The organism is Pseudomonas sp. LB-090624 (assembly GCF_003205205.1).
Lineage (GTDB): Bacteria > Pseudomonadota > Gammaproteobacteria > Pseudomonadales > Pseudomonadaceae > Aquipseudomonas.
Genome location: NZ_QJRL01000004.1, coordinates 225387 through 281681, shown reverse-complemented (window position 1 = coordinate 281681; position 56295 = coordinate 225387). Strand labels below are relative to the sequence as shown.

General features: G+C 60.3%; 53 protein-coding genes, 5 tRNA genes and 4 pseudogenes (1 of these 62 cut by a window edge). 39 read left to right on the top strand and 23 right to left on the bottom strand.

Features of this window, described 5'->3' with window-relative positions; genetic code table 11:
- Window positions 1-91: 91 nt before the first annotated feature.
- From DMX11_RS07025 to DMX11_RS07015, 3 genes are all read right to left on the bottom strand, one after another.
- A tRNA-Met gene (locus DMX11_RS07025) sits at window positions 92-168 on the bottom strand.
- Window positions 169-301: 133 nt separating this feature from the next.
- Window positions 302-378 (bottom strand) — tRNA-Met (locus tag DMX11_RS07020).
- Window positions 379-514: 136 nt separating this feature from the next.
- Window positions 515-591, bottom strand: a tRNA-Met gene (locus DMX11_RS07015).
- A 221-nt stretch (window positions 592-812) separates the two neighbouring features.
- On the opposite strand from DMX11_RS07015, the gene dinB reads away from it, so the two are divergent.
- Complete coding sequence (gene dinB, locus DMX11_RS07010) at window positions 813-1871, top strand: DNA polymerase IV (RefSeq protein ID WP_177410719.1); 1059 nt, start codon at window positions 813-815, stop codon at window positions 1869-1871.
- A 68-nt stretch (window positions 1872-1939) separates the two neighbouring features.
- Here the strand turns inward: dinB and DMX11_RS07005 are convergent, their stop codons facing one another.
- From DMX11_RS07005 to DMX11_RS06995, 3 genes are all read right to left on the bottom strand, one after another.
- Window positions 1940-2893 (bottom strand): hypothetical protein, encoded by a 954-nt coding sequence (locus DMX11_RS07005; protein WP_110743823.1) that lies wholly within the window; start codon window positions 2891-2893, stop codon window positions 1940-1942.
- 20 nt (window positions 2894-2913) lie between these two features.
- On the bottom strand, window positions 2914-4629 hold the full coding sequence (locus tag DMX11_RS07000) for a proline--tRNA ligase (RefSeq protein WP_110743822.1): 1716 nt from the start codon (window positions 4627-4629) through the stop codon (window positions 2914-2916).
- A gap of 160 nt (window positions 4630-4789) precedes the next feature.
- Window positions 4790-6055: an OprD family porin gene (locus tag DMX11_RS06995; RefSeq protein ID WP_110743821.1), complete on the bottom strand. Its 1266-nt coding sequence runs from the start codon at window positions 6053-6055 to the stop codon at window positions 4790-4792.
- A 690-nt stretch (window positions 6056-6745) separates the two neighbouring features.
- Here DMX11_RS06995 and DMX11_RS06990 point away from each other — a divergent pair.
- Both DMX11_RS06990 and DMX11_RS06985 read left to right on the top strand, forming a co-directional pair.
- Window positions 6746-7165 carry an HIT domain-containing protein gene (locus DMX11_RS06990; RefSeq protein ID WP_110743820.1) on the top strand — a complete coding sequence of 140 codons (420 nt, stop codon included), beginning with the start codon at window positions 6746-6748 and terminating at the stop codon, window positions 7163-7165.
- 1 nt (window position 7166) lies between these two features.
- Complete coding sequence (locus tag DMX11_RS06985) at window positions 7167-7373, top strand: SlyX family protein (RefSeq protein WP_110743819.1); 207 nt, start codon at window positions 7167-7169, stop codon at window positions 7371-7373.
- Window positions 7374-7456: 83 nt separating this feature from the next.
- Here the strand turns inward: DMX11_RS06985 and DMX11_RS26335 are convergent, their stop codons facing one another.
- Window positions 7457-8050 carry a cold-shock protein gene (locus DMX11_RS26335; RefSeq protein ID WP_110743818.1) on the bottom strand — a complete coding sequence of 198 codons (594 nt, stop codon included), beginning with the start codon at window positions 8048-8050 and terminating at the stop codon, window positions 7457-7459.
- Window positions 8051-8331: 281 nt separating this feature from the next.
- Between DMX11_RS26335 and DMX11_RS06975 the strand changes: the two genes are divergently transcribed.
- The 18 genes from DMX11_RS06975 to DMX11_RS06890 all read left to right on the top strand — a co-directional run bounded on the left by DMX11_RS06975 (window position 8332) and on the right by DMX11_RS06890 (window position 22088).
- A complete protein-coding gene (locus DMX11_RS06975) occupies window positions 8332-8805 on the top strand; it encodes a Dps family protein (RefSeq protein ID WP_110743817.1) in 474 nt (157 codons plus the stop codon).
- A 283-nt stretch (window positions 8806-9088) separates the two neighbouring features.
- The gene (locus DMX11_RS06970; RefSeq protein ID WP_110743816.1) at window positions 9089-9418 is read left to right on the top strand and encodes a ribbon-helix-helix domain-containing protein; all 330 of its coding nucleotides are present in this window, start codon (window positions 9089-9091) and stop codon (window positions 9416-9418) included.
- Window positions 9419-9510: 92 nt separating this feature from the next.
- Entirely contained in the window at window positions 9511-9732 is a 222-nt protein-coding gene (locus tag DMX11_RS06965; protein ID WP_003254776.1) for an FmdB family zinc ribbon protein, read from the top strand.
- Between the two features lie 93 nt (window positions 9733-9825).
- Window positions 9826-11601, top strand: coding sequence for an aspartate--tRNA ligase (gene aspS / locus DMX11_RS06960; RefSeq protein WP_110743815.1), 1776 nt, complete (start codon window positions 9826-9828; stop codon window positions 11599-11601).
- Window positions 11602-11716: 115 nt separating this feature from the next.
- The gene (locus DMX11_RS06955) at window positions 11717-12463 is read left to right on the top strand and encodes a YebC/PmpR family DNA-binding transcriptional regulator (protein WP_110743814.1); all 747 of its coding nucleotides are present in this window, start codon (window positions 11717-11719) and stop codon (window positions 12461-12463) included.
- A gap of 179 nt (window positions 12464-12642) precedes the next feature.
- Window positions 12643-13167: a crossover junction endodeoxyribonuclease RuvC gene (gene ruvC / locus DMX11_RS06950; RefSeq protein ID WP_110743813.1), complete on the top strand. Its 525-nt coding sequence runs from the start codon at window positions 12643-12645 to the stop codon at window positions 13165-13167.
- 109 nt (window positions 13168-13276) lie between these two features.
- Window positions 13277-13894, top strand: coding sequence for a Holliday junction branch migration protein RuvA (gene ruvA / locus DMX11_RS06945; RefSeq protein ID WP_110743812.1), 618 nt, complete (start codon window positions 13277-13279; stop codon window positions 13892-13894).
- The gene (gene ruvB / locus DMX11_RS06940) at window positions 13891-14937 is read left to right on the top strand and encodes a Holliday junction branch migration DNA helicase RuvB (protein WP_110743811.1); all 1047 of its coding nucleotides are present in this window, start codon (window positions 13891-13893) and stop codon (window positions 14935-14937) included. Before ruvA ends, ruvB begins: the two co-directional genes overlap by 4 nt.
- Before the next feature lie 125 nt (window positions 14938-15062).
- Window positions 15063-15515, top strand: coding sequence for a tol-pal system-associated acyl-CoA thioesterase (gene ybgC, locus DMX11_RS06935; RefSeq protein WP_110743810.1), 453 nt, complete (start codon window positions 15063-15065; stop codon window positions 15513-15515).
- Between the two features lie 2 nt (window positions 15516-15517).
- Window positions 15518-16213, top strand: coding sequence for a protein TolQ (tolQ, locus tag DMX11_RS06930; protein ID WP_010952367.1), 696 nt, complete (start codon window positions 15518-15520; stop codon window positions 16211-16213).
- 14 nt (window positions 16214-16227) lie between these two features.
- Window positions 16228-16680: a protein TolR gene (gene tolR / locus DMX11_RS06925; RefSeq protein WP_008090221.1), complete on the top strand. Its 453-nt coding sequence runs from the start codon at window positions 16228-16230 to the stop codon at window positions 16678-16680.
- Window positions 16680-17786 carry a cell envelope integrity protein TolA gene (gene tolA / locus DMX11_RS06920; RefSeq protein ID WP_110743809.1) on the top strand — a complete coding sequence of 369 codons (1107 nt, stop codon included), beginning with the start codon at window positions 16680-16682 and terminating at the stop codon, window positions 17784-17786. Before tolR ends, tolA begins: the two co-directional genes overlap by 1 nt.
- A 26-nt stretch (window positions 17787-17812) precedes the next feature.
- The gene (gene tolB, locus DMX11_RS06915; protein ID WP_218278946.1) at window positions 17813-19084 is read left to right on the top strand and encodes a Tol-Pal system beta propeller repeat protein TolB; all 1272 of its coding nucleotides are present in this window, start codon (window positions 17813-17815) and stop codon (window positions 19082-19084) included.
- 54 nt (window positions 19085-19138) lie between these two features.
- On the top strand, window positions 19139-19639 hold the full coding sequence (gene pal, locus DMX11_RS06910; protein WP_003254755.1) for a peptidoglycan-associated lipoprotein Pal: 501 nt from the start codon (window positions 19139-19141) through the stop codon (window positions 19637-19639).
- 6 nt (window positions 19640-19645) lie between these two features.
- Entirely contained in the window at window positions 19646-20452 is an 807-nt protein-coding gene (ybgF, locus tag DMX11_RS06905) for a tol-pal system protein YbgF (RefSeq protein ID WP_110743807.1), read from the top strand.
- Window positions 20453-20612: 160 nt separating this feature from the next.
- Entirely contained in the window at window positions 20613-21260 is a 648-nt protein-coding gene (queE, locus tag DMX11_RS06900; RefSeq protein WP_110743842.1) for a 7-carboxy-7-deazaguanine synthase QueE, read from the top strand.
- A gap of 17 nt (window positions 21261-21277) precedes the next feature.
- Entirely contained in the window at window positions 21278-21952 is a 675-nt protein-coding gene (gene queC, locus DMX11_RS06895; RefSeq protein WP_256590517.1) for a 7-cyano-7-deazaguanine synthase QueC, read from the top strand.
- A gap of 60 nt (window positions 21953-22012) precedes the next feature.
- Window positions 22013-22088: transfer RNA gene (locus DMX11_RS06890), tRNA-Lys, on the top strand.
- A 140-nt stretch (window positions 22089-22228) separates the two neighbouring features.
- Here DMX11_RS06890 and DMX11_RS06885 read toward each other — a convergent pair.
- From DMX11_RS06885 to DMX11_RS06875, 4 genes and pseudogenes are all read right to left on the bottom strand, one after another.
- Window positions 22229-23188, bottom strand: coding sequence for a cation diffusion facilitator family transporter (locus DMX11_RS06885; protein ID WP_110743805.1), 960 nt, complete (start codon window positions 23186-23188; stop codon window positions 22229-22231).
- Between the two features lie 57 nt (window positions 23189-23245).
- Window positions 23246-23800 (bottom strand): annotated as a pseudogene (gene mcpU / locus DMX11_RS26395) (methyl-accepting chemotaxis protein McpU); the annotation flags it as partial.
- 303 nt (window positions 23801-24103) lie between these two features.
- A pseudogene (locus tag DMX11_RS26390) lies at window positions 24104-25093 on the bottom strand (HAMP domain-containing protein); the annotation flags it as partial.
- Window positions 25094-25378: 285 nt separating this feature from the next.
- Window positions 25379-26731, bottom strand: coding sequence for an APC family permease (locus tag DMX11_RS06875; protein ID WP_110743803.1), 1353 nt, complete (start codon window positions 26729-26731; stop codon window positions 25379-25381).
- 449 nt (window positions 26732-27180) lie between these two features.
- Between DMX11_RS06875 and DMX11_RS06865 the strand changes: the two genes are divergently transcribed.
- The gene (locus DMX11_RS06865; protein WP_110743801.1) at window positions 27181-28689 is read left to right on the top strand and encodes a YdgA family protein; all 1509 of its coding nucleotides are present in this window, start codon (window positions 27181-27183) and stop codon (window positions 28687-28689) included.
- A 235-nt stretch (window positions 28690-28924) separates the two neighbouring features.
- Window positions 28925-29983, top strand: a complete 1059-nt coding sequence (gene nadA / locus DMX11_RS06860) for a quinolinate synthase NadA (protein WP_110743800.1) — start codon at window positions 28925-28927, stop codon at window positions 29981-29983.
- Between the two features lie 165 nt (window positions 29984-30148).
- Here nadA and DMX11_RS06855 read toward each other — a convergent pair whose 3' ends face one another.
- Complete coding sequence (locus DMX11_RS06855; protein ID WP_110743799.1) at window positions 30149-31585, bottom strand: M48 family metalloprotease; 1437 nt, start codon at window positions 31583-31585, stop codon at window positions 30149-30151.
- A gap of 122 nt (window positions 31586-31707) precedes the next feature.
- Here DMX11_RS06855 and DMX11_RS06850 point away from each other — a divergent pair, with 122 nt between their 5' ends.
- Together DMX11_RS06850 and DMX11_RS06845 are read left to right on the top strand one after the other, a co-directional pair.
- On the top strand, window positions 31708-31947 hold the full coding sequence (locus tag DMX11_RS06850) for a sulfurtransferase TusA family protein (protein WP_012273752.1): 240 nt from the start codon (window positions 31708-31710) through the stop codon (window positions 31945-31947).
- Between the two features lie 20 nt (window positions 31948-31967).
- A complete protein-coding gene (locus DMX11_RS06845) occupies window positions 31968-33038 on the top strand; it encodes an AI-2E family transporter (protein WP_110743798.1) in 1071 nt (356 codons plus the stop codon).
- 35 nt (window positions 33039-33073) lie between these two features.
- Here DMX11_RS06845 and DMX11_RS06840 read toward each other — a convergent pair whose 3' ends face one another.
- Entirely contained in the window at window positions 33074-33547 is a 474-nt protein-coding gene (locus tag DMX11_RS06840; protein WP_110743797.1) for a peroxiredoxin, read from the bottom strand.
- 11 nt (window positions 33548-33558) lie between these two features.
- Window positions 33559-34119, bottom strand: a complete 561-nt coding sequence (locus DMX11_RS06835; protein ID WP_013973793.1) for a glycine cleavage system protein R — start codon at window positions 34117-34119, stop codon at window positions 33559-33561.
- Between the two features lie 259 nt (window positions 34120-34378).
- Between DMX11_RS06835 and dapA the strand changes: the two genes are divergently transcribed.
- The 5 genes from dapA (at window position 34379) to DMX11_RS06810 (ending at window position 38084) form a co-directional block, all read left to right on the top strand.
- Complete coding sequence (dapA, locus tag DMX11_RS06830) at window positions 34379-35266, top strand: 4-hydroxy-tetrahydrodipicolinate synthase (RefSeq protein WP_110743796.1); 888 nt, start codon at window positions 34379-34381, stop codon at window positions 35264-35266.
- A 15-nt stretch (window positions 35267-35281) separates the two neighbouring features.
- Window positions 35282-36403 carry an outer membrane protein assembly factor BamC gene (gene bamC / locus DMX11_RS06825; protein ID WP_110743795.1) on the top strand — a complete coding sequence of 374 codons (1122 nt, stop codon included), beginning with the start codon at window positions 35282-35284 and terminating at the stop codon, window positions 36401-36403.
- Window positions 36404-37162, top strand: a complete 759-nt coding sequence (locus tag DMX11_RS06820; RefSeq protein WP_110743794.1) for an MBL fold metallo-hydrolase — start codon at window positions 36404-36406, stop codon at window positions 37160-37162.
- Between the two features lie 30 nt (window positions 37163-37192).
- Window positions 37193-37903 (top strand): phosphoribosylaminoimidazolesuccinocarboxamide synthase, encoded by a 711-nt coding sequence (purC, locus tag DMX11_RS06815; RefSeq protein ID WP_011535129.1) that lies wholly within the window; start codon window positions 37193-37195, stop codon window positions 37901-37903.
- A 91-nt stretch (window positions 37904-37994) separates the two neighbouring features.
- Window positions 37995-38084, top strand: a tRNA-Ser gene (locus DMX11_RS06810).
- Window positions 38085-38271: 187 nt separating this feature from the next.
- On the opposite strand, the gene DMX11_RS06805 is transcribed toward DMX11_RS06810, so the two are convergent.
- Window positions 38272-39771, bottom strand: coding sequence for an SEFIR domain-containing protein (locus tag DMX11_RS06805; protein ID WP_256590516.1), 1500 nt, complete (start codon window positions 39769-39771; stop codon window positions 38272-38274).
- Window positions 39758-39862, bottom strand: a pseudogene (locus DMX11_RS26385) (integrase); the annotation flags it as partial. The pseudogene DMX11_RS26385 and the gene DMX11_RS06805, both read right to left, overlap by 14 nt.
- A 174-nt stretch (window positions 39863-40036) precedes the next feature.
- Here DMX11_RS26385 and DMX11_RS26380 point away from each other — a divergent pair.
- The 4 genes and pseudogenes from DMX11_RS26380 (at window position 40037) to DMX11_RS06780 (ending at window position 43842) form a co-directional block, all read left to right on the top strand.
- On the top strand, window positions 40037-40210 hold the full coding sequence (locus DMX11_RS26380) for a hypothetical protein (protein ID WP_158286158.1): 174 nt from the start codon (window positions 40037-40039) through the stop codon (window positions 40208-40210).
- Window positions 40211-40503: 293 nt separating this feature from the next.
- On the top strand, window positions 40504-40956 hold the full coding sequence (locus tag DMX11_RS06790) for a hypothetical protein (RefSeq protein WP_146230342.1): 453 nt from the start codon (window positions 40504-40506) through the stop codon (window positions 40954-40956).
- Window positions 40957-40966: 10 nt separating this feature from the next.
- Window positions 40967-41140: pseudogene (locus DMX11_RS06785) on the top strand (phage tail protein); the annotation flags it as partial.
- A 536-nt stretch (window positions 41141-41676) separates the two neighbouring features.
- Window positions 41677-43842, top strand: coding sequence for a CHAT domain-containing protein (locus DMX11_RS06780; RefSeq protein WP_158286157.1), 2166 nt, complete (start codon window positions 41677-41679; stop codon window positions 43840-43842).
- A gap of 115 nt (window positions 43843-43957) precedes the next feature.
- Here the strand turns inward: DMX11_RS06780 and DMX11_RS06775 are convergent, their stop codons facing one another.
- The 4 genes from DMX11_RS06775 to DMX11_RS06760 all read right to left on the bottom strand — a co-directional run bounded on the left by DMX11_RS06775 (window position 43958) and on the right by DMX11_RS06760 (window position 45964).
- A complete protein-coding gene (locus tag DMX11_RS06775) occupies window positions 43958-44296 on the bottom strand; it encodes a hypothetical protein (RefSeq protein ID WP_110743788.1) in 339 nt (112 codons plus the stop codon).
- 351 nt (window positions 44297-44647) lie between these two features.
- Complete coding sequence (locus tag DMX11_RS06770; RefSeq protein ID WP_012051484.1) at window positions 44648-44998, bottom strand: addiction module antidote protein; 351 nt, start codon at window positions 44996-44998, stop codon at window positions 44648-44650.
- A 355-nt stretch (window positions 44999-45353) separates the two neighbouring features.
- Entirely contained in the window at window positions 45354-45626 is a 273-nt protein-coding gene (locus DMX11_RS06765) for a DUF3077 domain-containing protein (protein WP_012051485.1), read from the bottom strand.
- A 74-nt stretch (window positions 45627-45700) separates the two neighbouring features.
- Window positions 45701-45964: a hypothetical protein gene (locus DMX11_RS06760; protein ID WP_108190684.1), complete on the bottom strand. Its 264-nt coding sequence runs from the start codon at window positions 45962-45964 to the stop codon at window positions 45701-45703.
- 638 nt (window positions 45965-46602) lie between these two features.
- Here DMX11_RS06760 and DMX11_RS06750 point away from each other — a divergent pair.
- The 4 genes from DMX11_RS06750 to DMX11_RS06735 all read left to right on the top strand — a co-directional run bounded on the left by DMX11_RS06750 (window position 46603) and on the right by DMX11_RS06735 (window position 51074).
- Window positions 46603-47463, top strand: coding sequence for an SH3 domain-containing protein (locus DMX11_RS06750; protein WP_110743787.1), 861 nt, complete (start codon window positions 46603-46605; stop codon window positions 47461-47463).
- Between the two features lie 8 nt (window positions 47464-47471).
- On the top strand, window positions 47472-49376 hold the full coding sequence (locus DMX11_RS06745; RefSeq protein WP_110743786.1) for a hypothetical protein: 1905 nt from the start codon (window positions 47472-47474) through the stop codon (window positions 49374-49376).
- Window positions 49377-49386: 10 nt separating this feature from the next.
- Window positions 49387-50595 (top strand): hypothetical protein, encoded by a 1209-nt coding sequence (locus DMX11_RS06740; RefSeq protein ID WP_110743785.1) that lies wholly within the window; start codon window positions 49387-49389, stop codon window positions 50593-50595.
- A 287-nt stretch (window positions 50596-50882) separates the two neighbouring features.
- Window positions 50883-51074 carry a YhfL family protein gene (locus tag DMX11_RS06735; RefSeq protein WP_003254720.1) on the top strand — a complete coding sequence of 64 codons (192 nt, stop codon included), beginning with the start codon at window positions 50883-50885 and terminating at the stop codon, window positions 51072-51074.
- A gap of 88 nt (window positions 51075-51162) precedes the next feature.
- On the opposite strand, the gene DMX11_RS06730 is transcribed toward DMX11_RS06735, so the two are convergent.
- The 3 genes from DMX11_RS06730 to DMX11_RS06720 form a co-directional block, all read right to left on the bottom strand.
- The gene (locus tag DMX11_RS06730) at window positions 51163-53604 is read right to left on the bottom strand and encodes a TonB-dependent siderophore receptor (protein ID WP_110743784.1); all 2442 of its coding nucleotides are present in this window, start codon (window positions 53602-53604) and stop codon (window positions 51163-51165) included.
- Window positions 53605-53789: 185 nt separating this feature from the next.
- Window positions 53790-54755 (bottom strand): FecR domain-containing protein, encoded by a 966-nt coding sequence (locus tag DMX11_RS06725; protein ID WP_110743783.1) that lies wholly within the window; start codon window positions 54753-54755, stop codon window positions 53790-53792.
- Window positions 54756-54759: 4 nt separating this feature from the next.
- Window positions 54760-55290: a sigma-70 family RNA polymerase sigma factor gene (locus DMX11_RS06720; protein WP_110743841.1), complete on the bottom strand. Its 531-nt coding sequence runs from the start codon at window positions 55288-55290 to the stop codon at window positions 54760-54762.
- A 333-nt stretch (window positions 55291-55623) separates the two neighbouring features.
- Between DMX11_RS06720 and mqo the strand changes: the two genes are divergently transcribed.
- On the top strand, window positions 55624-56295 hold the 5' end (the start) of the coding sequence (mqo, locus tag DMX11_RS06715) for a malate dehydrogenase (quinone) (RefSeq protein ID WP_110743782.1). The gene runs 966 nt beyond the window's last position; 672 of the gene's 1638 nt are visible here — the first part of the coding sequence; it begins with the start codon at window positions 55624-55626; the stop codon falls past the right edge of the window.

The following is a 56295-nucleotide window of genomic DNA, read 5'->3' as shown; positions in this document are numbered from 1 at the left end:
GGCGGGCAAAATCGGGGGGGGAAAAGCAGGGAGGGTAGAAACAACAAACCCCGCGCTGCTGTTACACAGGCGGGGTTTGTTCTGACGAATATGGTTGCGGGAGCCGGATTTGAACCGACGACCTTCGGGTTATGAGCCCGACGAGCTACCAGGCTGCTCCATCCCGCGTCAGAGGTGCGCATTCTACAGCTTGGTGATTGGGTGTCAAGCGCCAAGTGTTTATTTACCCATGTTTTTTTGCTGCAGTTTTCCGCAGGCAAAGAAAAAGGCCACTGTGTTAACAGTGGCCTTATCTTGAATCTGGTTGCGGGAGCCGGATTTGAACCGACGACCTTCGGGTTATGAGCCCGACGAGCTACCAGGCTGCTCCATCCCGCGTCAGTGGGGCGAATTCTACAGTTTGTAGCTTGGGTGTCAAGCGCTAATGTTTGATTTTCAACGCTTTTTTACCAGCAGGTAGTTTCTGCAGACAAAGAAAAAGGCCACTGCGTTAACAGTGGCCTTTTCTCGAATCTGGTTGCGGGAGCCGGATTTGAACCGACGACCTTCGGGTTATGAGCCCGACGAGCTACCAGGCTGCTCCATCCCGCGCCTGTGAGATCGAATTCTACGGATTTGCTCCACGATGTCAAGCAAATAGTTAGGAAAATCCTTTTTTGTTCAATCCCTTAGCGTTCGATAACTGCGTGCAGCTCAGGCACGGCGGGGCTTTCAGGCCGATTATCGCCAGGCGGGGCCGCTGAGCTGTTTCAAAACAGGACGCATGCGATACTATCTGTATGAATTTACAGTGCTGACGGTCATCCATGTCCTTGCGCAAGATCATCCACGTCGACTGCGATTGCTTTTATGCCGCGATCGAGATGCGTGACGACCCGCGCTTGGCTGGGCGGCCCATGGCCGTGGGTGGCTCGCCCGAGAATCGTGGGGTGATCGCCACCTGTAACTATGAAGCGCGTGCCTACGGTGTGCGCTCGGCGATGTCGTCGCGGCATGCACTGAAACTGTGCCCCGACCTGCTGATCGTCAAGCCGCGTTTCGAAGCCTACCGTGAGGCCTCGCGGGAAATCCACACGATCTTCCGCGACTACACCGAGCTGATCGAGCCTTTGTCGCTGGATGAGGCCTATCTGGATGTGAGCGAAAGCCAGTGGTATGCCGGCAGTGCCACACGCATTGCCGAGGATATTCGCCGGCGTGTGGCGCGCACCCTCCATATCACCGTGTCGGCGGGAGTGGCGCCGAACAAGTTCTTGGCCAAGATCGCCAGCGACTGGCGCAAGCCCAACGGGTTGTTCGTGATTACGCCGGGTGAAGTGGAAGCGTTCGTCGCCGCCTTGCCAGTGGCCAGGTTGCACGGCGTGGGCAAGGTGACGGCGGAAAAACTGACCCGGCTGGGCATTGAAACCTGCCTGGAGTTGCGTGAGTGGTCGCGGCTGGCGCTGGTGCGCGAGTTTGGCAGTTTTGGTGAGCGCTTGTGGGGGCTGGCGCGGGGTATTGATGAGCGTGCAGTACACAACGACAGCCGGCGCCAGTCGGTCAGCGTGGAAAACACCTACGACACCGACCTGCCGGACCTGGCCAGTTGCCTGGCGCGGCTGCCCGAGTTGCTGGACAGCCTTAACGAGCGTATTGCCCGCATGGACAACAGTTACCGGCCAGACAAACCTTTCGTCAAGGTCAAGTTCCATGATTTCAGCCAGACCACCATGGAGCAGGCGGGAGCGGGGCGGGATCTGGAGAGTTATCGGCAGTTGCTGGCCCAGGCATTCGCCCGCGGCAGCAAGCCGGTGCGCTTGCTGGGGGTGGGGGTGAGGTTGCGCGACTTGCGCGGGGCGCATGAACAGCTGGAGCTGTTCCCGCCTATATAAAGAAGGCGACTTGCGCGGTCCCCGCTGCATCGACCGCGCAAGCCCGCAACGCTATGCGAAAAGCCGGGTTATTGCACCCCTGGATCAGCCACCAGCCGCCCTGTAGCCTTGGTCAACGACTGCAAGAACTCCTGCTGCAGTTCCGGGTCGTTGCGGGTCAGTTCGATCAGGCTCTGTTCCATTTCGCTGGCTTCTTCTTCAAGACCCAGCTCTGACAGGCGCTTGACCCGGTGTACCCACTGGCCGACATCGTCATCTTCAAGGTCATCGAAGATCAGTTCATGGGCTTCGAGCAGCTTGTTGCGCAGGGTGGCGCTGACCAGCAGGCTGGCGTCGCCACGTACCGCGTTGTCCTCGTCGAGCACCTGCAAGTGCAAGGTACCGATGTGGTTGAGGTTCTGTTCGGAGAACGGGCTGTCGAGCAGGTTCAGGCGCAGCACGCCATTGCGGTCGGTGGTCAGTTCGTGGGTCATCTTGCCAGCCTTGACCTCGACCAGGCGTTCGCTCCAGGGCACGCTGGTGGACTCCTCGCGCTTGCCTTTCTGCACCTCGCTGATACCGGCCAGGTTCTGCTGGGCACGGCCGTTGGACGCCACGTTCATGAACGGGTTGAGCCCGTCCACGCCGTAGCTCAACCAGTCGTGGGTAATGCTTTGCGGCAGGTTGCCCAAGGCGAATACGTTGACCACGTTGGCGCCGACACCCGCCACCACAGCCACTGCGCCCAGCGGGATCTCGTAAACCTCCCGCCAGGGCTGGTAAGGCGTGTAGCGGTCATAGCTGCGGGTGACTTCGAACTCGGTGACTTCGAAGCGCTTTTGCTCGTGCACGCGCACACGTCGTTGCGGAAGCTCCATCACCTTCGGCTCGCCGACATCGATCTGCAGGGTGTGCTCGAGCAGTTTACGCTCGACGCGCTCCTCATGGTCGCTGCGCTGGGACATCTGGTTGGCGCAGCCGCTGACGAGCAGGGCGCCGCACAGTGCGGCGCCCCCAAGGGTAAAGGTACTTCGCTTGTACATGATCACTCGTGCATTGGTTATCAGCGGCGAACGCGGGCCTGCAGGAAGGTCAGCACTTCATCGAGCGGCAACGCCTGGGCGTCCTGCTCGGTGCGGTGCTTGTACTCCAGGTTGCCTTCGGCCAGGCCGCGATCGCTGACGACGATGCGGTGCGGGATACCGATCAGCTCCATATCGGCAAACTTGATGCCTGGGCTGGTCTTCTTGTCGCGGTCGTCCAGCAGCACTTCGAAGCCGGCAGCAGTCAATTCGGCGTACAGCTTGTCGGTTGCCTCGCGGACCACCTCGGTTTCATAGCGCAGCGGTACCAGAGCGATCTGGAACGGAGCCAGGGCGTCGTTCCAGATGATGCCCTTGTCGTCATAGCTCTGCTCGATGGCGGCGGCGACCACGCGGGAAACACCGATGCCGTAGCAGCCCATGGACAGAACCACCGGCTTGCCGTTCTCGCCCAGTACCTGGCACTTCAGTGCCTCGCTGTACTTGGTGCCCAACTGGAAGATGTGGCCCACTTCGATGCCACGCTTGATCACCAGGGTGCCCTGGCCGTCCGGGCTTGGGTCGCCTTCGACCACGTTACGCAGGTCGGCAACCTGTGGTACCGGCAGGTCGCGCTCCCAGTTGACGCCGAAGTAGTGCTTGTCGTCGATGTTGGCGCCAATGCCGAAGTCGCTCATCAGGGCAACCGAGCGGTCGATGATGATTTCCAGTGGCAGGTTGAGCGGGCCGAGCGAGCCGGCACCGGCGCCAATGGCGTCGCGCAGTTCGGCTTCGGTAGCCATGACCAACGGTTCGGCAACCTGTTCCAGCTTGGTGGCCTTGATTTCGTTCAGTTCGTGGTCGCCACGGACGATCAGGGCGATCAGCTTGCCTGCTTCGGCGCCGCGCACGATCAGCGTCTTGACGGTCTTTTCGATCGGCAGGCCGTGGTGCTCCACCAACTGGGCGATGGTCTTGGCATTCGGGGTGTCGACCAGGCGCAGCTCCTCGGTAGGGGCAGGGCGCACGGTTTCACGCGGGATGGCTTCGGCCTTCTCGATGTTGGCGGCGTAGTCGGAGCTGTCGCTGAAGATCACGTCGTCTTCGCCGGACTCGGCCAGTACGTGGAACTCGTGCGAGTAGCTGCCACCGATCGAGCCGGTATCGGCCTGCACTGGGCGGAAGTCCAGGCCCAGGCGGGTGAACACGTTGCTGTACGCCTGGTGCATGCGGTCGTAGGTTTCCTGCAGGGAAGCCTGGTCGGCATGGAACGAGTAGGCGTCCTTCATGATGAACTCGCGGCCACGCATCAGGCCGAAGCGCGGGCGGATTTCGTCACGGAACTTGGTCTGGATCTGGTACATGTTGAGCGGCAGCTGTTTATAGCTGGACAGCTCGTTACGGGCCAGGTCGGTGATCACTTCTTCGTGGGTAGGGCCAACGCAGAAGTCGCGCTGATGGCGGTCCTTCAGGCGCAGCAGCTCGGGGCCGTATTGCTCCCAACGGCCGGACTCCTGCCACAGTTCGGCAGGCTGGATGCTCGGCATCAGCACTTCCAGGGCGCCGGCGGCGTTCATTTCCTCACGCACCACGGCCTCGACCTTGCGCATTACCCGCAAGCCCATCGGCAGCCAGGTGTACAGGCCGGAGGCCAGTTTGCGGATCATGCCAGCACGCAGCATGAGCTGATGGCTGATGACCACTGCGTCGGCAGGGGTTTCTTTCTGGGTGGCGAGCAAATATTGACTGGTGCGCATGGTTAGCCGTGTCGATTGCCTAAGACGTTGAAATAGCCCCGCATTGTACGGGGGGGAAACGAAGGCGTACAGGATGCCCCAGGCGGTGACACTTGTCAGCCAAGAAAAAGCCCGGCGTGATCGCCGGGCTTTTTCAGGTGCGGGGCACTGCAAGCCAGGCTTACAGGATGCTCAGCGGGTACTCCACGATCAGGCGCAGTTCGTCGATCGATGGGGAATCGTAGTAAACGCCATCGGAAGAACGGTAGGTGGCCTGACGCACGCGGAAGCTCAGGTCCTTCGCCGGGCCTTCCTGCAGCACGTATTTGATGTCGACGTCGCGTTCCCATTCTTTGCCGTTGCTGGTGCCAGCGACGTTGGCGTCGGTACCGCGTACATAACGGGTCATGAAGGTCAGGCCTGGAATGCCGTATTCGGCAAAGTTCAGGTCGTAGCGAGCCTGCCAGGATTTCTCGTCTTCGGCGTTGAAGTCGGAACGAGCCACGGAGTTGGCCAGGAAGATGGTGCCGCCACCGTCGATACCATAACCATAATCGCCGTCGCCGGTGACTTTCTGGTAGGCCAGGGTGAAGGTGTGAGCGCCGATGTTGTAGGCGCCCGACAGGCTGAACGCGCGGTTGTCCAGCTTGTCGCCATCGAAGGCGCGGTACTCGGCAGAGCCTTCGCTCTTGGTGTCGTAGATGTTGAAGTCGAACACCAGGCCTTGGTTGTCGGAGATTGGCATCGCCCAGTTGACGTTGGCGTAGTATTTGCGCCAGTAGTCTTCAACCTTCGAGTAGTACAGGCTGGTGCTGAGGTTGTCGGTGAAGGCGTAGGTGCCACCGACCACGTTGGCTTCTTTCAGGCCGAAGCTGTCGCGGTTGGTTTGTTCTTGGGCAGTGAGGCTGGTGAAATGGCCAGCGTGCAGGGTCAGCCCTTCGATCTCGTTGCTGGTGATCAGGGTGCCCTGGGCGATTTCTGGCAGCAGGCGGCTGTCATCGGTGGCGAAGACCGGCAGCGCGGTGAACTGGTCACCCACTTTCAGCACGGTGTCGGAGATGCGGAATTTGACCGCGCCGCCGCCTTTGGAGTAGTCATCCTGCGAACGGCCGTCGGAACCGGTCGGGAACAGGCCGGTATTGGCACGACCCTTGCCGCTGTCCAGTTTCAGGCCGAGCATGCCGATGGCATCGACACCTACACCCACGGTGCCTTGGGTGAAGCCGGACTCGAAGGTGCCGACGAAGCCCAGGCCGGTTTCTTCACGGCGGCTCTGACCGCCTTCGTTGTTGCGGAAGTCACGGCTGAAATACAGCATGCGGGTCTTGACGCTCAGCTTGCTGTCTTCGATGAAACCTTTGGACTCGTCCTGTGCCGAGGCCATTGCCAACTGCGAGGTCCCTGCCGAAACGGCCAGGGCGATCATGCTCCACTTCATCACGCGCATCGTGATTTGCTCCTTTGGTTTTTAGGAAGAGTACCGCTGCGTCCATGTGTTTTAGTTATATGGGGCAGCTCTTTCTTGTTATGTCGGCGAAAATGTATAGCACGCTGACTGTTGTTGGCGATATGGCTATAAGTACTCTTTGCGGAACTTTTTCACCATGTCGCTTTTAGGTATTTCCATGTCGCAAATCACGCCTCGGTTCAAGGGCTGTACAACCCCAACGCTGTACCTTTTACCGTAACGAACTTGTAACTACCGATCCGGGGCAGAAAATTCCCTGGTAACCAATGCCGCTGTTGTTATTTGTCGCGTGCATCTGACGTTGCAGATGTCGTGCCGACTTGGCGTGAAGGGAATGCAACAAGCGTGCTCAAAATTCGCAACAGTTCATGAAATTTTCACAAAACCTGCTACCGGGGGTCGGAAAGTGCCGTAAACACGGGGTGAGGGCTGGTTGAGGGCGTTTTGGTGTCGAGAATCATTAAAATTTAAAAAGCTGCCATGCAAGTCAAGGTGTTACCGCAATTTCTTCATCCGTAGTGTTTTGTGTGGTCGCAAGTGTGGAGAGCGTGGACAGTCGGCCTCATTTTGGTGCGAAAAGTAGCGCTGTGTTACCGGGAACGTGCAAGGTATCCTTGCAGCCCTGTTTTCCGCCTGAAGCGGGATGGTTTTGCCTGAAGGAGATAACCCGTGTTCATCCTCGATTCGCGATTGCAGCAGGATTCTCTGGTGCTGGGGGAGTTTGCGCTGTGCCAATTGCTGCTGAGCAAGGATGCCAATTACCCCTGGTTCATCCTCGTGCCCAAGCGCGCCGGCATCAGTGAACTGTTCGAGCTGGAGGCGGCCGAGCAGCAGCAGTTGTGGCAGGAAACCACCCTGCTGGCAGAAGCGCTGAAGGTCAGCTACGGCGCCGACAAGATGAATGTGGCCACCCTGGGCAATGTGGTCAGCCAGTTGCACATGCATGTGATCGTGCGTCGGCGTGACGATGCTGCCTGGCCGGCACCGGTTTGGGGCAAATGCCCGGCTGTGGCGTACACCGATGCCCAGTTGCAAGCCATTCGCCAGCGCCTGCGCGGGCTGCAGCTTGCCGGCTATCAGGAGGCCTGAGATGTCGCTGGAAATGCGTATGGTCGAACTGGAAACCCGCCAAGCGTTCCAGGATGACACGATCCAGGCGTTGAATGACGTGGTGGTCGAGCAGGGGCGGGTGATCGAGCGCCTGCAAATGCAGATGGCCGAGCTGATCAAGCGTTACGAAGAGATGGTTGGCCAGTACGGCAGCGAAGGGGAAGAAGCGCCGCCGCCGCATTACTGATGCGAGGCCCCGTCCACAGGAATTGCGCCGCGCTCAAAGCCTGCGCAATACCTGTGAGGGCTGGTTGGGCGCCGCTGGCGTCGTCAGCGGCGGGTAACTGCCACCACGTCTTCTGCCTGCAGGCCTTTGTCGCGGTGCATCACCGAGAACTCCACGCGCTGGCCTTCGACCAGGATGCGGTGGCCCTCGCCGCGAATGGCGCGGAAGTGCACGAAGATGTCATCGCCCGAATCACGGGAAATGAAGCCGAAGCCTTTCGACGTGTTGAACCACTTCACCGTACCGGTATCCCGGTTGCCGACATCTTGTGCTGCGTGCTGGGCGCTGCGTACCTTGCGCGGGCTGCGGGCAAAACCCACCGCCAGGTGCAGGGCTACGGCCAGCGTGGCGCAGACCAGCGCCGCCAGGTTGCCCATTTCCGGGCGCGCCAGCAGGGTCAGGGTCTGCAGTACCACGGCCACCACCAACAGGGCGCATGCCAGGTGTTGCAGTTGCTGGCGCGCGCCGCGGTAATACAGAGGCACGACCGGTGCCAGGACCAGGTTGAGCAGGCCTAGCAAGGCCAGGTAGACCGCGTCGGGTTGCTGCAGGAAGGGTGTTGCATCGGTTTTCAGACTGGGTATGAGCGATAGCAGCAAGGCTGCCACGCCCGTCACCAGATGGACGATCTTGAACATGGGGTTGGCTCACAGTTGATTAGGCCGATCACAGGAAGAGCTGGCAGCACGGTGCGCATGAGGTGTAGAGCGCGAACACGTGGCAAGCCAGCCTATGCACCCGGCAATGACAGTCCGCACGGGTGGCACGCTGCCTATTTAACAGTAAAGCCGCAGGCTACTCAAACCGCGGGCCGCCCGGCGGCCGATGTGTTGCGCCATGTCACATGCGGCATGCGCCAAGTGTTGCTACAGTGGTCGGCGCCCGCTTGAGTCTCAAGCCTTATGGAAAGGGGAACTTCATGGCAATCGATATCGGTATCAGTGAAGAAGATCGCAAGTCCATCGTCGATGGGCTGTCCCGCCTGTTGTCGGATACCTACGTGCTGTATCTGAAAACCCATAACTTTCACTGGAACGTCACCGGCCCGTCCTTCCGCACCCTGCACCTGATGTTCGAAGAGCAGTACACCGAACTGGCACTGGCGGTCGACTCGATCGCCGAGCGGATCCGTGCGCTCGGCTTCCCGGCACCGGGGTCGTACGCATTCTATGCGCGGCACTCGTCGATCAAGGAGGAGGAAGGAGTGCCGGCTGCGGAAGAGATGATCCGCCAGCTGGTGCAGGGGCAGGAAGCCGTGGTGCGTACCGCTCGCAGCATTTTCCCGGTGGTGGACAAGGTCAGTGACGAGCCGACTGCCGACCTGCTGACCCAGCGCATGCAGGTGCACGAGAAAACCGCCTGGATGCTGCGGGTGCTGCTCGACGGCAAGTAATTGTTCGGGGGAATGTAACCCTGTGGGGGCGGGTTTGCCCGCGAAGCAGGCGCTGCGATGGATGGCACGGGCTTTGCCCGTGTTCGCGGGGCAAGCCCGCTCCCACGGGATGCCCGGATTCTAGAAAGTGAGCAAGCCAGTTGCTCCAGCCTGGTCAACCTGCCCAAAGGTGTGACAATCCGGCAGGTTTTGCTTTTTGTGCAGGAACATTTTGCCGCTGCTTTAAGCTCGCCCGTCAGCGCTTCATAGGCCACCTGGTACCTGTGACGAGGAAGTGTGGCGCATGATGCAAGCGAGCAAGCGTGTGGCTGGCCAGGGCAGTTGGCCGGGAAAACAGTGCATTGATCCGTTCAAGGCGGATTTCGACATGTTGCAGACCCAGCCAGTGTCGCGCTCGGTGCGGCTCAACGGCTTTTCCACCTGCCTGCGCCTGGAGGCCGTCTACTGGGGCATTCTCGAGCGCATCGCCGCCGCCAACCACTGCTCGGTCAGTGCGGTGTTGTCCTACGTAGACCGCGAGGTCCACCTGCGCCAGGGTGGAGTGCGCAATTTCAGCGGGTTGATCCGGGTAATCTGCGTGGCATGGCTGCAAGACCCGCCAAGTGTGCGTTGATCGCCGGGCGGGCTGCGCAGTGCCTGTTAACCATATATAATCCCGCTTTTTGCTGCCCCGGCAGCCAGCGTTGTGGTTGACGAGAGACACCCATGCCCCTTTATGACTATCAATGTGCATCCTGCGAGCACCGCATGGAAGTGCTGCAGAAGATCAGCGCCGCGCCGCTTACCGATTGCCCGGCCTGTCAGGCGCCAGCGCTGAAAAAGCTGCTGTCGGTGCCAGGCTTTCGCCTGAGCGGAAATGGTTGGTACGAAACCGACTTCAAGACCGGGGCGAAAAAGAATCTGGCAGGCGGCGACAAGGCCGACTGAGTTGAATGCTGTGACCGGGTCTTGCAGTATTAGCCCTCTGGGCGGCCAAGGCCTCCACCGAATACACGAATCACGAGAAGCGAAACCACCATCATGATGCGCAGCCATTATTGCGGCCAACTGAACGAGAGCCTGGACGGCCAGGAAGTCACCCTTTGCGGCTGGGTCCATCGTCGCCGCGACCACGGCGGGGTGATCTTCCTCGACATCCGTGACCGCGAAGGCATGGCCCAGGTCGTGTTCGACCCGGATCGCGCCGAAACCTTCGCCGCCGCCGACCGCGTGCGCAGCGAATACGTCGTACAGATCACCGGCAAGGTCCGCAAGCGCCCTGAAGGTGCAGTGAATGCCAACATGGCCTCCGGTGCCATCGAGATCCTCGGCTACCAGCTGACCGTGCTCAACGAAGCGGAAACCCCGCCGTTCCCGCTGAACGAGTACTCCGACGTCGGCGAGGAAACCCGCCTGCGCTACCGCTTCATCGACCTGCGTCGCCCGGAAATGGCTGAAAAGCTGCGCCTGCGTTCGCGCATCACCAGCAGCATCCGTCGGTTCATGGATGACAACGGCTTCCTCGACGTCGAAACGCCGATCCTCACCCGTGCCACTCCGGAAGGCGCGCGCGACTACCTGGTGCCAAGCCGTACCCATGCCGGTAGCTTCTTCGCCCTGCCGCAGTCGCCCCAGCTGTTCAAGCAGCTGCTGATGGTCGCCGGCTTCGACCGCTACTACCAGATCGCCAAGTGCTTCCGTGACGAAGACCTGCGTGCCGACCGCCAGCCAGAATTCACCCAGATCGACATCGAGACCAGCTTCCTCGATGAAAGCGAGATCATGGGCCTGACCGAAAGCATGATCCGCAAGCTGTTCAAGGAAGTGCTCGACCTGGAATTCGGCGAATTCCCGCACATGACCTTCGAAGAAGCCATGCGCCGCTACGGTTCCGACAAGCCAGACCTGCGTAACCCGCTGGAACTGGTCGACGTTGCCGACCAGCTGAAGGATGTCGACTTCAAGGTGTTCGCCGGCCCGGCCAACGATCCGAAGTGCCGTGTGACCGCCCTGCGTCTGCCAGGCGGTGCCAGCATGCCGCGCAGTAAGATCGACGAGTACACCAAGTTCGTGGGCATCTACGGTGCCAAGGGCCTGGCCTACATCAAGGTCAACGAGCGCGCCAAGGGTGTCGAAGGCCTGCAGTCGCCTATCGTCAAGAACATCCCTGAGGCCAACCTCAACAACATCCTCGACCGCGTGGGTGCCGTGGACGGCGACATCGTGTTCTTCGGTGCCGACAAGTTCAAGGTGGTCAGTGAAGCCCTGGGCGCGCTGCGTATCCGCCTGGGTCACGACTTCGAGCTGCTGACCTGCGAGTGGGCGCCGATGTGGGTCGTCGACTTCCCGATGTTCGAAGAGAACGAAGACGGCAGCTTCACTGCGCTGCACCACCCGTTCACCGCGCCGAAGTGCACCCCGGAAGAGCTCGAGGCCAACCCGGCCACCGCGCTGTCGCGTGCCTACGACATGGTGCTGAACGGTACCGAACTGGGTGGCGGTTCGATCCGTATCCACCGTAAAGAGATGCAACAGGCAGTATTCCGCCTGCTGGGCATCGAGGCAGCGGAACAGGAAGAGAAATTCGGCTTCCTGCTCGACGCCCTGAAGTTCGGTGCACCGCCTCACGGTGGCCTGGCCTTCGGCCTGGACCGCCTGGTCATGCTGATGACCGGCGCCCAGTCGATCCGTGAAGTGATCGCCTTCCCGAAAACCCAGAGCGCTGCGTGCGTCATGACCCAAGCCCCTGGCCTGGTCGACGCCAAGGCCCTGCGCGAGCTGCACATCCGACTGCGCGAACAGACCAAGGTCGAGTAAGCAGTCCCCGGGCGCACCCACATGGATGCGCCCTTTGCGTTCCGGCGCAGGCATTTTCCCGCCCCGCCCCGTCATGGGGCGGGGCTGTTTGTGAGTCAAAGGATTCGGAGTCGTTATGGCTGGTCATTCCAAGTGGGCGAACATCAAGCACCGCAAAGAGCGCCAGGATGCCAAGAGAGGCAAGGTCTTCACCAAGTGGATCCGCGAATTGACGGTCGCTGCAAAGCAGGGCGGACCTGACCCGGCTTCCAACCCGCGGCTGCGCCTGGCGCTGGACAAGGCCCTGGGCGCCAACATGAGCCGCGACATTATCGATCGCGCCGTGGCCCGTGGTGCCGGCACCAACGAAAGCGACAACGTCGAAGAACTCAGCTACGAGGGTTACGGCCCGGGTGGCGTGGCGATCATGGTCGAAGCCATGACCGACAACCGCAACCGTACCGCCGCCGCCGTGCGCCATGCCTTCACCAAGTGTGGCGGCAACCTCGGCACCGATGGCTCGGTGGCCTACCTGTTCGAGCGCAAGGGGCAGATCAGCTTTGCCCCTGGCGTAGACGAAGACGCGTTGATGGAAGCGGCGATGGAAGCCGATGCCGATGACGTGGTAGCCAACGACGACGGTTCGTTCGAGGTGTTCACCTCGTTCAACAGCTTCTACGCGGTGCGGAATGCCCTGGAAGAAGCCGGCTTCAAGGCGGCTGACGCGGAAATCGTGATGCAGCCGACCACCAGCGCCGAACTCGATCAGGACGGTGCCGAGAAGGTGCTCAAGCTGATCGACATGCTCGAAGACCTGGATGACGTGCAGAACGTCTACTCCAACGCCCAGATTTCCGATGAGATCATGGAAAACCTCGGCTAAGGTGTCCTGGCAGTTCAATCAGGCATTAAAGCTTTTCGTTGCCTGCACCGGCCCTTTCCGCAGTGGTTCGGCGCCCCGCTCCTACAGGTATTGCACAGTACCTGTAGGAGCGGGGCGCCGAACCACTGCGGAAAGGGCCGGTGCAGTTTGCAAAGATGCATCAATTTACGACAGGCACTATGACTCTGATTCTAGGTATCGACCCCGGCTCGCGCATCACCGGCTATGGCGTGGTACGCCAGACCGCTCGTGGTTGCGAGTACGTGGCGTCGGGCTGTATCCGCACCGGCAGCGGTGAGTTGCACGAACGGCTGCAGATCGTTTTTCGCGGTGTCAGTGAAATCATCGCCCTGCACGGCCCAGTGACCATGGGCATCGAGCGCGTGTTCATGGCCCGCAATGCCGACTCGGCGCTCAAGCTCGGCCAGGCCCGTGGCGCGGCTATCGTCGCGGCTGCCGAGGCTGGCCTGGAAATCGCCGAATACAGCGCCACCCAGGTGAAGCAGGCCGTGGCCGGCACCGGGGGAGCCAACAAGGAGCAGGTGATGATGATGGTCATGCACTTGCTGAAACTGACGCAAAAGCCGCAGATCGACGCCTCTGACGCCCTGGCGATTGCACTGTGCCACGCCCACACCCGTTCCAGCCTGGTCCCCCATGGCCTCGCCACGGCGCGGCGACGCGGCGGGCGCTTGCGTCTTTGAGCGCTTCATGCGCAGATACAAAATTTGTCTGGGTGACGCATTCACCCGCTGAATTTGCTGATAGGGTTGAGCGGTCTTTGACCGGCTCCCCGAGAGGAAGGATCGGAACGTGATTGGACGTTTGCGCGGCACCCTGGCGGAAAAACAGCCGCCGCACCTGATTATCGACGTCAACGGCGTGGGTTACGAACTGGAAGTTCCCATGACCACGCTGTACCGTCTGCCCAAAGTGGGCGAAACCGTCACCGTGCACACCCACCTGGTCGTGCGCGAAGACGCCCACCTGCTCTACGGTTTTGCCGAAAAGCGCGAGCGCGAGCTGTTCCGTGAGCTTATCCGCCTGAACGGCGTGGGGCCTAAGCTGGCCCTGGCGCTGATGTCCGGCCTGGAAGTGGACGAGTTGGTGCGCTGCGTGCAGGCTCAGGACACTTCTGCCCTGGTGCGTGTGCCTGGTGTTGGCAAAAAGACCGCCGAACGCCTGCTGGTCGAGCTCAAGGACCGCTTCAAGGCCTGGGAAACTTCCCCGGCCATGTTCACCCTGGTCTCCGACGGGCCATTGCCGGTCGCCAGCGAGTCCAGCGCCGAGGCCGATGCGGTCAGTGCCCTGGTTTCGCTGGGTTACAAGCCCCAGGAAGCCAGCAAGGCCATCGCCGCGATCAAGGACAAGGCCGGCCTCAGCAGTGAAGAACTGATACGCCGCAGCCTGAAAGGGATGATTACCAAGTGATCGAAGCCGACCGCCTGATCGCCGCCAGTGGCCGCGACCGTGAAGAAGTCCAGGACCGGGCGATTCGCCCGCTCAGCCTGGACGATTACATCGGCCAGCCGGTGGTGCGCGAGCAGATGGCACTGTTCATCCAGGCCGCCCGTGGCCGCAGTGAGTCGCTCGATCACACGCTTATCTTCGGCCCGCCAGGCTTGGGCAAGACTACCTTGGCCAACATCATCGCCCATGAAATGGGGGTGTCGGTTAAAAGCACCTCGGGGCCTATTCTGGAGCGCCCGGGCGACCTGGCGGCCATGCTGACCAACCTCGAACCGCACGACGTGCTGTTCATCGACGAGATCCACCGCCTGTCACCGATCGTCGAAGAGGTCTTGTACCCGGCCATGGAAGACTTCCAGCTCGACATCATGATCGGCGAAGGGCCGGCGGCCCGTTCGATCAAGCTCGACCTGCCACCGTTCACCCTGGTCGGCGCCACTACCCGGGCCGGCATGCTCACCAACCCGCTGCGTGACCGCTTCGGTATCGTTCAGCGCCTGGAGTTCTACAGCGACAAGGACCTGGCTACCATCGTCAGCCGTTCGGCCAATATCCTTGGCCTGGCCATCGAAGATCAGGGTGCCTACGAGATCGCCCGCCGGGCCCGCGGCACGCCGCGTATCGCCAACCGCCTGCTGCGCCGCGTGCGTGACTATGCCGAGGTGCGCGGCAAGGGCCAGATCACCAAGGCCGTGGCCGACATGGCGCTGAACCTGCTGGACGTCGACGAGCGCGGTTTCGACCATTCCGACCGCCGCCTGCTGCTGACCATGATCGAGAAGTTCGATGGTGGCCCGGTGGGTGTGGACAACCTGGCCGCAGCCATCAGCGAAGAGCGCCATACCATCGAGGACGTGCTCGAGCCGTACCTGATTCAGCAGGGCTACATCATGCGTACCCCGCGCGGTCGCGTGGTCACCCGTCATGCCTACCTGCACTTCGGCCTGAATATTCCAGGGCGTCTGGGGGAGGGTGGTGATTTTTCCGAGCCGGGCGATGAATGACAGATCAAAACCGACTTTTCGTGGTCCTACCGCTGGCATGCCCTAGGTGCGCTGGCAATAAGACATTAATGAAGCAAAAACAGTTGCCGCAGCGGATTGGCAAGCTGAGGAGTAAGCACTAGAGTATGCGCGCGCAAAATGGCCTGGAACCGTTCGCACACCGTTGTCGCGTCTATTACGAAGATACCGATGCCGGTGGCGTGGTGTATTACGTCAATTACCTGAAATTCATGGAGCGCGCGCGCACCGAACGCCTGCGGCACCTGGGCTTTTCCCAGTCGCTACTGGCCGAAGACAACCTGCTGTTCGTGGTCCATTCCAGCGAAGCGCGCTATCACGCGCCGGCGCGGCTGGACGACGAACTGCGAGTCACCGCGCAAGTACTTGAACTCAATCGCGCCAGCCTGCGTTTCGTACAGCAGGTCTGGCGGGAAAAGGATGAAACGCTGCTCTGCGAAGGGCAGTTCCTGGTGGCCGCAGTGCGCGCCGACACTTTCAAACCCCGAGCCATACCTCCCCAGCTGCGCGACGCCTTTGCGGCGGACGGCTCGGGTAATCAATCGAATGCAGGAGAATAAGCGTGGAAGCTAACGTCGTCGACCATACCTCCATGTGGAGTCTGGTCAGCAATGCCAGCGTGGTGGTACAGCTGGTAATGCTGACCCTGGTGGCCGCATCGGTCACTTCATGGATCATGATCTTCCAGCGCAGCACCATGCTGCGCGCCGGTCGTCGTGCGCTGGATGCCTTCGAGGAGCGCTTCTGGTCGGGCATCGATCTGTCCAAGCTGTACCGTCAGGCAGGTAGCAACCCAGACCCGGATTCGGGCGTCGAGCAGGTGTTCCGTGCCGGCTTCAAGGAGTTCTCGCGCCTGCGCCAGCAGCCGGGCGTTGACCCTGACGCGGTCATGGAAGGCGTTGGCCGTGCCATGCGCGTTGCCATTTCGCGCGAGGAAGAAAAACTCGAGCAGAGCCTGCCGTTCCTGGCCACTGTCGGTTCCACCAGCCCGTACATCGGCCTGTTCGGTACCGTGTGGGGCATCATGAACTCCTTCCGCGGCCTGGCCAGCGCCCAGCAGGCCACCCTGGCCACGGTTGCCCCGGGTATCGCCGAAGCGCTGATCGCCACCGCCATCGGCCTGTTCGCAGCGATCCCGGCAGTTATTGCCTACAACCGTTTCGCCGCGCGCAGCGAAGTGCTGATCGGCCGTTACTACACCTTCGCCGATGAGTTCCAGGCGATCCTGCACCGCAAAGTGCACACCAGCGAAGAGTAATCAGGTAAAAGCCCATGGCCCGAGTTCGCCACAAACGCAAGCCCGTCGCCGAGATGAACGTGGTGCCCTACATCGACGTGATGTTGGTGCTGCTGGTCATCTTCATGGTGACGGCGCCCATGCTCAACCAGGGCGTGAAGGTCGACCTGCCCAAGGTTTCCAGCGAAGCCTTGCCGCAGGACAACAACGTCCAGATCCTCACCATCTCCATCAAGGCCGACAAGACCTATTACTGGAACCTCGGCAGCGAAGTCGATACCGACAAGCAGATGGACAAGGCCATGACCTTGCCCGACATGACCAGTGCCGTGACCAAGATCATTGCCGCCGGCCGTGACCAAGGCAAGCAGACCCAGGTGTTCATTCGTGGCGACAAGGCTGTCGACTATGGCGCGGTCATGGGGGCCATGGGCGGGTTGCAAAAGGCCGGTGTCGGTAACGTTGGCCTGATTACCGAGGCGCCCTGATGCAACAGCGAGAGCCATCCGCCTCGGAAAGCTACTTCTGGCCCAGTGTCTGGGCCATCGGCCTGCATGTGCTGGTGTTCGCCCTGCTGTTCGTCAGTTTTGCCATGACGCCTGAGCTGCCGCCATCCAAGCCGATCGTTCAGGCTACCCTGTATCAGCTCAAGTCCAAGAGCCAGGCGACCACCCAGACCAATCAGAAGATTGCCGGGGAAGCGAAGAAAACCGCCTCGCGCCAGACCGAAGTCGAGCAGCTTGAACAGAAGAAGGTCGAGCAAGAGGCCGTGAAGGCCGCGGAACAAAAGAAAGCCGACGCCGCTCAAAAGGCCGAAGAGGCGCGCGAGGCCGCTGAAGCCAAAAAAGCCGAGGCCGCTGAAGCCGCCAAGGCTGCTGAAGCGAAGAAAGCCGCTGAAGCCAAGAAGGCCGACGAGGCGAAGAAAGCCGCCGAGAAGCAGCAGGCCGACATCGCCAAGAAGAAGGCCGAGGACGAAGCGAAGAAAAAAGCCGAAGAAGAGGCCAAGAAAGAGGCCGCTGAAGAGGCGAAGAAGCAAGCCGCCGAGGACGCCAAGAAAAAGGCAGCCGAAGAGGCCAAGAAAAAAGCAGCCGAGGACGCCAAGAAGAAAGCGGCGGCCGAGGATGCGAAGAAGAAGGCAGCTGAAGAGGCCAAGAAAAAGGCCGCTGCAGACGCCCAGAAGAAAAAGGCACAGGAAGCGGTCCGCAAGGCGGCAGAAGACAAGAAAGCCCAGGCCCTGGCCGAGCTGTTGTCCGATACCACCGAGCGGCAGCAGGCGCTGGCCGACGAGCAGGGTGACCAGGTGGCCGGCGACTTCGACGACCTGATCCGCATGCGCGCGGCCGAGGGCTGGGCACGTCCGCCTTCCGCGCGCAAGGGCATGACGGTGGTCCTGCAGATCAACATGTTGCCGGACGGTACCATCACCAGTGTCAGCGTGGCCCGGTCCAGTGGTGACGGCCCGTATGACAGTTCGGCGGTGGCTGCGGTGAAGAACATTGGTCGTTTGACCGAGATGCAGGGTATGAAGCCGAGCGATTTCAACCAATATCGTTCGTTCAAGATGACATTTACACCTGAGGATCTAGCGTTGTGATTAAACGTCTGAGAGGACTGCTGGTCATGCTCTGCTGCGTGGCAGGCATGGCGGTGGCAGAAGAAAAGAACATCCTGGTTACCAGCGGCAGCGACCGGGCCACGCCCATCGCGGTAGTGCCGTTCGGTATGCAGGGCGGTAGCGTGTTGCCCGAAGACATCGCCGATATTATCGGCAACGACCTGCGCAACTCTGGCTACTATTCGCCGATTCCACGGCAGAACATGATCAGCCAGCCGTCGCAGGCCAGCGAAGTGATCTTCCGTGACTGGAAAGCCCTGGGCGCCCAGTACGTGATGGTTGGTAGCATCGTGCCGTCGGGCGGTCGCCTGCAGGTGCAGTACGCGCTGTTCAACGTCGCCACCGAGCAGCAAGTGCTGACCGGTAGCGTTGCTGGCAGCACCGACCAGCTGCGCGACATGGCGCACTACATTGCCGACCAGTCGTTCGAGAAGCTCACCGGCATCAAGGGTGCGTTCTCCACCCGCATGCTGTACGTGACGGCCGAGCGTTTCTCTACCAACAATACCCGCTACACCTTGCAGCGTTCCGACTACGACGGTGCGCGTGCGGTGACCCTGCTGCAATCGCGCGAGCCAATCCTGTCGCCGCGCTTTGCGCCGGATGGCAAGCGTATCGCCTACGTTTCGTTCGAGCAGAAGCGCCCACGTATCTTCGTGCAGAACATCGACACCGGTCGCCGCGAGCAGGTGACCAACTTCGAAGGCCTGAACGGCGCACCCGCCTGGTCGCCGGACGGTTCGCGCCTGGCATTCGTGCTGTCCAAGGACGGCAACCCGGACATCTACGTGATGAACGTGGCTTCGCGCCAGATCAGCCGTGTAACGGCAGGCCCGGGTATCAATACCGAACCGTTCTGGGGTAAAGACGGCAACACCCTTTATTTCACTTCCGACCGTGGCGGCAAGCCGCAGATCTACAAACAGTCGGTCAGTGGCGGTGGCGCCGAGCGTGTAACCTTCGTGGGTAACTACAACGCCAACCCGAAACTTTCGGCTGACGAAAAGACCCTGGTGATGATTCATCGCCAACAGGGCTTTACCAACTTTAAAGTGGCCGCACAGGACTTGCAGCGCGGAAGTGTAAAGATTCTGTCTGAAACAAGTCTTGATGAGTCTCCCACTGTTGCGCCTAACGGCACCATGCTAATCTACGCCACCCGCCAGCAGGGCCGGGGAGTCTTGATGCTCGTGTCGCTTAATGGCCGCGTGAGGCTCCCACTTCCTACCGCTCAAGGCGAAGTCAGAGAACCGTCCTGGTCCCCTTACCTGAACTGATTGCGGCGTAATACGTTTTGCTTAACACACTGGGGTTTCATTAGGAGTTTCACGATGGAAATGCTGAAGTTTGGTAAATTTGCTGCGCTGGCTCTGGCCATGGCTGTAGCTGTAGGTTGCTCCTCGAAGGGCGGTGACAACGCAGGCGAAGGCGCTGCTGTAGATCCTAACGCTGGCTACGGTGCCAACACTGGCGCTGTTGACGGCTCCCTGAGCGAAGAAGCCGCCCTGCGCGCAATCACCACCTTCTACTTCGAATACGACAGCTCGGACCTGAAGCCAGAAGCCATGCGCGCTCTGGACGTTCACGCCAAGGACCTGAAAGCCAACGGCAACCGCGTTGTCCTGGAAGGCAACACCGACGAGCGCGGCACCCGCGAGTACAACATGGCTCTGGGTGAGCGTCGTGCGAAAGCCGTTCAGCGCTACCTGGTTCTGCAGGGCGTTTCCCCTGCTCAGCTGGAACTGGTTTCCTACGGCGAAGAGCGTCCAGTTGCTACCGGCAACGACGAGCAGTCCTGGGCTCAGAACCGTCGCGTAGAACTGCGTAAGTAAGTTCTTATGCGTATGTGCCGCCGTGTAGTAACCGTCCTCGCACTCAGCCTGCCGCTCGCGGCCTGGGCTGAGGTCCCTGTAGTAGATGACAACGCAGGCAGTTATCCGCCTGCGGGTTATGGCACGAGCGGCGCCTATGCCGGGTCGGGGGCTTCGGCCCCTGCCTCTGCACAGGGCCAGCTGTTCATGCAGCTGCAACAGATGCAGGATCAGCTTTCCCGCCAGCAAGGCATCATCGAAGAGCTGCAGAACGATGTGTCGCGCATGAAGCAGGAAAACCTGGAGCGATACCAGGACCTGGACCGTCGCATCAACAGTGGCGCTGCGCCTGCCGCAACCCCTGACAATTCCTCCGGTGGTGGTGCTTCCAATGCCGCCCCCGATGCCGCAGCTGGTGCTGCTGCGCAACAACCGGCCGCCAGTAGCGAGCCCGGTGATCCGGCGAAAGAAAAGCTCTACTACGATGCCGCTTTCGACCTGATCAAGCAAAAAGACTTCGACAAGGCCAGCCAGGCGTTCAACGCCTTCCTGCGCAAGTACCCGAACAGCCAGTACGCCGGCAACGCCCAGTATTGGTTGGGCGAGGTGAACCTGGCCAAGGGCGACCTGCCAGGTGCCAGCCAGGCCTTCGCCCAGGTCAGCCAGAAGTATCCGAAGCACAGCAAGGTGCCGGATTCGCTGTACAAACTGGCTGATGTCGAACGCCGCATGGGCCACACCGACAAGGTCAAGGGCATCCTGCAGCAGGTCATCACCCAGTACCCCGGCACCTCTGCCGCGCAACTGGCTCAACGCGACCTGCAAAAGCTGTAAGCGTTACCGTTCAAAAGAAACCCGCGCCAGTCGCGGGTTTTTTCGTTAGAATCACTGCCCTTTTTTCGTAAACACGCTGCTGCGGATAACGCCATGTCGAGTCCGCGACAGTGCCTGACGGAGGCGGACAGCCTGTTTAGCTGTCACGCCCGTGGCGACCATGCAAGATACATTACGCATTACCGAAGTCTTTTACTCGTTGCAGGGTGAAACGCGAACGGCTGGGCTGCCCACGGTATTCGTGCGCCTTACCGGTTGCCCCCTGCGCTGCCAGTACTGCGACAGTGCCTATGCCTTCAGTGGCGGCACCCTACGCACCCTCGATTCGATCCTTGAGCAGGTGGCCGGCTTCAAGCCGCGCTACGTTTGTGTCACCGGTGGTGAGCCACTGGCCCAGCCAAACGCGTTGCCGTTGCTGCAGCGGCTGTGCGATGCCGGCTACGAGGTGTCGCTGGAGACCAGCGGCGCACTGGATATCGCCGGCACCGACACCCGTGTCAGCCGCGTGGTGGACCTGAAGACGCCGGGCTCAGAAGAGTCGCACCGTAACCTCTACTCGAACATCGAACAGCTGACCCGCAACGACCAGGTCAAGTTCGTCATCTGTTCCCGTGAGGACTATGACTGGGCGGTTTCCAAGCTGATCCAGTACAACCTGGCCGAGCGCGCCGGTGAGGTGCTGTTTTCGCCGAGCCACCACCAGGTGAGCGCCAGCGACCTGGCGGACTGGATTGTTGCCGACAACCTGCCCGTACGCTTCCAGCTGCAGTTGCACAAGCTGCTGTGGAACGACGAGCCCGGACGTTGATTGAGGAGCAAGTACACATGACTGATAAGCGCGCAGTAATCCTGTTGTCCGGCGGCCTGGACTCGGCCACCGTGGTTGCCATGGCCAAGGCCGAGGGCTACGACTGCTACACCATGAGCTTCGATTACGGCCAGCGCCACCGCGCCGAGCTGAACGCTGCCGCCCGCGTGGCACGGGACCTGGGTGTGGTCGAGCACAAGGTGATCGGCTTGAACCTCGATGGCATCGGCGGCTCGGCGTTGACCGACAGCAGCATCGACGTGCCGGAAACCCCGGGTGAAGGTATCCCGGTCACTTATGTGCCGGCGCGCAACACCGTGTTCCTGTCGCTGGCACTGGGCTGGGCCGAAGTGCTGGAAGCACGGGATATCTTCATTGGTGTCAATGCCGTGGACTACTCCGGCTACCCGGATTGCCGCCCCGAGTTTGTCGAAGCCTTCGAACGCATGGCCAACCTGGCGACCAAGGCCGGTGTAGAAGGGCAGGGTTTCCGCATCCAGGCGCCGCTGCAGAACATGAGCAAGGCGCAGATCGTGCAGGCTGGCATGGCCCGTGGTGTTGACTACAGCCTGACTGTCTCCTGCTACCAGGCGGACGACGACGGCCGTGCCTGTGGCAAGTGCGACAGTTGCCGGCTGCGCGCTGACGGCTTCAAGGCCGCCGGAGTGCAAGATCCGACTCGATATTTTTGAACAAAGTTTGATGGGGTATTGATTTCCCGTTAGAAATCAGTATTATACGCGCCATCCAACGGGTCGTTAGCTCAGTTGGTAGAGCAGTTGGCTTTTAACCAATTGGTCGTAGGTTCGAATCCTACACGACCCACCATACTCAGTACGTCAGAGCCCGCAACCAGAAATGGTCGCGGGCTTTTTCGTTTTTTGGAGTGATGGGCCGCTTTGCCGCCCTGTCGCGACACAAGGTCGCTCCCGCGATGATCTGCGTACACATGAACCTGTGGCAGCGGCTTACTCAGCCCACTCGGGGTCGCCGGTAAACACCACCGTCAGCCAGCGATCCGGCCCTTCACCGCCCACCGCGTCACCAATCTCGTTACGCCACGCATCCCATTCATCGATGGTCTTGGCCGCCATGGCCTTGGGCACGATGAAGTACAGCTCTATCTCCCGCGAGCGCCCGACCTTGGCGACATAGGCGCGGTAGGATTGCAGCCCATGGCGGGCGACGAAAGCCTTGGCCACTTCATCCACATGCAGCTTGAGGTCGCCGGGGGTGACCAGGAATATTTCCGACAGTGCCTGGCGCACTACTGACATAGGCAGCGGCACGATCACCAGGCACACCAATGCCAGTACTGCCGGGTCGATATACGGTGAAACCCATTCCAGTGACGTGCCCTGTACCGCGTAACCAAAGCAGAAGGCGATCAGCAGCGCGGCAGTGATGCTGGCCGACATCACCCAGCCTTTCACGTCCATGCGCACGAAGTCGGACTTCAACGTGCGGTTGGCGCGGGCCTCGATCACCGCGATCGTCACGCAGGCGATAACGGTCAATACCGCGTAGACCATGGCGATGCCGAACTCCAGGTGTCGGCCACCTTGCAGCAGGCTGCTGACGGCGTTGATCAGCGCGTAGATGGCGACGCCGCTGAGCAGGATGCCGTTGAGCGCCAACACCATCGGCTCAAGGTGCCAGAAGCCCATGGTGAAGCGCTCGCGCAGCTTGCGCGACATCTGCACGCTGGTGGTATGCGAGGTAATCAGCTTGACCACAACCAGCGACAGCCCGCTCATACTGGCGTCTACCAGTGAGTAGACACCGTCGAAGACGATGGAGAATGAGCCGGAGGCCAAGCCGAAGGCAATGCCGATGATGGCGATGAACAGGGTGACGGCGATCGAGGTGCGTAAAAGCCCTTGTTCGCTGGTGATGTCGAAGAAGGTGGGTCGGGTTGCGGTTTGCATGAGTAATGCTCATTAAAAACGATGATGCTGTTATGTCTGTAGCGGCTTCTTCGCGGGTCAGACGCGGAATTGCGCCATCAGTGCCTGCTGCTGGTTGGCCAGTCGGTTCAGGGCTTGGCTGATGCGCGCCGATTCATCAGCTTGCCCGGCCAGCGATTCGGTCACGTCGCGAATGCCGGCCACGTTGCGATTCACTTCCTCGGCCACCGCGCTCTGCTCTTCGGCTGCCGAGGCAATCTGCAGGTTCATGTCGCTGATCACAGCCACTGCCTCGCCAATACGCTGCAGCGCCGGTAACGCCTGCTCCATCCGTGCAGCGCTGTCCTGCGCCTGGCGTTGGCCTTCATGCATGGCGCCGACCACATCCTGAGTACCTTGTTGCAGGCCTTCGATGACCTGACGGATTTCTTCCACCGACACCTGCGTGCGCTGGGCGAGCCCGCGCACCTCGTCGGCTACCACGGCAAACCCCCGGCCAGCTTCGCCGGCGCGGGCCGCTTCGATGGCGGCATTGAGTGCCAGCAGGTTGGTCTGCTCGGCAATGGTACGAATCACCTCCAGCACCGAGCCTATTTGCCCGCTGCGGCCTTCCAGTGCGCGCGCCTCACCCATGGCGCTGTTCATGCCGGCAGCCAAGCGGTCGATACCCTGGCGGGTGCTGTCGATCAGTTGCAGGCCCTCCTGGCTGGCCTGGTCGGCGGTCCGCGCCGCCTGGGCCGCCTGCGCCGCGTTGTGGGCGACATCCAGGGCGGTGGCGCTCATTTCGTTGGCTGCCGTGGCCACCTGCTCGATTTCCCGGTACTGCTGCTGCATGCCGTTGCTGGTCTGGCTGGCGATGGCGGCTGACTGGTCTGCAGTGCCGCGGGCTTCTTGCAGCGTGCCTTTGACCTGTGCAATGACTGGCTGCAGCTTGTCGAGGAAGCGGTTGAACCAGCCGGTAAGCTGGCCCAGCTCGTCCTGGCGGGCATAGTCCAGGCGGCGGGTCAGGTCGCCTTCGCCGCTGGCGATGTCTTCCAGGCGCGCAGCCACGGCCAGGATTGGCCGGGTAACGCCGCGTGCGGTCAGCCATACCAGCAGCAAGCCGATCACGGCGGCGCCCAGGCCGACCAGCAGGCTGGTGAGGTTGGCGCTGTGGTTGTGCGCGTCCAGGCGCTGGTTGAGCGCCATGGCGGGTGCTTGCAGCACGCTTTCCGGGAGCTCCAGCAATACCTGCCAGGGGGCAGCGTCCGGGATGGGGGTGAACGGGTGGGCCACGCGCAGCAGGCCGTCGGCTACCGCCTTTTCCATCGGTTTGCCGAGGGTGCTGGCATCACGGCTGTTGCCGGCGAGTAGATCAGTCGCGCTGGCGATGCTCACCTGGCCCTGGCCGTCGTACAGTTCACGGCGGCCATCAACGCTCAACTGCTGCAGGTTGTCCAGACCGATGTCCAGGCCGACCACGCCGACTACCTTGCCGTGCTCCAGCAGCGGCAGTGCGATGCTGGTCATGAGTACCTGGCGGCCATTGACGTCATCCAGGTATGGTTCGAGCATGCAGGTTCTGCCCGTGTCCTGTGGGCAGGTCAGCCAGCGGTTCTTCGGCGCGCCGTTGCTGCCGATGCTGGTATCACCGAGCATCGCCTCCGGCATGGCCTCAAGCGCCAGGTTGCCAGGGCTCGGCTGCGACCAGTACAGCGAAAAACGCCCACTCTCGTTGCTACCTGCGGCCTCCTGGCCGCGGAATTGGTTGTCTTGCCGGTCCAGGGCGTCGGGCTGAAACACCAGGTACAGGCCGATTACGTCCGGGTTACCGGCCAGGCTGGCGCGCGCCTGTCGGGTCAGCTCGGCGCGCAGGTCGCTGCCGCCCCGGGCCTGCAGTGCCTGGACCAGGCGGGCAAAGCCATTGCCGTACTGGTAGGCGTCCATGAAATAGCGCTGGACGCGCAGTGCCTGGCTTTCGGCATGGGCCTGGAGGCGCTGGCGCGCGCTGCTGTCGAGCATGGCAGTGTTGGCCTGGTTGACCAGGGCAGCGCTGCGCTGCGCCTGGGTCAGCGAGGTGGCCACCAGCAGGGCGACGATGGCCAGCAGGCAAAGGCCGGCGAGGAGGGTGATCTTCCACTGGATGGAGAGGCGACGCAGCGGCATGAGGGCTTTCCTTTTCGAACAAATGCAACGCCCGCGATCAAGCGCGGGCGTTGTGGGCAGCGTGGGTCATTCGGCGACGTAATTGGGCGGTGCCGCGCGGAAGGCTTTGGTCAGCCAGCCCAGGTAGACCAGCCCAAGCGCAGCCCAGATACCGCCAAACATCAGCGAATGCGCGTTCAGGTCCAGCCACAACGAGACGATGATGCAAAAGCCGATGGTGGGCAGTACCAAGTACTTCAGCTGATTGGCCAGGCCTTTGCGGTTGCCTTCGCGCAGGTAGCAGTGGTTGATCACCGACAGGTTGACGAAGCTGAACGCGACCAGCGCGCCGAAGTTGATGATCGAGGTGGCAGTCACCAGGTCGAAGAAGATCGCCGACAGCGAAATGACGCCGACCACGGCAATGTTCAGCACGGGCGTTTTGTACCGCGAATGCAGGCGGGCGAAGACGCTGGCCGGGATCACGTTGTCGCGGCCCATCACGTACAGCAGGCGCGACACGCTGGTCTGCGAGGCCAGGCCCGAGGCGATGGTGTTGATGACGGTGCAGGCAATGAAGATCGACTGGAACAGCTTGCCACCGACGTACAGGGCGATTTCCGGCAGGGCGGCTTCCTGGTCATGGAAGCGTGCCATGGTGGGGAAGTAGGCCTGGATGAAGTACGACACGGTGATGAACACCACGCCGCCGATCAGCGCGGTGAGGAAGATCGCTCGCGGGATGGTCTTGGCCGGATCGCGGGTTTCTTCGGACAGGCAGGTCACCGCGTCGAAGCCCAGGAACGAGAAACACAGGATGGTCGCACCGGCGGCGAGGGCGCTGAACTGGGTCTGGCTGTCGCCGAATGGCATCAGGCTCCAGGCCGTGCCCAGCCCTTCACCGTGGTCCAGGCCGCGCACGCACAGGTAGATGAACACGGCGATGATTGCCACCTGCACACCGACGAACAGCAGGTTGAAGTGAGCCACCAGGTTCACGCTGCGCATGTTGATCAGGCTGATCAGCGTGACGAAGCCGGCTACCCACATCCACTCCGGCACCTCCGGGAACATGGCCGAAAGGTAAAGCTTGGCCAGTAGTGCGTTGACCATCGGCAGCAGCAGGTAGTCCAGCAGTGAGGACCAGCCCACCAAGAAGCCCACGTGCGGGTTGATCGCGCGCTGGGTGTAGGTGTAGGCCGAGCCCGACTGCGGGAAGCGCTTGACCAGGGTGCCATAGCTCACTGCGGTGAACAGGATGCCGGCCAATGCCAGGATGTAGGCGCTGGGTACATGGCCGGCGGTAATCCCGCTGACGATGCCGAAGGTGTCGAACACAGTCATCGGCGTCAGGTAGGCCAGGCCGATGATGATCACGTGCCAGAGGCGCAGGGATTTGCGGAGCTGGCCATTACCGGAAGCGCTGTGGTCATGCTGCATGCTGGCATGGCTCCTGCTGCTGGGCGTAAACGGCGGGCACGGTGGATTGCGCATGCGGCAAGGGCGAGCGGGTGGGCTCCATGTTGTTCACCTTTTATGTTGGAGCGGCGGGAGGCGCGGTCGAGCGCGCAAAGTGGTGAAAATAAAAAACGATGGGTAGGTAGGTGTCAAGTTAAACATGACAAGATGTTGCTAAATTGAAATATTTATCGATTTAAACCGCCGTTTGTTCGGTTTTTGCGCGGTTTTTTGCGGTTGTGGTCAATTTCAATGTTCGTAAAAATTAACGAATTCTCAGCTGTGTTCCATCGCGTGTCGGACGCTTCCGAAATATGGGATTTCTCGCTCCCCACCCGCGCGCGGGCCAACCGGGGGGTGATAATCTTCTCGTTCTGCGTGGCCCTCCAGGCCGCTTTCGAAGCCCCTACGGACAGCAATCGGTTCCATTCATGAAGAAATCAGTTGGCATCCTCTCCGGCCTGGCTATCGCCATTGCCGTCGCAATCACCGCTGGCGCCTGGTACACCGGCAAGCAACTACCTGCCGAGCTGGACCACGCCCTTGCGCGCAGCAACGCCGAACTGAAAAAGGCCCTGGTGACCACCGGTGGTAGCATGAGCATCGAGCGGGTGTCGCTGCAGCAGCATTTCTTCAGCAGTACCGCCCAGTACCGGCTCAAGGCTCGCGACATCAATGTGGGTGAAGGCGAGGTGGTCAACTTCGACGTGGGCGTGACCGACCAGATCGAGCACGGCCCGTTCCCCTGGTCGCGGGTCAAGGCGCTGAAGCTGATGCCGGTACTGGCGGTCAGCAACAGCACGCTGGAGAAGGACGATGCCACCGAGCCGTGGTTTGCTGCCGCAGCTGGGCAGGTGCCAGTCAGCGCGCAGACCAGCCTGGGTTATGACGGGCATGTGGTCAGCCAGGTGCGGTTGGCGCCAGTCAAGCTCGACGAGGCGGATGGCAACAGCCTCGACTTTTCCGGCATGCAGCTGGAAGTCAGTGGTGACAAGGAAGGCAAGGCCTCGAAATTCCACGGCACGGCCGACCGTTTCGTGATGAAACTGGTGCGCGACGACCAGCCGCCGGCCAGCTTCGAGCTGCAGGGCCTGAAGGTAGGTGGCAACCTCGCGGCCACCGCGCACGACGCCATCTACGTCGGCAACGTCGACCTGATGCTGGCCGAAACCAAGGTCACCCTGGGCCCGAAACAGCAGGTGCTGCTGGTCAAGGGGCTGGAGCAGAATGCCCTGCAAACCCTCGACGGCCCGGACACCGTAGGGGGGCGCGTGGAGTACAAGGTCGGCGACATAAGCTGGGATGGCCGCGCGGTGGGCAAGGCGCAGATGGCCATCAGCGTCGCCTCGGTCAATGCCCCGGCGCTGCAGGCGTTGTCAAAGTGGTACCAGGCGCACCTGCCGGAATTCGAGGCTGCCTCTGCCGCTGGCCAGCCAGCACCGCAAATCCAGATGGACGATGCCGAAAAAGCCCGCTTCCAGGGTGACTTGCAGAAGTTGCTGGCCGCCAAGCCCAAGCTGGCGGTGGAAAACCTGTCGTTCAAGACCGCCAATGGCGAGAGCCGCTTCAACCTGTCGATGGACCTTGCCGCGCCGGCCAGCTTCGACCTGCCGCCGGATCAGCTGAGCAAACAGATCATCACTGAGGTGAAAAGCAAGCTGTCGCTGTCCAAGCCGATGATCGGGGACCTGGCGACCTTGCAGGCGCTGTTGGATGGCCAGACCGACGCCCAGGCGATTGCCATGCAATCGGGGCAGGCTGGGGAGATGGTCGGCATGATGGCACTGCAGAGCGGCATGGCCACCGTGCATGGCGATGATGTCGTCAGCAGCCTGCACTATGCCGATGGCATGGTCGACTTCAATGGCCAGAAGATGACCGTGGAAGAATTTGCCACGTTGCTGGCTGCACATTTAGCGGCGCTTTCGCCGCAGGGTTGATCAGCTCAGCCTGTAGCGGCCTATTCGCGGGCGCCCCCGCGAATAGGCCGCTACAGGTAACACAAAAACCCCTTTAGTAATCGCTGGATTGTCTGTAGCCTTCGGCCTCCGACAATAATCCGCGCCCGCAGAGGGCCGTGGCGGCCTATGTGCCGTCCGGCACCCTTAGCCGATCTGCCAGGGCCGGGTGATACACTTGATTTGACGCGCACGCGCGCCTGCAGGTCCAGCGATCATGACCCAGATTTCCGAACGCCTGTTGGTTCAGGCCCACCTCGACGCCAAACAGCCCAACCCGCTGACTGCTGAGCAGGAGGCCGAATACCGTGCGGCCATCGCTGCCGAGCTGAAGGCGCAGAATGCTGTTCTGGTCGCCCACTATTATTGCGACCCGGTCATCCAGGCGCTGGCCGAAGAAACCGGCGGCTGCGTATCCGACTCGCTGGAAATGGCCCGGTTCGGCAAGAACCACCCCGCTGAAACGGTCATCGTGGCCGGCGTACGCTTCATGGGCGAAACGGCAAAAATCCTCACCCCGGAAAAGCGCGTGCTGATGCCGACGCTCGAGGCCACCTGCTCCCTCGACCTGGGTTGCCCGGTGGAAGAGTTTTCGGCGTTCTGCGACCAGCACCCGGACCGTACGGTGGTGGTCTATGCCAACACCTCGGCTGCGGTAAAGGCGCGCGCTGACTGGGTGGTGACGTCGAGCTGTGCACTGGAAATCGTCGAAAGCCTGATGGACAACGGCGAAACCATCATCTGGGGCCCTGACCAGCACCTGGGCCGGTACATCCAGAAGCAAACCGGCGCCGACATGTTGCTGTGGGACGGTGCCTGCATCGTTCACGAAGAGTTCAAGTCGCGGCAGTTGGCCGACATGAAGGCCCTGTATCCGGACGCTGCGATCCTGGTGCACCCGGAGTCGCCAGAGGCCGTGATCGAGCTCGCCGATGCAGTGGGTTCCACCAGCCAGCTGATCAAGGCGGCGCAGACCCTGCCGAACAAGACATTCATCGTCGCCACCGATCGCGGCATTTTCTACAAGATGCAGCAGCTGTGCCCGGACAAGGAGTTTGTCGAAGCCCCAACCGCAGGCAACGGCGCGGCATGCCGCAGCTGTGCGCACTGCCCGTGGATGGCGATGAACACCCTGGAGCGGGTGCTGGATTGCCTGCGTAACGGCACCAACGAGATTTTTGTCGACCCTGCGCTGGTGCCCAAGGCCATCAAGCCGCTGAACCGCATGCTGGACTTTACCCAGGCGGCGCGGCTGAAGCTTTCCGGTAACGCTTAAGGTTGCCGGGGCCGCTTTGCGGCCCCATCGCGACACAAGGCCGCTCCCACAGGTACCGCGCCCGCTTTTAGAAATTGAGCAAGACAGTTGCTCCCACATGGCCCCGCAGACGCCTGTGGGAGCGGCCTTGTGTCGCGATTGGAGCGCAAAGCGCCCCCAAAATCCTCAGCGCCCCATCATTTCCTGAACCATTCGCCGCTGCTCCATGATCTCGCGCTGGCGCTGGTCAATCTGTGAGGCCAGCGGGAAATTCCCACCCGCCCGGCGCTTGGCGTAATCCAGCTGCTGGATTGCCTGATCAAAGTCGCCGACCAGCGTGAAGTACTCGGCACGCGCCCGATGCAAGCCGATGGTATTGCCCGACAAGCCACGCACCTCGGCCATGTCGTACCACACATCCGGGTCATCCGGCCGACTCTTCACCAGCTCGTTCAACACCTTCTCCGCCTCGGCAGGCTTGTTCTGCTTTACCAACAGATCCGCACGCACCTGTTTCAGCGGATAATTACCCGGGTACAGCCCCTGCATCCGCTCGGCGCGCTGCTGCGCATCGGCCAGGCGATTGTTGGTGATGTCCAGGTCGATCTGCGCCAGGTTGTAGGTGATGTCGTTAGGCGCCTTGGCCAGCAGCGGCTTGAGCATTTCCCGTGCTTCGTTCAGCTGGCCGCCCTTGATCTGCGCCAGGGCCAGGCCGTAGCGTGCAGCGTCAAGTTTGGGGTCTTCGTCGAGTTGTGCGCGAAAGCGCTTGGCTGCCAGCCCTGGCGTACCTTCGTAGGTGAGAGCAACCCGGGCACGGATCAGCTGGTAGCGTGCGCTGTCCTCGATGCCGCCTTTGGGCGCCTGGTCGGCGCGGTTGCGGGTGTCGGCGATACGCGATTCGGTCACAGGGTGAGTCAGGAGGAACTCTGGCGGCTTGGCGTCATAGCGGTACTGGCGTGCCAGGCGCTCGAACATGGTCGGCATGTTGCGCGGGTCGTAGCCAGCCTTTTCCAGGTTCTGGATGCCGATACGGTCGGCCTCCTGTTCATTCTGCCGAGAGAAGCGCCGCTGTTCCTGGATGGCCGCCGCCTGGGTACCGGCAATCATGCCGATGCCGGCGTCGCCGGCGCCCCCTGCAGCCAGTACGATGCCGGCCAGCAGCGCCGCCATCATCGGCAGCTGCATGCGTTGCTGGGCTTCGACCCCACGGGCAAAATGGCGTTGCGACAAGTGCGCCAGTTCGTGTGCCAGCACCGAGGCGTATTCGCCTTCGGTCTGCGCATTGAGGAACAGCCCGCCGTTGACCCCGACGATGCCCCCCGGGGCGGCGAAGGCGTTGAGCTCGCGGCTGTCGATGAGGATGAACTCCAGGCGCCGGTCCTGCAGCTGGCTGGTTTCGGCCAGTTTGTACACGCTGGTTTCGACGTAGTCCTTGAGCTGCGGATCGTTCAGCTGGTTGACCTGACCCCGCAGCAGGCTCAGCCAGGCACGGCCAAGCTGGTGTTCCTGTTGGGGCGAGACGATCGCGGAACTGGCATCACCCAGTGATGGCAGGTCGTCAGCATGGCCGGGTAGGGCCAACAGGCAGGCCAGCGTCAGCAGGGTAGGGCGCAGTAGATTCATGCATGAAACTCGCGTCGGATCAAAGATACCTACTGTAGCGGGCTCACACGTTGGCGACCAGTGGCGCTATCCTAGCCAGCCATGCCAACAAGCAGTCTGGCAACGCCTCTGGAGACCCTGCGATGAGTGACACCCTGACCTGCGACGCCGAACTGGACGCCAGCGGGCTGAACTGCCCTTTGCCGCTGCTCAAGGCCAAGATGGAACTCAATCGGCTGGCCAGTGGCGCGGTGCTCAAGGTTATCGCCACCGATGCCGGTTCGCAGCGCGACTTCCGCACTTTCGCGCAGTTGGCCGGTCATACCCTGCTGCAGGAAACGGCCGAGGCCGGTACCTATACCTACTGGCTGCGCAAGGCCTGAGTCTTTCCCAAGGATCGTCAATGTTCAAAGTGCTTCGCGACTGGATGCAGCGCTACTTCTCCGATGAAGAAGCAGTGGTGCTGGCGGTCCTGTTGTTCCTGGCCTTCACTGCCGTGCTCACCCTGGGCGGCATGCTCGCGCCAGTGCTGGCGGGCATGGTGCTGGCGTTCCTGATGCAGGGCCTGGTCAATGCCCTGGAGCGCTTGCGGGTACCGACGCGGCTGGCGGTAATGTTGGTGTTTGCCCTGTTCATGGGGGCCCTGGCGCTGTTCATGCTGGTGCTGGTACCGCTGTTGTGGCATCAGCTGATCACCCTGTTCAACGAGCTGCCGGGCATGCTCGGTAAATGGCAGTCGCTGTTGTTGCTGTTGCCTGAACGCTACCCACACCTGGTGTCGGACGAGCAGGTGTTGCACGCCATCGAATCGGTGCGTGGTGAAATCGGCAAGTTCGGCCAGTGGGCACTGACATTCTCGCTGTCCAGCCTGCCGCTGTTAGTCAATGCCATGATCTATCTGGTGCTGGTGCCGATCCTGGTGTTCTTCTTCCTCAAGGATCGCGAACTGATCGGCCGCTGGGTTAGCGGCTACCTGCCGCGCCAGCGCACCCTGCTGAACCGGGTGGGCAACGAGATGAACCGGCAGATTGCCAACTACATCCGTGGCAAGGGCATCGAGATCCTGATCTGCGGCATCGCCACCTATATCGCCTTCATCAGCCTGGGGCTCAATTACGCCGCGCTGCTGGCGTTGCTGGTCGGGCTGTCGGTGGTGGTGCCTTACGTGGGCGCGGTGGTCGTGACCGTGCCGGTGACCCTGATTGCGCTGTTCCAGTGGGGCTGGGGCGACCAGTTCATCTACCTGATGACGGTGTACGCGATCATCCAGGCGCTGGACGGCAACGTGCTGGTGCCGCTGCTGTTCTCCGAAGCGGTGAGCCTGCACCCGGTGGCGATCATTTGCGCGGTACTGCTGTTTGGCGGGTTGTGGGGGTTCTGGGGGATCTTCTTCGCCATCCCGCTGGCGACGCTGATCAAGGCCGTGCTGGATGCCTGGCCGCGGCAGGAGCCGAGTGTGTCACCGATGCTTTGAATGTAATTGGGGCCGCAGAGCGGCCCCATTCAATTTCAGGCGTTGTTCAATTCCTGGGCTGCTGCCAGCACGGCATCCACATGCCCGGGCACCTTCACCCCACGCCATTCCTGGCGCAGCACGCCGTTCTTGTCGATCAGGAAGGTGCTGCGGTCAACGCCCATGTATTCCTTGCCGTACAGCTTCTTCAGCTTGATCACGTCGAACAGCTGGCACAGGGCCTCGTCCTTGTCGCTGATCAGCTCGAACGGGAAGCCTTGCTTGGCCTTGAAGTTCTCGTGCGACTTGATGCCATCGCGTGACACGCCGAACACCACGGTGTTGGCGGCGGCGAAGGCATCATGCTGGTCACGGAAACCTTGGCCTTCGGTGGTGCACCCGGGGGTGCTGTCCTTCGGGTAGAAGTACACCACCACTTGGCGGCCCTTGAGTTCCGCCAGGCTGACGGTTTGCCCGCTGGTGGCCTGGGCCTGGAAGTCGGCGACAGGTTGGTCGAGTGCTACAGCCATGGTCGGTTTCCTTACATTGGGTTCTGTGGACGCCATGGCTCGATCAGGGCATCGAGGTTCAGGGCATCGGCAAAGTCCAGGAACTGGTCACGCAACCAGCTGATCTGGGTGCCGGCCGGCAGGATCACGGTGAACTGCGCGTTGAGCATGCTGCTGCCAGTCTGCGGCGCCAGGTAGGTGTCGCAGGTCATGGCTTCCAGCTCGACGCGGTGGTCGAGGAAGAACTGGCACAGCTCGTTGATGATGTCCGGGCGGTAGGCGGCGCTGACGTACGCCACGTAGGGCAGGGCCTGCGGACGCACCTCCTGGTCGGCGCTGCGCACCACGTCGAGGGTCAGGCCATGCTTCTTGCCCAAGCCCGGCAGCATGGCTTCAAGGCGCGCCAGGGCGTCCCAGCTGCCGCCTACTTGCAACACCAGGGCGCTGGTCTCGCCGTGGCGGCTCAGGCGCGAGGTAACCACCGCGCAGCGGTTTTCGAAGGCAGCGCGGCTGAGGACGTTGGCCAGCTCCATGGGGTTGGGCCCCAGGGCACTGATGACAAGGAATTGTTCGCGGACAGTGGGGGTGGACATGCAGCATTCCTAAAGCGATGAGCGGTCGGCACAGGACGGGCGAAAGCCTCCTGTCGGCAGGGCCCGGGGCTCGCATGCGAGGTTGTGGACGCTGGCGGGGAGCAAGGTCGACGGCCCGGCGGGCCGCGTTGCACCGATCAAAGCATCAAGGGTAGCGAAATAAGGCGCCGAGGGGAATGCTCCGCCCGCCTGCTTCGCTTGTGCAAGGCCGATGCCCCCAGTACCATTACTGCTCTCTTTTTCCGGCAGGAGCAGTTACATGATTGCGGGCAGTATGGTGGCATTGGTCACACCCATGGATGCACAAGGGCGTGTTGACTGGGGCAGCCTCGACAAACTTGTAGACTTCCACCTGGAAAACGGCACTCATGCGATCGTCGCTGTCGGCACCACCGGTGAGTCGGCCACGCTGGATGTCGAAGAGCACATCCTGGTCATCAAGCACGTGGTCGAGCGCGTCAAACGCAGCGTCAACCCGATTCCGGTCATCGCCGGCACCGGTGCAAACTCCACCACCGAAGCGGTGCACCTGACGCAAAACGCCAAGAACGCTGGCGCCGATGCCTGCCTGCTGGTTGTGCCGTACTACAACAAGCCGACCCAGGAAGGCCTGTACCAGCACTTCAAGCACATTGCCGAAGCCGTCGACATTCCGCAGATCCTCTATAACGTGCCCGGCCGCACCTCCTGCGACATGCAGGCCGAGACCGTGATTCGCCTGTCGAAGGTGCACAACATCATCGGCATCAAGGAAGCCACCGGCGACCTGGCCCGTGCCAAGGCCATTCTGGATGGCGTCGACAGTGACTTCATCGTCCTGTCCGGCGACGACCCGACTGCAGTCGAGCTGATCCTGATGGGCGGCAAGGGCAACATCTCCGTCACGGCCAACGTCGCCCCGCGCGAAATGGCCGACCTGTGCGAGGCCGCCCTTGCGGGCAATGCCGAGAAGGCCCGCGCGATCAACGAAAAACTCATGCCGCTGCACAAAGACCTGTTCTGCGAAGCCAACCCGATCCCGGTGAAATGGGCGCTCGTCGAAATGGGCCTGATGCACAAAGGTATTCGCCTGCCACTGACCTGGCTGAGCGAAGGCTGCCACGAAAAAGTCCGTACTGCCTTGCGCCAGTCCGGCGTACTGGTTTAAGAGGAAGTACACCGCATGAAGCGACTGGCTGGTCTTTCCGCCCTTGCCCTGATTATCTCCAGCACCAGTGGGTGTGGCTGGCTGTGGGGCGAGGATGGCTATTTCCGCGACCGCGGCAGCGATTACCTGCAGGCGCACCCGACTGCGCCCATGCAGCTGCCCCCGGACGCCAGCAACGTCAAGCGTCTTGACCCGCTGCTGCCGATCCCGCGCAATGTCGCCGACGACAACGTTGCTGGCGAGTTCGAAGTGCCTCGCCCGCAACCGTTGACCGGTGGCGCCGCCCAGGTGACCGACTACAGCCTGCAGCGCAGCGGCAGCAGCCGTTGGGTGCTGGCCCAGCATTCGCCTGCCGAAGTGTGGCCGGTGGCCCGCCAGTTCTTCGAGGACAACGGCTTCCGTATTGCTGAAGAGCGCCCGCAGACCGGTGAATTCAACACCACCTGGCAGCGTTTCGACGAGCTGTCGGCATCGCTCGGCCAGCGCCTGGCCAGCACTGCCAGCAGCGGTGACAGCGAAGTGCGCGTGCGTGTGCGCATGGAACCCGGCGTGCAGCGCAACACCTCCGAAGTGTATGTGGTCAGCGTCGAGCGCCCGGCCGGCAGCACTGCCGAGCCTGCGTTCCCGTCCAGCTCCAGCAATACCGGCACCGATGCCCTGCTGGTCGACGAAATGCTTGCCAGCATGAACCGCAGCGCCGAGAAGGGCGGTTCGGTGTCGCTGCTGGCCGCGCGCGATTTCGACGCCCCAAGCCGCGTCAGCCTGAGCGAAGACGGCAGCGGCAACCCGGTGCTGTACCTGGGCTCCGACCTGGACCGCGCCTGGTCTGGCGTGGGCCGTGCGCTAGAGCAGGGTGGCGAATGGCGTGTCGAGGACATCAACCGCAGCCTGGGCCTGTACTACATCAACCTGTCCGAAAAGCCTGACGACAAGCAGAACCAGCCGGGCTTCTTCAGCCGTATGTTCGGCAGCGAGCCGACCAAGGAAGAGCGTGAAGCCCGTGCCGAGCGTTATCAGGTACGCCTGAGCAAGGTGGGTGAGAGCGTGCAGGTCACGGTCGAGAAAAACATCAACACCGTGGCTCCGGCCGATGTCGCCCGCCGCGTGCTGAGCGCCATTCAGGACCACCTGGGCTAAGTGCGCTTCGCGGTACTCGGAAGCGGCAGCCAAGGGAACGGCACGCTGATCGCCAGTGGTGACACCTTCATCCTGGTCGATTGCGGCTTTTCCCTGCGTGAAACCGAGCGGCGCCTGGCGCTGCTCGGGGTTTCTGCAGCTCAGCTCAGTGCAGTGCTGGTCACCCACGAACATGCCGACCACGTGCATGGGGTCGGCTTGCTGTCACGGCGCTACAATGTACCGGTCTACCTCAGCCAAGGGACTTTGCGCGGCATGCGCAAGCCGGTGGAGGTGGCCGGTTTTCTCGCGTGTGGCGAAAGCCTGCGTATCGGCAGCCTGGAAGTAACCGCAGCGCGGGTCGAGCACGACGCCTACGAGCCGTTGCAGTATGTGGTCAGCGACGGCAAGCGGCGCTTTGGCATGCTGACCGACCTGGGCTCTTACGACGCGCTGTTGCTGGAACGTTATCAGGGCCTGGATGCACTGCTGATCGAGGCCAACCACTGCCGCGACCTGCTGGCACGTGGTCACTACCCGGCTTTTCTGAAGCAGCGGGTGGGTGGCATGCAAGGGCATTTGAACAATCACCAGGCTGCGCGCCTGGTGCACGAGTTGGGCTGGAACAACCTGCAACACCTGGTGCTGGCCCACCTCAGCAGCAAGAACAACCTGCCACACTTGGCCCGCCAGTGCTTTGTCGACACCCTCGGGTGTGACCCGGACTGGCTCCAGGTGGCGAATCAGGAACACGGGCTCGACTGGCGCGAAATCGCCTAGCCCAACACCTCAAGCAAGCGGAGCCCAATCATGGAAAAACGCGACGAACTTTACCGCGGCAAGGCCAAATCGGTTTACAAGACCGATGACGCCGACCGCTTGATCCTGCTGTTCCGTAACGACACTTCGGCGTTCGACGGCAAGCGCATCGAACAGCTGGACCGCAAAGGCATGGTGAACAACAAGTTCAACGCCTTCATCATGCAGAAACTGGAAGAAGCCGGTGTGCCGACCCAGTTCGACAAGCTGCTGGGCGACAACGAGTGCCTGGTGAAGAAACTGGACATGATCCCGGTCGAGTGCGTAGTGCGCAACTACGCTGCCGGCAGCCTGGTCAAGCGCCTGGGCGTGGAGGAGGGCATCAAGCTGGAGCCGTCCACCTTCGAGCTGTTCCTGAAGAACGACGAGAAGGGCGACCCCTTCATCAACGAATCCCACGTTGTCGCGTTCGGCTGGGGCACCGCCGAGCAACTGGTAGAAATGAAGAAGCTGTCGTTGAAGGTCAACGAAGTGCTGAGCAAGCTGTTCGATGACGCCGGCCTGCTGCTGGTGGACTTCAAGCTGGAGTTCGGCGTATTCCACGGCCAGATCGTGCTGGGCGACGAGTTCAGCCCGGACGGCTGCCGCCTGTGGGACAAGGAAACCCGCAAGAAGATGGACAAGGACCGCTTCCGTCAGGGCCTGGGCGACGTGATCGAAGCCTACGAAGAAGTTGCCAAGCGCCTGGGCGTGCCGCTGTAAGCGACGCGTTCACGCAAGCGCCTGATACCACGCGATTTTTTTTAAAAAAAGGTTTGCGTTTTAAAAGAACGCTGGTATGATGCGCGGCATTGGAGAGATGCCGGAGTGGTCGAACGGGACGGATTCGAAATCCGTTGTACTGGCAACAGTACCTAGGGTTCAAATCCCTATCTCTCCGCCATACGCGAAGTAGCCGAAGCCCCCGAAAACGTTGATGTTTTCGGGGGCTTCGTCGTTTCGGGGATCGCGGTTAGGGCAGATCTAGGGCAGAAACGCAGCTTCTTATGCCGCTATAGGCCGTAGTGGGCCGTTGAATATCAGCTTGATTATGGGGTGAGCGATGCCCATCTTGCGGCATCGCTAAGGCGTTATGCCATACAGGCTAGCTCATTCAGGTTCATGAGCCGGCTCCAGTCAATCCCCCATGCACTAAGCCCATAATATCGTGCTCCGCGCTTAGCGGCTGTTACTACAAATTCCTCAAGCTCGGTCTTACCCGTGATCTTGAGCAGCTGTTTGATCGTCTCAAAATATGCAGCTGAAGACGATCTTATGAAAATCTCAAACGCTCCTGGGAAGTGCCCAAGGTACACGAGAGTTTTAGGCCACCAAAACGCTCCTTTGAGTTCGCTACGCAAGAACAGCAAGAAATCTGTCTGCATTAACAGGCTGAATTCAACTCCGCTTGCAGTATTATTTTCTTTGGTGATATCTGCGCTCAAAGAAGCCCTGTTGAGATCCAGTCTCTGGTTTCTTTGTTCCAAACTAGATGCATTTTTGTAGAAGCATTCGAATCCAGACATGTACGGTTGAGAACGGCCGGAGTTTATGTAATAGCTTTTGTCAAGCAACCCTGTGGCCACCCCAAATTTATTGTATTTAATAGCGATCGCAATTGTGTAAAGGAAGATTTCGTGAATAATAAATACAAAGTTATCAAAGTCTGATTCGCGGTAACTACTGGTTCCTTCAGGTGCATTGTGGTATTTAAGCAGTGACTCTAAGAAGCGGTGCAGCTGAATAGTGCACTCTTCGCTTTCCATATATCTTATGGCGTTGGTAATCACTTGGAGCAGTTCGTTGCGTGTGCTGGTGAATTCGTTAATGCTATTTAAGACTTGCTCATCAAATGCCAAATTTGCCTGTGGTTGTATTCTGACCCGCTCAAGATTGTCCGAATAGAGTGATAGGTATTCCTCAAGTGCCGCTCCAGAGTTGGATTTGGTTTCGCGGATCGAGGTGGTCGCACGTTTTGCCAGGGGGGATGTTCCTAAGCTAATACTCACCTCATTCGTAAGAAACTCGGGCTTTTTACCAAGTTGAGGCTTTTTGTGCTGAGGTTGATTAAAAATGCATCTGATGAGTTCTTCAAAGCGTTCGGTGTAGCTATCGGGGCTGCTTAAATCTATATAGAGTCTGGAATGGTAGAAGGTGGGCGTATAGGCTTTTCCTTCTTCATCTTTCTCCGCGATGATAGCAATGAATCGCTCTTGGTTGATTGCTTCATAAACACGCTTCGAGATGATCTGCGTTTCTGTACCGACGCCACCATTTCGGCCGTCAGCTTTTTCGGAATAAACCTTGTCACAAACCATTAGTACTTTATCAATGGTGGGATCCGTAACCATTGACTCCATGAAAGCTATCGAATCATGGCCGGGTTTCAAATCCCATTTATCCAATACCACTTCAATACCTGAAGCCATTAGATTTTCTGCTAGCTCTAACACCCAGCGTTCGTGTGTTGGATTAGACCAACTATAGGATATGAATATTTTTGGATTTTTCATGTGTTTTTTCCGAGTGCGCTGTTGTGCGTGGCAGGTGCAGCTTAAGATGTGATGCGATTCAATTTCAAGAGCTGGCATTGAACCCCATCATTTTAGATACGATCTCTGCCATGCTCTTAGTATCTTTGGAGATCCATCGCCCATAGTGTTTTCGTACCATTGTCGTATCGCCTGGTGAGCCTGGCAGTCGCCGAGCGCGTCGACGTCGGCGCCGGCGGGCTGGATCGCTGGCGGATGGGCGCCGCACCCCAAGTACCCCGCCACGGTCCCCCCAGTCAGTACCCCGAAAGTTCCGGCGCCGCCGGCCAAAGTCCCTGCAGTACATTTGCCGCCAGCGCCGACCATGCCAGCGCTTGTCGGTGCCAGCAACATTGCGGGGGAGGTGGGTGGCGTCGCGCGTGCGGTGCATAGCGTACGCGGCGTGACCAAGGCGTTGTCGAAAGTACCCGGTGGCAGGCTGATCGATGCGGTGCCTGGTGTGCTTGATGTGGCGATGAACGCTGAAACGCGCGGATGAGAAGGCAGAGGGGTACGGTGGTCTGGCCGGTGGCGTAGCCGGCGCTTGGGCAGGTGGTGCATACGGGGCTTCGGTTGGCGCGGCGGTCGGCTCCGTCGTTCCGGTGCTCGGTACCGCAATTGGCGGCGCCGTCGGTGGTGCCATCGGCATGGTATTGGGTGGCATGGGCGGCGAGTCACTCGGAAGCTGGCTGGGTAAAAAGCTGTTCGGCGATGATCCGGCGGAGCAGGTTGCCGAAGAAAATCCTAGGGCCAAAGAGGCGCCGAAGGCTGGGGCTGGTGCTTGGAGCGGCTGTGGCCAAGGCATCGGCAGTGAAGGTGGTTGAAGAAAAACCCCAGGCCAAAGAGGTGCCGAAGGTCGAAGCGCCTGCGCTCGGTGCGGCGGTGGCGAAGGCATCACCGCAGTCAGCAGGGGATGCCACGGCTCAAGGAGGGCAGAAAGGCCCTGCACCTGGTGCGGTGGTTCGCGCACTGGTCAAGGAATCGCCGCCGCCCGTCCCGGCGCAGGCAGCCGCTGCCGTAGCAGCCAAGCCGGTCGAAAAGGCGAAGCCCGAGCCGGCCAAGGTTGACCAGTCATTCACCTTCGCTCCGGTCATGCCCATTACCGTGCATGGCGATGTGAAAGACTCTAACCAGATCGTGCGCGAGGCCAGCCAGACGTTGCGCGCGATGTGGGGGGTGTTTCAGCGCGAGGTGGAGACCCGTCAGGCGTCGATTCAGCTGTTTGATGCGGCTCACATCATTTAAGGGAGGTGCCATGGCCTACATGGAACTACTGACTTCCTCGCTGTCCTCTCTGGTGGCGGCGGGGGTAGCGGGCCGAACAACTCTTGACGGTATGCTGGGTCCGCTGACGGGGGCGGTCAGTGACATGACCGGCGCGGCTGCTAAGCTGGAATCCCTGCCGATCATCGGGCCGGCGGTGGGCGCGAATGCATGCTGACTTCATTGAAAGAAGCGCCTCCCTCAAGCCGCTGAATGGCCTGTGGCGAAACGTTAGATGCTGAGCTGAGGTCGGGGATACTCCAGCCCAGCAGGTCTCGGGCCGGTGCACAATGAACGCCCCTAAAACTGAGTGGCAGGTGATCCATATGCCACGCGATTGCTTCGATCTGATTCTCGTCCAGGTTGAGGCGAAGCGGTTGCTGATCAAGAACGTTAGAGGTCATGGCGATGCCGCTTGGTTCTGTGTATTTATACAGTGCAGGCGGTGCGTATGCGTTGGCAAAGGTGGTGATTCATCGGGGCGGACCTGGGACAGATCGTGCGCCATTCCCTGTTAATTCATGCGTTGTGTGATGAGAAACCTTTGCTCTTGATAGCGAAAACTGGTGGTGTCGTTGGAGCGTGTATTTTCGCAGCTTGATACCAAAAGTTGAGCGTGGTATTGAGATTTCTTAATGCGGCTATCTTCGTTCTAAGATTATCAAGCGGTCCCTAACGAGAATCACATCAATGGAGGAAAATGTGGCTTCAATTAACTACTGGCTGATCATGCCGTACAGTGAGCAAACTACCTTGTTTCAAGGGTTTAGTGTGGCTGTGGCACAGCCGCGGTTCCTAAATTTACTTACATTTGCATCATTGTTGCCACATGACACATCAGAGCTGTTTTTGGAGCACAAAGATTTTTTAAAGCAGCGGTCAGCGTGTGCTTCATTAGGTGTTGCTGCCATTGGTGAACAGGTGTTGGATCATTTGCCTGGAATCATTGAGGGTGGAATTAACGTGGTTTTATGTCTCTCTGAAATGGTTCCAAGATTAAAGCTCATGACTTTTAGCGAGGATGTCTATCTGCTGATAGTGTCGGATTTAGCAGAGGAGGGTGTTGTAGATTTTAGGTCATTGTCAGATATTCATCCTTGCAATCGGTTAGATGCCGCTATTTATGACTTGGTTCGCAGTGCGGCCGTTCAAATCAGCGGCGAGGGTGAGAATACGGTGATCCCAAAGCTGCGCTCGCCGTACAATGAACCGTCGAAACTGAAATTTCGAAATGGCGGTGTCACCTTAGCAAACGAGCTAGTGATGATCAGCCTGGGGTTTGTGCCTGAGAAGATAGAGGATTTAGACGCGTCAAATCCACAGGATTATATTGATTCAGTTGCCGCCAGTGCTGAATTTGTTATGCGGACGTCAAATCCTGCGCAAGAAATGCGGCAGGAGGCTGTAATCTATGTTCCTGCTATTTATGGTCCTCTCTATAATATTAATCAGAATTTCTGGAATCAAATCCTTCGAAAGGTTAAAGTTGGCTGGCATAGGGATTTTATAAAAAAGGGGCTAATCAGGAATCCATGGTATTCAAATGTAACTGTGGAAGATGACCGCATAACTGAAAGGGACAATCCTTACCACGATCCAGCGGTTGCACTAGTCCTTTCGCAGCGACAGCATGAATTGTTGATAACAAACTTGGCCGTCGCTAGCCTTGCAGCAGCCGAGACCCTGCCAGTACTTCGACTTCCAAATTCTGTTAATTTAAATTTTCCAAAATTTAAGGAGATTGAGCGTATATATCAGCGGAATGATGAGCGCTCAGGCACGCTGTTGCAGCAGCGCTTCAAGGGGTTGAATATCGACCTGAAAGCGCATTGGGGGGAAAAGCTTGGCGAGCTTATCTCGAAAGGAGTAGATAGCTTAAAAATATGTAGCGATGTACCACTCGAATGGGTCTACTTGAAGGAGTTACCTCTGATGATTAGTCATGAGGTGTCTAAGATACCTATGACGCCAGGAAACTTTTTCCTGCAAAATACTTTAGTCGGTGGGCGTGCCTTTATCCCTGAAGATATTTTGCGTGAAGTTTTGATTATCAGGTCTTTCGGGGCTGTCGACCCGATCCGAACTATGCTGCAAACGTCAATCGAGTTCTATAAGGTGAAAGATAAAATCTCGATTAAGTTTGTGGATGTCGTTACTGTAGAGGAAGTGGTAAATGCATTAAATGACTTTGATAAGGCTATAGTGATATTCGATTGTCATGGTGGTCATGATGGAGATAATAAGCCTGGGTGGCTCAAAATTGGGAATGAAAAATTAGACACTTGGGGACTCGCGGGTAGGGCGAGGGTGCCCCCGATTGTCCTGCTAAGTGCATGTTCAACATCGGCAATTGGTGGGTCTCATGCAAGTGTGGCAAATGGACTTCTTCGGTCTGGTGCAAGAAGTGTGGTAGGGACTTTTCTGCCTGTAGATGCAAGAGATTCAGCGGTGTTCATGGCTAGGATTATTTATCGGATACATTCATTCTTGCCTGCGTTAAAAACTTTGAAAGTAGGTAGTATCTCTTGGCGGTCATTTATGGCCGGCTTTTTCCGCATGTCGTTCGCTACTGATGTTCTTCATATGTTCCGCGATGAGCGGGGGTTAATCACCGAGGAGCAGTATATGAAGATTCATATGGAGGCGAACATGAATATAAATAGTATGGACGAGAGGTGGTACGAGAAGTTGATCGATTCGGTATCACGTCATAGTGGGCTGGATGCGGCGGATCTCGTCAACCTTGTCTGTGGAGAAAAGCCGCTTATGGAAACTATGCTTTATTGCCAGGTAGGTCGACCTGAGCTGCTTGTGATCTTGCTGGATGGGTACGGCATGTCGGAAAGCACGCCGCTTGGGGATTGCTAGGCCAACGCGTACGCTTATGCTTGAAGGTAAAGAGGCGCTCAAGTCCTAGTGCTCCGGGGCTTAAGCGCTTTTTCATGTTGCTACACGATCACCGTCGAGGTGTGCAGGTCAGGACTTACTCAGCATTCATCTTGTCCCACTGGCGCTGATGCTCATGTGATTCTTGGTCGCACGAGTCACAAATGAAACCGTCGCCGTAGCTCTCTCTGTCGAGCGCTTCGGCGAGAGCTTCACCCTCAAGCTCTGCTTGACAGCCATTGTGGTGTCCGCCCGGGTCCGTGACGCCTTCGCAGTCTCTTGTGAGGTGTTTACTGAGAACTGCTTTCTGCGGTTGAGTAAGGCTGTCGTAACCATGACTCATGGCTCGCTTTGCAATGCCTTCTACCTTGCTGTCTTCCTGATGGAAATGCCCGTATTCAAGCAGTTTACCGAGCGCCTTCTCTTCAGCTGTCATAGATTCATTCTCAGATGTCAAAAGGAGATGCAAAGATAGCACCTGGCTATCAAGCCTGGCCAAGAAAAGCAGCCTTGAACCAGACGCGCGCTATGCAACTGGTTAAGTGGCGAGCATCCAGGAATCTTAGGGTAGAATCTGGGCCGGATTGGGACGCCCCTGCCCAGTCCCATAGGGTTAGACGTCAATAAAAACGGGCCTGTTGCGGCCTGCTGAACCATCTGGGCGGGTTCAAATCCCTATCTCTCCGCCATACAAGATCAAGCCCCTGGAAGCGAAAGCTTCCGGGGGCTTTTTCGTTATGGAAGGCAAAGATTTACAGCCAGCATGCTAATTGCCCGAGCGGTTCAATCAAGAGCCCGGAAGCTTCTCGAGCGGCCTGACTGTGAGCTCTACACCTAACGCAACCATCAGTTTTTGAATAGTGGTGAAACGGGTCTTTTCTCCGCCCTTCAGCGTTTTATAAAGAGACTCTCGATTGACCCCTGCGTCTTGCGCAAACTGATTCACGCCCTTGGCTTTTGCCACTTCACCCAATGCATGCATCAGGGTTTGAGCGTCATTAGCCTTCATTGCCTCTGCCAGAAATGCCGCGATGGTTTCCGGGCTGTCGAGGAACCGGGAGGCCTCGAAGCGTTTTGTTTTGCTCAAATCCAGATCAAGGATTGGCATGTCTTGCGGCGAAATTTTTTTGCTCATCATTTTTTACCTCGTAAAGCATAAAAATTTCCTTTGCTCGTTTGAGTGAGCGGCTGAGTCGGCCTGCCGCTTTTTAAACGGAGTGGGTTGCCCATTACGCAACGGGTGTATACGCCTGCAGCGATGTTCGCCTCCCATCGTCGGCGCTTGGTTTGGCCGCGACGTGATGAGGCTAGGGCGCGAGCGGAGCGCTGGCAACGGATAGCGCGGGTTTGCTGAGCGTTTGGGAAATGGACTACATGGCGGTAGAGAATGTCGCACTCCAGCTGTCAGCGTGGGGGCTCGCTTAAGTGCGTTTGCGACATGATGCAATCGGTGAAGCCCCGGGATATTTTGCGTTTCCAGGGCTTCCTCGCACTTACTTTTTCATCATCCCCAACTCAGCATCATCCAGCAGCGCCTTGGCCATCGCGCTCAGGTAATGCGAGGCCCAGATCAGTTTCTGGTCGCCGTCCATCAGGCCGGTGATGATCAGGTCGCGCACGTAACCCATCAGTTCGGACGCCTGTTCGCGGGCGTCCTGGCAGGGGATGCCGGGTTCGATGCGGAACAGCGGGTGAGTGTTGTTTTCGCCTTGGTAGAAGCAGGTCTTGCCGACTGTGGTGGGTTCTGTTGTGTTGTCGGTGGGCATTGTTTTGTTTCCCTGGATACTGGGTTGCCTGGGCGGGCGTCTTCGCGGGCGTGCCCGCGAAGACGCATGACCTGCTAATGCAAGGTGTAAGGCTCTGTGGGTAAATGCGGCCGCATCTGCAACTGCATCAACGCCGACTCGACCAGCCCCTGTACCGCTTCCATTTCATGGATCACGGCCTGCATCACGATCGAGCTGTGGGCGGTAGGTTTGAGTTGCACGGATTGGCGGGCCACGGACAGGGCGCAGAGTACGTACTCTGAGGACTGGACCAGGGTGTCTTGCAGGATCTGGGTGGAATGGGGGGAGTAGGGTGGATCGGGGACTGTCTTGCGCATGTAAGCTCCTTGGGTAGTGGAGCCGCCTGGCAACGCTGTCAAACGAATGGAGGCAGCTATACATGGGTTGACAGACCGGTACCCAAGGACCCGGCGCACACGAATGTGCCCCATGCACAGCTGCCATCAAGCGCTGCAACGGAAACTTGAGTAGTCGGCCTGTCAAAGCCGGTCGCTAATTTCACAACGACGAGCCGAGACTAGAGCGCGACCGAATCCGTCGCAACCGTTTGAGCGGGTTGGCAGTATGTTTGGGAAACGCCCTACAAGGAAGGGGATAATTCTGAGTACAAGTTGTAGGACGGATTTTTACCAATACATCAGACAGGCCTCCCGCAACATTTTGTCTTGAACTGCCAATGGCACCTTGGGCTACAATGCGGCTCTCTAATACGCCACTCACGCCCAGGCCACACGCCGTAATGATTACGCGCTGGGCGATGACCTCTTCCTGACATGGATTCGTTGGATGGTTCGCGCCGTGCTGGTCTACCCCTACGCCCTTCGCTGGACGGCTGAATTGTCGTCTGCGACCAGTGCTGCGCCCTCTCTGACAACCCCGCACAATTTCGAATGCTGCCGCCAATTCCTGGCTGCGGTAGGCGGCTGTGCGCCCCACCGAAAATGGAGTGCTCCACTTGCGTAAGAAATTCGTCGCGTCCCTTCTGGCGGTCGCCATCGCCTCTACCACGGCCTGTGCACAGCTCGGGATCAGCAAAGAGCAAGCGGGCACCGTGATTGGTGGCCTGGCCGGTGTGGCCATCGGCTCGACCATGGGCAGTGGCAACGGCAAGATCGCCGCTGCGCTGATCGCCGGTGGCATTGGTGCCTACGTGGGCAACCGCATCGGCCACATGCTGGACGAGAAGGACCAGCAGGCCCTGGCGTTGCGCACCCAGGAAGTGCTGAGCCAGCAGCAAACCACTGCCAGTGCCCAGCCAGTGACCTGGAAGTCCGACCACTCCGGCGCCACCGCGCAGATCGTACCGGGCAAGGAATACACCAAGACCAAGCAGGTCGAGGTCAAGCGCGCGCCGAAGATCCAGGCGGTGCCGTCGATGAAGCTGATCAACGAGCCGTATGTGACCATCAGCGACAACCTCAACGTGCGTGCTGCGCCTAACCAGACTGGCGAGAAGGTCGGCAGCCTGAAGAACCACACCGAATTCACCGCCGTGGGCTCCACCGGTGACTGGATCCTGGTGGGCCGCAAGGGTGTGACCGTGGGCTATGTGCACAAGAACTACGTCGAGCCAAAGGCCCAGGCCGTGGCCAAACGCGTGACCCCAGCGGTGAACCTGGACGAGCTGGACGTTGCCGCCAGCAAGGAAACACAAGGCTTCGACCTGGACTCGATCCAGTCGCTGCCGACCCAGACGGTCGCCGCAGAAGCCGCCTGCCGCCCAGTTACCGTCAGCCTGAAATCGCAAAGCGGCCAGACCGAGCAAGAGCAGAACACCTTCTGCAAACAAGCCAACGGCACCTGGGAACTGATCTGAGGAATACCATGAAAAAGCACGCGCTCGCGCTGGCTGTGATCGGCGCTTGTGGTCTGGTACCGCAGGCGTCCGCTCACGAGCTGGCCTTCTCGAAGAAAGACAACATCAAGGTCGAAGTGCCTGGGGACGCAACCAACTGGTGCAAACCCGAGGTTGAAATGACCATCACCCGCCCGGCCTGGGACAACCAGGAACTGCTGTCGGGCCTGCTGACCAAACTGCCATTCGTGTTCGCCAAGGACTGCTCGACCGCCAAGGTGAGCTGGAAAGCGGTCGATGCCAAGGGCAACTTGTACGCCAGCGGCTCGGGCAATGCCAGCAACCTGGGCCTGGTGACCTTGGCCGCCGCGCCTGCCGCCGCTGCCCCTGCGCCGGCTGCCCCTGCGCCGGCTGCCCCTGCGCCGGCTGCAGCACCTGCGCCAGTGCCGGCACCTGTGCAGCCATCAGCACCGGTTGCTGCTCCGGCTTCAGCACCTGCAGCCGAACCGGCTCCGGCGGTCGTTGAAGCCGCACCCGCGAAGGCGGAAGCTGCCCCGGCTCCCGCGCCTGCCCCAGCCGTAGCTGCAGCACCGGCCCCAGCGCCGGCCGCCGAGGCCCCAGCCGCCCCGGTTGCACCGCCCATCCCGGCCCCTGCGGCCGCAGTAGCCGCAGCGCCCACCTCCGATTTCGGCCGCTCCGTAGTCCTGGCAAACCGCAACCTGATGCAGGTAACGGATGCCGCGGGCTGCAAATGGGTACTCAGCACATCGATCATCAGCGACGGCGACACCCTGTCGTTCGGCACCACGCCGGCCATGCCGTGCCCAGCGTCCGGCTTTGGCGAAGGCAACTTCGAAAAAATCAGCTGGAAGGCTGTGGGCACCTATCGTGGCGATAGCTGGAACCGTGTCTACGCGCACCCAAGCGGCTTGATCTTCAACAAGAACCTTGAGCCTGCGGTCAAGAACAAGGCGGTGTCCTACCTCACTCCGGAAGCTGACCAAGCGGCTTTCCTGGTAGGCGAAATCCCCAGCCGGCAGATGAAGGTGTACCTGACCTTCAGCCGTGGCAGCTACGGCGTGCTGCGCCCGTTCAGCGGCGACCCTTATTACGTGGCGGTCACACAGGACGAGTCGTTTGCCCTCGATGCAGCCAAGTACAAGGAAGCCGCGCTGGAAGTCTTCGACCTGATCAAGACCACCTCGCCAACCACCACCGATGTGGCCAACTTGTTCATCGTCAAGGACATCTCGGCGATATCGACCAACATCTGGGGTAACGACGCGCAGAAAATCGTCCGCAACCGCATCGGCATCAACCGTCAGGGCCTGTTCTTCGATGTACGCGACGGCGCCAACTGGGCGGTGCAGCGTGAGCAGCAACGTGTGCGTGAAGAACGCCAGCGTCAGCAGGAACTGGCCCGCGTGCATACCCGGGTGCTGGAGCGTTACCAACAGCTGCAGGACGGCATGAGCGACTTCAAAGGGCGCGAAACCGAAGCCCTGGCGCAAATGGCCGGCATCAAGGTGCGCTTCGCTTCGCCGTTGGCTCAGCAGAACCCGTCGAGCTCGGCCAGCGTGGCGCCGATGATGGTGCACGTGACCGGGAAGCAGGGTGACTTCTACACCATCGACTTCCCGAGCAAGGGTCGCCTGGTGGCGGACGAAGAATACAGCGAGGGCTGGTACGTGACCCAGGTGGCCAACGCCACGCCGTACTTCCCGCTGGACGACGGCCGCGCCGTGCCCACCTACCGTGCCTACAGCGCCGGTGAACCCGAGGCGTGCAAGCAGGATCACTGTGCCGACCGCGTGTCGTTCGGTGCCGTGCTGGCCAAGGAATTCCCCAACGCCGGTATCGATTTCAGCTGGACCCCCGAGGTCTCCCAAAAGTACGTGAACGACTGGAACAACGCTTCCGCGATGGTCCAGTGAGGCAAACACCATGATCAAACAGATGAACAAGAAGCAGCTGCTGATTGGCGGTGTGGCCGCGGCGGTGCTGGTGCTCGGCGGTGGTTACGCAATGGTCGCCAGCTCGGGCAAGAAGGCTGCACTGGCCTACTATGACGAATTCAAGGAGCGCTACTTCCTCGAGGACGTGCTGTCCGAGGGCGATGTTTCCTATTCGGCATTCTCCGGCAACCTGACGGTGGACGACCCGGAAATCCGTGTGGCGGCGGCGCAGACCAATGGCGCCCAGCAGTTCATGCGCGGCCTGTCGGGCCTGATGGAGTCGGTACAGGGTGGTTCGTCTACCGAGGGCCTGGCGGGTTGGGCCAAGTACCAGCTCAACGCCAGCCACAATGCGGCCGGGGTCTACCTGAAGGCCGACGCACTGAAGCTGGCTCACGATGGTGACAGCAAGGATGGCAGCATCCACATTCAGCTGCTGGGCATGCAAATGGCCAACCCGTTCGTTGCCAGCAAAGGCGCCGAAGTGGTGCTGGTTGCGGATGTCAGCGACGAAATCCAGCCGCGTGCCGAACTGACGGCCAACGGCCGTGCTACCCAGTCGGACTTTGACTGGGGTGCCAACATGGCGGTGCGCCAGCCGTTGACCGGCGCGTTCCTGGTCAGCAGCACGGGTGATTTCGGCACCACGGTCGACCTGGACTTCACCATCAAGCGCTCCAGCGATGGCGAAGGTTCGATGGCCTTCGTGGTAACCCACCGCAACGACGGCTCCAAGGTGGGCGAGATCGTCCGCAAGGCCGACTTCCAGTCGCTGCCAGAGCTGGATGATGTAGAAACCCAGCTCAAGAGTGCCTTGAGCGCGATGCTGATTGGGGCATACAGCCCGTACTCCGGCCAGGCGGTGTTGGCTGAAGCGGTAAGCGGCTTTGCCCGTAAGGCCAAGGTCGAGAACTACTCGGTGAGCTACAGCGGCTTCAAACCGCTGAAAGAGGCTTTTGCCGACTACCAGCAGCAAGTCCCGAAAGCCAAGTTCGCCGCGTTCTGTGAAGAAGTTGGCTTGTCGTCATGGAGCAGCGATTTCGGCGCCAAGGGCAAGAACCACAGCGACTCGGAATGTGCCATCGGCCAGAAGCTGGTCGAGGATGGCACGTTCGAAGAACAGTACACCTTCAAAGAAGGCAAGAGCTTGTTTGCGGCGTTGTTCGTGAGCAAGGCGTATCAGCTGGAAACCAATTGATGGCGTGATGGCTGTTTGAACAAGCCCCACGGTGACGGTGAGTTGCCAGGGGCTTGTTCAATCGCTGTGTGGTGGCGCTCTTCGCCGGCAAGAATCCGGCGGTGTTCTTCGATACGCCAGTCTTCAACATGTGTCATGTGCGTGGGAAATTTCCTGCAACAGCAACGTGTTGTTGCACGCCCGCAAAAAACTTGTGCTCCTCGCGACTTGGATCCAATGCTCAGGTTCTGTATGATCCCGCCGCCATCAGACGATGGCCGAAGATGATTCATTTAAAGGACTGAGTAATGAAAAAGCTGTTCAAGGCCACCGTAGCCGTTGCTGTCGTATCGGGTGTTGCCCTGCTGTCGGGTTGCACTGGCCAGGTTTACAACCAACCGAAAAACTGCACCTACGACTACCTGTTCCACCCTTCGGTTTCCATCTCCAAGATCATCGGTGGCTGCGGCCCAATCGATAAACTGCCTCAGCAGCAGTAATCTTGGCGGTACCCTGATCGCGACGCTTGCGGCGTGATCCAAGCCCCCGGTCTTGTACATGGCCGGGGGTTTTTGTTTGTGGGCCCCCTTACCAGCGTAGCGACACGGTTCCCAGCAGCGTACGCTCCTCACCCCAGTAGCAGCGCCCGGCGTTGTTGCAGCCTGCCACATACGCCTTGTCGAACAGGTTGCGAGCATTGACCTCGACCGACCAGTTTTCATCGATTTCATACCCAACCTTGGCATCCACCAGCGTCACATCGCCGGTATCCAGCTTGCCGTACAGGCTCGTTGGGGTGTAAGCGAATGTGCTGTCGAAATGGCGCACGCCGCCGCCGATCTGCAGGCCCTTGAGCAGCCCGTCCCGGAAGCGGTAAGTGCTCCATACCGACGCCTGGTTGCGCGGCACGCCGGTCATCTGGTGGTCTTCATACAGCGACCCTGCCACGTCCTTGGTAATGCGCGAATCGGTGTAGGTGTAGGCAGCGGTGAGATTGAGGTTTTCGCTCAGGTCGCTGTTCAACTCCAGCTCCACGCCTTTGGCTCGGCTGGCACCGATCTGGCGGTAGTCACCCACGGCGGAATCGAACAGTACATCGTCCTTTTTGCGCAGGTCGTACACCGACGCGGTGAGGGCGGTATTCCAGCCTTTTGGTTCGTACTTGATACCCACTTCGTACTGCTCGCTGGTGGTCGGGTCCAGCGGGCCGTTCCGGCTCTCGGTTTGCTGGGTCGGGGCAAAGGCGGTGGAGTAGCTGAAGTACGGCGACAAGCCGTTTTCGAACTGGTACATCACCCCGGTCTGCCAGGTGAACTTGCTGTCCCAGCTGTCCATGTCGGCTTGTGCGTTAAGGGTACCGGCTTTGTTGCGGAACTGGCTGTTGACCCGGTCCAGGCGCCCGCCCAGTAGCAGTACCCAGTTGTCGACCTTGGTTTGCAACTGGCTGTACAGACCGTACATGGTCTGTTCGAGCAAGGCGTTCTGCACGTGCAAGGGCGTGCTCGGCTTGCCGTTCCAGACCGGATCGAACACGTTGATGGTGCCGCCGTTGCCGGCGTCCCAATCCTGGTTGAACGAGGTACGGTCCAGGCTCGCACCAATCAGGAAGGTGTGGTCAAACGCGCCGCTGGTGAAATGGCCTTCGAACTGGTTGTCCAGCGAGTAGGCGATGGACTTGTTGTAGCGGTCGTAGGCGGTGTTGCTCAGGGCAGTGCCGAAGCCGCCATTGTTCAGGTTGCCTGGCCACATTTCCTGGCGGTCGATGCGCGATTGCATGTAGCGCGAGTTCTGGCGGAACTGCCAGGTGTCGTTGAAACGGTGGCTGAACTCGTAGCCCAGGCTCCAGGTTTCCCGTTCGAAGTTGTCCCAGTCCGGGTTGCCGGGCAACTGGTCCCTGTCGATCTTGCCGTTGGGGTTGTGCAGCAGGGTGCCGGCAGCGGGGAAACCCAGTTCCATCAGGGTACGGTCGCGCTGATAGGTGGCCAGGACGGTCAGGCTGTTGAAGTCGTCGAAGTTCAAGGTCAGCGATGGCGCGATGTAAAGTCGGTCATCGGGCTGGTGGTCGACCTGGGTGTCAGACTTGCGCCCCATCATGACCAAGCGACCAAGCACATTGCCTTCATCGGTCAGCGGGCCGGAAACGTCGACGCCCAGCTGGCGGCGGTTGTGCGAGCCGTAGCTCAGCTGCACTTCGCCACGGGCTTCGGCGGTGGGCCGCTTGCTGACCAGGTTGACTACGCCGCCGGGGGCGTTTTCGCCATACAGGATCGAGGTCGGGCCGCGGAACACTTCCACCCGCTCCAGGCCGTAGGGTTCGCTGCTGGTATCGTAGCGGTTGCCCTGCACCCGCAAGCCATCGCGCAGCAGGCCGTAGCCGTAGTCGGTGGCGTTGAAGCCACGGATGAAGAACAGGTCCCCGGCCTGGCCATCACCACCGGCAAACGGTGGCGAGAAAATGCCTGGCACATAGCCCAGCACTTCGGTGAGGGTTTGCGATTGCTGGTCGTCCATGCGCTGGCGGGTGACCACCGACACCGAGCGTGGGGTGTCGGCTAGGGCGCTGCTGGTCTTGCTGGCCGTGTTGCTGGCCACGGCGTGGTAGCCGCTGTCGCTTTGGCCGTTGCTGGCGAGCAGGGTGGCGGCGTTGATCGAGGTGGCGTCCAGTTGCAGGGCGGTGCCATCGGCAAGCGGTTGCAACACATAACCCGCGCTGCCTTGGGGCACGGCTTGCAGGCCGCTGCCCTGTAGCAGCCGGGCCAGGCCTTGGGCGACGCTGAAGCGGCCTTGCAGCCCCTGGCTGGTCTTGCCGGCGGCCAGTTCGTTGCTGCCGGCCAGGTAGATACCGGCCTGGCTGCTGAACTGGTTGAGGGCGCTTGCAAGTGAGCCGGGGGCAATGTTGAAGCTGGTTTCGGTGCTGGCCGCCTGTTCGGCTTGGGCCAGGCTGGCTGGCAACAGCAGTGGGGCGGCGGCACACAGCGAGAGGGGCGCGGCAAGTGCCAGGCGAAGCGCGGGGTGGAAGGGCGTCGGCATGCTGGTCTCTGGGATCGAAGGGGTGAGTTGGGAGGGCTATGCCGGGTTAACCGAACGAGATTGGAAAAAGGGAACCGGGTTGGAAGATTTTTTTTGCCGGCGCTGACGAAGTTGCCAACACCGGCACAGCTGCATCCAAATACCGCGTCACGTGTCCGCGAAGAACCCAGCGCGATCTACCGGTATCACACTGGTTCGACCGTCACCCACCAGGGCGTCAGCCGCTGCACCCGCACTGGCAATGCCGCTTGCAGCAATGCCAGTGCGCGGTCGGTATCGTTGAGCGGGAAGGCGCCCATCACCGACAGCGTGGCGACATCCGGGTGCCAACCCAGGTGCCCATGGCGATAGCGGCCCAAGGTCTGCAGCAGGTGCGCCAATGGCATGTCTTCGGCGTTGAGGCGGTTATGAATCCACGACTCGCCTGCACTTTGGGCTGGGCGGGTGTTGCTGATGCCCCGGGCACCGAAATCCACCTGCTGGCCCGCCTGTACGATGCAGCGCTCGCCGCTCTGCGCGGTACACACCTCCACGGCACCGGCGTACACATCGAGCCGGGTAGTTTCGCCCTGCTGGCAGACAGCAAAGCGTGTACCCAGTGCCTGCATACGCCCTTGCGCGGTGTCGACGAAAAACGGCCGGCGCGGGTCGTGGGCGGTGTCTACCAGCAGTTCGCCGAAGCGCAGTTTCAGTACCCTGCTGAATGCCGAGAAGTCCATGTCCACCGCACTTTGCGCCCCCAGCCACAATTGGCTGCCATCGGCCAGGCGGGTTTCGCGGATTTCACCGATGCCAGTGGCCAGGTCGGCACCCCAGCCAGACAACGGCGCGCCATGCCAGGCCCGCCAACCCAGCAGGCAACCGGCGCCCAACACCAGCAGCGACTTGAGCCCGCTGCGCCGGCTGAAGCGTCGTGCGTCATGCTCGCGCAGCGCTCGGCCGGCCGCCGCGCCCTCGGCCTGCAACGGGGCGAAGCGCTGGCCCACGCGCTGCACATAATGCCAGGCGGCCTGATGGTCGCCGTGCTGCTCAAGCCAGTGCTGCCATTGCTGGCGCAGGTGCGGGGCGACGTTTTCGTCCTGCAGCTGCACGTACCAGTGTGCGGCCTGCTGCAGGCTGGCATGGCTAAGCTTGTGTGCGGGCGGGGTCATGGCGTTACTCCACCAGCACGCCATCGAGTTCGGCTTCGAGAATGGCGCAGTGCAGGAACGCCTGGGCCAGGTACTTCTTGATCATGCGTTCCCTCACACCCATATGCGCGGCGATATCGCGGTAGGCCAAGCCGTCGATCTGTGCCAGCAGGAACGCCTGACGCACGTTGCCCGGCAAGCGCAACAACATGGCATCCACCTCGTGCAGGGTCTCGACAATGATCGCGCGCTGTTCGGGGGAGGGCTGCACGGCCTCGGGCTGCAAGGCCAGTTGCTGTAACCAGGCCTGCTCCAGCTTCTGCCGCCGCCAGTGGTCCACGCACAAGCCGCGAGCAATGGTGGCCAGGTACGAGCGCTCGCCACGCTCGCTGTCCAGCTGGAGGGGGCGTTTGAGAATACGCACGAAGGTGTCCTGGACCAAGTCGGCGGCATCGCAGCGGCAGCCCAGCCGGCGGTACAAAAAACCGAGCAACCAGCGCGAGTGGCTGTGGTACAGGGTATGGAGCGGGCGATTCAACTCGGGTATCGAAACCACGGCGGCATCCGGCGCGAGCGCATACTGGTGCGAATGAGAAATGATCGCAATAGTAGGGCTGTCCGACCAATACTGCAATCGGCAGGGCCGTTTTACCTTTGCCCATGGGACAACCTGCCGCCTTGACGCCAGGGCCTGCAATTTGTTTGTGCTGGCATTTCAGATACAATCGGAAAAACGATTCAGCCTCGTCGGTCAATTCGACGAAAGGCCGAGTCGTTTTCTGGTTCTCTGGCTGCTGAACAATGATCAATAACAAGACTGCGCTGAAGAACACGCTTTACCTGGGCCAGCCACAGGCCCTCCCTCTGTTCTTATGACTGGAATTGATCAATGTTCAAGAAAGCTGGCAAGACCTTGCTGGGTCTGGCTGTCGCTGCAAGCTTCATGCAAGCGCACGCCGCAGAAACCAAGAAAGTAGACGTGCTGCTGGTCGGCGGCGGCATCATGAGCTCGACCCTGGCCGTGTGGCTGCACGAGCTGGAGCCAAGCTGGTCGATGGAAATGGTCGAGCGCCTGGACGGCGTCGCCGAAGAAAGCTCCAACGGCTGGAACAACGCCGGTACCGGCCACTCGGCGCTGGCCGAGCTGAACTACACCCCGGAAGACAAAGACGGCAACGTCAACATCTCCAAGGCCATCGAAATCAACGAAGCCTTCCAGATTTCCCGCCAGTTCTGGTCGTGGCAGGTACGCCAGGGCGTGCTGAAGAACCCGCACTCGTTCATCAACACCACCCCGCACATGAGCTTCGTGTGGGGCGATGACAACATCAAGTTCCTCAAGAAGCGTTACGACGCGCTGCAGGCCAGCCCGCTGTTCCGTCCGATGCAGTACTCCGAGGACCACGCGCAGATCGCCAAGTGGGTCCCGTTGATGATGGAAGGCCGCGACCCGAACCAGAAGCTGGCCGTGACCTGGACGCCAATCGGTACCGACGTCAACTTTGGTGAAATCACCCGCCAGTTCGTTGGTCACCTGCAGACCCAGAAAGGCTTCGACCTG

Bases quoted from the DNA above. Each gene is read 5' to 3' on its own strand.
- DMX11_RS06735 (WP_003254720.1), top strand. From the start codon at position 50,883: ATGAAAAAGCTGTTCAAGGCCACCGTAGCCGTTGCTGTCGTATCGGGT.
- dapA (WP_110743796.1), top strand. From the start codon at position 34,379: ATGATTGCGGGCAGTATGGTGGCATTGGTCACACCCATGGATGCACAA.
- DMX11_RS06845 (WP_110743798.1), top strand. From the start codon at position 31,968: ATGTTCAAAGTGCTTCGCGACTGGATGCAGCGCTACTTCTCCGATGAA.
- purC (WP_011535129.1), top strand. From the start codon at position 37,193: ATGGAAAAACGCGACGAACTTTACCGCGGCAAGGCCAAATCGGTTTAC.
- DMX11_RS06970 (WP_110743816.1), top strand. From the start codon at position 9,089: ATGATGCAAGCGAGCAAGCGTGTGGCTGGCCAGGGCAGTTGGCCGGGA.
- DMX11_RS06875 (WP_110743803.1), bottom strand. From the start codon at position 26,731: ATGCAGCATGACCACAGCGCTTCCGGTAATGGCCAGCTCCGCAAATCC.
- DMX11_RS06985 (WP_110743819.1), top strand. From the start codon at position 7,167: ATGTCGCTGGAAATGCGTATGGTCGAACTGGAAACCCGCCAAGCGTTC.
- nadA (WP_110743800.1), top strand. From the start codon at position 28,925: ATGACCCAGATTTCCGAACGCCTGTTGGTTCAGGCCCACCTCGACGCC.
- DMX11_RS06855 (WP_110743799.1), bottom strand. From the start codon at position 31,585: ATGAATCTACTGCGCCCTACCCTGCTGACGCTGGCCTGCCTGTTGGCC.
- DMX11_RS26380 (WP_158286158.1), top strand. From the start codon at position 40,037: ATGCCAGCGCTTGTCGGTGCCAGCAACATTGCGGGGGAGGTGGGTGGC.
- DMX11_RS06725 (WP_110743783.1), bottom strand. From the start codon at position 54,755: ATGACCCCGCCCGCACACAAGCTTAGCCATGCCAGCCTGCAGCAGGCC.
- DMX11_RS06995 (WP_110743821.1), bottom strand. From the start codon at position 6,055: ATGCGCGTGATGAAGTGGAGCATGATCGCCCTGGCCGTTTCGGCAGGG.
- queC (WP_256590517.1), top strand. From the start codon at position 21,278: ATGACTGATAAGCGCGCAGTAATCCTGTTGTCCGGCGGCCTGGACTCG.
- DMX11_RS06775 (WP_110743788.1), bottom strand. From the start codon at position 44,296: ATGACAGCTGAAGAGAAGGCGCTCGGTAAACTGCTTGAATACGGGCAT.
- DMX11_RS06865 (WP_110743801.1), top strand. From the start codon at position 27,181: ATGAAGAAATCAGTTGGCATCCTCTCCGGCCTGGCTATCGCCATTGCC.
- DMX11_RS06745 (WP_110743786.1), top strand. From the start codon at position 47,472: ATGAAAAAGCACGCGCTCGCGCTGGCTGTGATCGGCGCTTGTGGTCTG.
- DMX11_RS06965 (WP_003254776.1), top strand. From the start codon at position 9,511: ATGCCCCTTTATGACTATCAATGTGCATCCTGCGAGCACCGCATGGAA.
- pal (WP_003254755.1), top strand. From the start codon at position 19,139: ATGGAAATGCTGAAGTTTGGTAAATTTGCTGCGCTGGCTCTGGCCATG.
- DMX11_RS06770 (WP_012051484.1), bottom strand. From the start codon at position 44,998: ATGATGAGCAAAAAAATTTCGCCGCAAGACATGCCAATCCTTGATCTG.
- DMX11_RS06805 (WP_256590516.1), bottom strand. From the start codon at position 39,771: ATGCCAGCTCTTGAAATTGAATCGCATCACATCTTAAGCTGCACCTGC.
- DMX11_RS06835 (WP_013973793.1), bottom strand. From the start codon at position 34,119: ATGTCCACCCCCACTGTCCGCGAACAATTCCTTGTCATCAGTGCCCTG.
- DMX11_RS06760 (WP_108190684.1), bottom strand. From the start codon at position 45,964: ATGCGCAAGACAGTCCCCGATCCACCCTACTCCCCCCATTCCACCCAG.
- ruvC (WP_110743813.1), top strand. From the start codon at position 12,643: ATGACTCTGATTCTAGGTATCGACCCCGGCTCGCGCATCACCGGCTAT.
- ybgF (WP_110743807.1), top strand. From the start codon at position 19,646: ATGCGTATGTGCCGCCGTGTAGTAACCGTCCTCGCACTCAGCCTGCCG.
- tolA (WP_110743809.1), top strand. From the start codon at position 16,680: ATGCAACAGCGAGAGCCATCCGCCTCGGAAAGCTACTTCTGGCCCAGT.
- DMX11_RS06850 (WP_012273752.1), top strand. From the start codon at position 31,708: ATGAGTGACACCCTGACCTGCGACGCCGAACTGGACGCCAGCGGGCTG.
- queE (WP_110743842.1), top strand. From the start codon at position 20,613: ATGCAAGATACATTACGCATTACCGAAGTCTTTTACTCGTTGCAGGGT.
- tolB (WP_218278946.1), top strand. From the start codon at position 17,813: ATGCTCTGCTGCGTGGCAGGCATGGCGGTGGCAGAAGAAAAGAACATC.
- ybgC (WP_110743810.1), top strand. From the start codon at position 15,063: ATGCGCGCGCAAAATGGCCTGGAACCGTTCGCACACCGTTGTCGCGTC.
- bamC (WP_110743795.1), top strand. From the start codon at position 35,282: ATGAAGCGACTGGCTGGTCTTTCCGCCCTTGCCCTGATTATCTCCAGC.
- DMX11_RS06955 (WP_110743814.1), top strand. From the start codon at position 11,717: ATGGCTGGTCATTCCAAGTGGGCGAACATCAAGCACCGCAAAGAGCGC.
- aspS (WP_110743815.1), top strand. From the start codon at position 9,826: ATGATGCGCAGCCATTATTGCGGCCAACTGAACGAGAGCCTGGACGGC.
- DMX11_RS26335 (WP_110743818.1), bottom strand. From the start codon at position 8,050: ATGTTCAAGATCGTCCATCTGGTGACGGGCGTGGCAGCCTTGCTGCTA.
- DMX11_RS06975 (WP_110743817.1), top strand. From the start codon at position 8,332: ATGGCAATCGATATCGGTATCAGTGAAGAAGATCGCAAGTCCATCGTC.
- DMX11_RS06730 (WP_110743784.1), bottom strand. From the start codon at position 53,604: ATGCCGACGCCCTTCCACCCCGCGCTTCGCCTGGCACTTGCCGCGCCC.
- DMX11_RS06740 (WP_110743785.1), top strand. From the start codon at position 49,387: ATGATCAAACAGATGAACAAGAAGCAGCTGCTGATTGGCGGTGTGGCC.
- DMX11_RS06765 (WP_012051485.1), bottom strand. From the start codon at position 45,626: ATGCCCACCGACAACACAACAGAACCCACCACAGTCGGCAAGACCTGC.
- DMX11_RS07000 (WP_110743822.1), bottom strand. From the start codon at position 4,629: ATGCGCACCAGTCAATATTTGCTCGCCACCCAGAAAGAAACCCCTGCC.
- tolR (WP_008090221.1), top strand. From the start codon at position 16,228: ATGGCCCGAGTTCGCCACAAACGCAAGCCCGTCGCCGAGATGAACGTG.
- DMX11_RS07005 (WP_110743823.1), bottom strand. From the start codon at position 2,893: ATGTACAAGCGAAGTACCTTTACCCTTGGGGGCGCCGCACTGTGCGGC.
- DMX11_RS06840 (WP_110743797.1), bottom strand. From the start codon at position 33,547: ATGGCTGTAGCACTCGACCAACCTGTCGCCGACTTCCAGGCCCAGGCC.
- DMX11_RS06885 (WP_110743805.1), bottom strand. From the start codon at position 23,188: ATGCAAACCGCAACCCGACCCACCTTCTTCGACATCACCAGCGAACAA.